At 59.7% G+C, this 54,742-nt stretch carries 60 protein-coding genes and 1 tRNA gene (1 of these 61 cut by a window edge); 27 read left to right on the top strand and 34 right to left on the bottom strand.

Annotation, left to right across the window (positions count from 1 at the left end):
- From ABID12_RS14950 to ABID12_RS14885, 14 genes are all read right to left on the bottom strand, one after another.
- Positions 1-1,169: the beginning of a hypothetical protein gene (locus tag ABID12_RS14950; protein ID WP_354434918.1), read on the bottom strand. 1,330 nt of this gene lie to the left of the window's left edge; the window shows 1,169 of its 2,499 coding nt (coding positions 1-1,169); its start codon is at positions 1,167-1,169; its stop codon lies off the left edge, out of view.
- Complete coding sequence (locus ABID12_RS14945) at positions 1,166-2,983, bottom strand: hypothetical protein (protein WP_354434917.1); 1,818 nt, start codon at positions 2,981-2,983, stop codon at positions 1,166-1,168. Before ABID12_RS14945 ends, ABID12_RS14950 begins: the two co-directional genes overlap by 4 nt.
- Positions 2,980-5,883 carry a M15 family metallopeptidase gene (locus ABID12_RS14940; protein WP_354434916.1) on the bottom strand — a complete coding sequence of 968 codons (2,904 nt, stop codon included), beginning with the start codon at positions 5,881-5,883 and terminating at the stop codon, positions 2,980-2,982. The genes ABID12_RS14945 and ABID12_RS14940 overlap by 4 nt, the downstream gene beginning before the upstream one ends.
- A 2-nt stretch (positions 5,884-5,885) precedes the next feature.
- A complete protein-coding gene (locus ABID12_RS14935) occupies positions 5,886-6,455 on the bottom strand; it encodes a hypothetical protein (protein WP_354434915.1) in 570 nt (189 codons plus the stop codon).
- A gap of 11 nt (positions 6,456-6,466) precedes the next feature.
- Complete coding sequence (locus ABID12_RS14930) at positions 6,467-8,503, bottom strand: phage tail protein (RefSeq protein WP_354434914.1); 2,037 nt, start codon at positions 8,501-8,503, stop codon at positions 6,467-6,469.
- A 2-nt stretch (positions 8,504-8,505) separates the two neighbouring features.
- Complete coding sequence (locus ABID12_RS14925) at positions 8,506-9,138, bottom strand: hypothetical protein (protein WP_354434913.1); 633 nt, start codon at positions 9,136-9,138, stop codon at positions 8,506-8,508.
- A 71-nt stretch (positions 9,139-9,209) separates the two neighbouring features.
- Positions 9,210-9,491 (bottom strand): hypothetical protein, encoded by a 282-nt coding sequence (locus ABID12_RS14920; protein ID WP_354434912.1) that lies wholly within the window; start codon positions 9,489-9,491, stop codon positions 9,210-9,212.
- A 59-nt stretch (positions 9,492-9,550) separates the two neighbouring features.
- Entirely contained in the window at positions 9,551-10,426 is an 876-nt protein-coding gene (locus ABID12_RS14915; protein ID WP_354434911.1) for a phage capsid protein, read from the bottom strand.
- 209 nt (positions 10,427-10,635) lie between these two features.
- Positions 10,636-11,511: a hypothetical protein gene (locus tag ABID12_RS14910; protein ID WP_354434910.1), complete on the bottom strand. Its 876-nt coding sequence runs from the start codon at positions 11,509-11,511 to the stop codon at positions 10,636-10,638.
- A 13-nt stretch (positions 11,512-11,524) separates the two neighbouring features.
- Positions 11,525-11,890, bottom strand: coding sequence for a hypothetical protein (locus ABID12_RS14905; protein ID WP_354434909.1), 366 nt, complete (start codon positions 11,888-11,890; stop codon positions 11,525-11,527).
- 1 nt (position 11,891) lies between these two features.
- A complete protein-coding gene (locus ABID12_RS14900; RefSeq protein ID WP_354434908.1) occupies positions 11,892-13,439 on the bottom strand; it encodes a portal protein in 1,548 nt (515 codons plus the stop codon).
- Between the two features lie 99 nt (positions 13,440-13,538).
- Entirely contained in the window at positions 13,539-14,021 is a 483-nt protein-coding gene (locus ABID12_RS14895) for a hypothetical protein (RefSeq protein ID WP_354434907.1), read from the bottom strand.
- Positions 14,018-15,751 (bottom strand): hypothetical protein, encoded by a 1,734-nt coding sequence (locus ABID12_RS14890; protein WP_354434906.1) that lies wholly within the window; start codon positions 15,749-15,751, stop codon positions 14,018-14,020. Before ABID12_RS14890 ends, ABID12_RS14895 begins: the two co-directional genes overlap by 4 nt.
- Positions 15,752-16,246: 495 nt before the next feature.
- The gene (locus tag ABID12_RS14885) at positions 16,247-16,774 is read right to left on the bottom strand and encodes a hypothetical protein (RefSeq protein WP_354434905.1); all 528 of its coding nucleotides are present in this window, start codon (positions 16,772-16,774) and stop codon (positions 16,247-16,249) included.
- Between the two features lie 505 nt (positions 16,775-17,279).
- Between ABID12_RS14885 and ABID12_RS14880 the strand changes: the two genes are divergently transcribed.
- On the top strand, positions 17,280-17,498 hold the full coding sequence (locus tag ABID12_RS14880; protein ID WP_354434904.1) for a hypothetical protein: 219 nt from the start codon (positions 17,280-17,282) through the stop codon (positions 17,496-17,498).
- A gap of 242 nt (positions 17,499-17,740) precedes the next feature.
- Here the strand turns inward: ABID12_RS14880 and ABID12_RS14875 are convergent, their stop codons facing one another.
- From ABID12_RS14875 to ABID12_RS14795, 17 genes are all read right to left on the bottom strand, one after another.
- Positions 17,741-19,651 carry a hypothetical protein gene (locus ABID12_RS14875; protein ID WP_354434903.1) on the bottom strand — a complete coding sequence of 637 codons (1,911 nt, stop codon included), beginning with the start codon at positions 19,649-19,651 and terminating at the stop codon, positions 17,741-17,743.
- Between the two features lie 77 nt (positions 19,652-19,728).
- Positions 19,729-20,586, bottom strand: a complete 858-nt coding sequence (locus tag ABID12_RS14870) for a hypothetical protein (protein ID WP_354434902.1) — start codon at positions 20,584-20,586, stop codon at positions 19,729-19,731.
- Positions 20,583-21,662, bottom strand: a complete 1,080-nt coding sequence (locus ABID12_RS14865; RefSeq protein ID WP_354434901.1) for a DUF7146 domain-containing protein — start codon at positions 21,660-21,662, stop codon at positions 20,583-20,585. The genes ABID12_RS14870 and ABID12_RS14865 overlap by 4 nt, the downstream gene beginning before the upstream one ends.
- Entirely contained in the window at positions 21,659-21,961 is a 303-nt protein-coding gene (locus ABID12_RS14860) for a hypothetical protein (RefSeq protein WP_354434900.1), read from the bottom strand. The genes ABID12_RS14865 and ABID12_RS14860 overlap by 4 nt, the downstream gene beginning before the upstream one ends.
- Positions 21,954-22,409 (bottom strand): hypothetical protein, encoded by a 456-nt coding sequence (locus ABID12_RS14855; RefSeq protein ID WP_354434899.1) that lies wholly within the window; start codon positions 22,407-22,409, stop codon positions 21,954-21,956. The genes ABID12_RS14860 and ABID12_RS14855 overlap by 8 nt, the downstream gene beginning before the upstream one ends.
- On the bottom strand, positions 22,406-22,687 hold the full coding sequence (locus ABID12_RS14850) for a hypothetical protein (protein ID WP_354434898.1): 282 nt from the start codon (positions 22,685-22,687) through the stop codon (positions 22,406-22,408). The genes ABID12_RS14855 and ABID12_RS14850 overlap by 4 nt, the downstream gene beginning before the upstream one ends.
- The gene (locus ABID12_RS14845) at positions 22,680-22,925 is read right to left on the bottom strand and encodes a hypothetical protein (protein WP_319519837.1); all 246 of its coding nucleotides are present in this window, start codon (positions 22,923-22,925) and stop codon (positions 22,680-22,682) included. Before ABID12_RS14845 ends, ABID12_RS14850 begins: the two co-directional genes overlap by 8 nt.
- Positions 22,926-22,981: 56 nt before the next feature.
- Entirely contained in the window at positions 22,982-23,212 is a 231-nt protein-coding gene (locus ABID12_RS14840; RefSeq protein ID WP_354434897.1) for a hypothetical protein, read from the bottom strand.
- Positions 23,209-23,523, bottom strand: a complete 315-nt coding sequence (locus ABID12_RS14835) for a hypothetical protein (RefSeq protein ID WP_354434896.1) — start codon at positions 23,521-23,523, stop codon at positions 23,209-23,211. Before ABID12_RS14835 ends, ABID12_RS14840 begins: the two co-directional genes overlap by 4 nt.
- The gene (locus ABID12_RS14830) at positions 23,520-24,329 is read right to left on the bottom strand and encodes a DUF6551 family protein (protein ID WP_354434895.1); all 810 of its coding nucleotides are present in this window, start codon (positions 24,327-24,329) and stop codon (positions 23,520-23,522) included. The genes ABID12_RS14835 and ABID12_RS14830 overlap by 4 nt, the downstream gene beginning before the upstream one ends.
- Complete coding sequence (locus tag ABID12_RS14825; protein WP_319519841.1) at positions 24,329-24,598, bottom strand: hypothetical protein; 270 nt, start codon at positions 24,596-24,598, stop codon at positions 24,329-24,331. The genes ABID12_RS14830 and ABID12_RS14825 overlap by 1 nt, the downstream gene beginning before the upstream one ends.
- Positions 24,595-24,768, bottom strand: a complete 174-nt coding sequence (locus ABID12_RS14820; RefSeq protein WP_354434894.1) for a hypothetical protein — start codon at positions 24,766-24,768, stop codon at positions 24,595-24,597. Before ABID12_RS14820 ends, ABID12_RS14825 begins: the two co-directional genes overlap by 4 nt.
- Entirely contained in the window at positions 24,765-25,160 is a 396-nt protein-coding gene (locus tag ABID12_RS14815) for a hypothetical protein (RefSeq protein WP_354434893.1), read from the bottom strand. Before ABID12_RS14815 ends, ABID12_RS14820 begins: the two co-directional genes overlap by 4 nt.
- The gene (locus tag ABID12_RS14810) at positions 25,157-25,387 is read right to left on the bottom strand and encodes a DUF3310 domain-containing protein (RefSeq protein WP_354434892.1); all 231 of its coding nucleotides are present in this window, start codon (positions 25,385-25,387) and stop codon (positions 25,157-25,159) included. The genes ABID12_RS14815 and ABID12_RS14810 overlap by 4 nt, the downstream gene beginning before the upstream one ends.
- Positions 25,388-25,506: 119 nt before the next feature.
- Positions 25,507-25,632 carry a hypothetical protein gene (locus ABID12_RS14805; RefSeq protein ID WP_354434891.1) on the bottom strand — a complete coding sequence of 42 codons (126 nt, stop codon included), beginning with the start codon at positions 25,630-25,632 and terminating at the stop codon, positions 25,507-25,509.
- A complete protein-coding gene (locus ABID12_RS14800) occupies positions 25,629-25,907 on the bottom strand; it encodes a hypothetical protein (protein ID WP_354434890.1) in 279 nt (92 codons plus the stop codon). The genes ABID12_RS14805 and ABID12_RS14800 overlap by 4 nt, the downstream gene beginning before the upstream one ends.
- The gene (locus ABID12_RS14795) at positions 25,904-26,107 is read right to left on the bottom strand and encodes a helix-turn-helix domain-containing protein (protein ID WP_354434889.1); all 204 of its coding nucleotides are present in this window, start codon (positions 26,105-26,107) and stop codon (positions 25,904-25,906) included. The genes ABID12_RS14800 and ABID12_RS14795 overlap by 4 nt, the downstream gene beginning before the upstream one ends.
- 99 nt (positions 26,108-26,206) lie before the next feature.
- On the opposite strand from ABID12_RS14795, the gene ABID12_RS14790 reads away from it, so the two are divergent.
- From ABID12_RS14790 to ABID12_RS14695, 20 genes are all read left to right on the top strand, one after another.
- Complete coding sequence (locus ABID12_RS14790) at positions 26,207-26,830, top strand: helix-turn-helix domain-containing protein (RefSeq protein WP_354434888.1); 624 nt, start codon at positions 26,207-26,209, stop codon at positions 26,828-26,830.
- A 147-nt stretch (positions 26,831-26,977) separates the two neighbouring features.
- Positions 26,978-27,280, top strand: coding sequence for a hypothetical protein (locus ABID12_RS14785; protein ID WP_354434887.1), 303 nt, complete (start codon positions 26,978-26,980; stop codon positions 27,278-27,280).
- Positions 27,277-27,651: a hypothetical protein gene (locus tag ABID12_RS14780; protein ID WP_354434886.1), complete on the top strand. Its 375-nt coding sequence runs from the start codon at positions 27,277-27,279 to the stop codon at positions 27,649-27,651. Before ABID12_RS14785 ends, ABID12_RS14780 begins: the two co-directional genes overlap by 4 nt.
- Positions 27,648-27,938, top strand: coding sequence for a hypothetical protein (locus ABID12_RS14775; protein WP_354434885.1), 291 nt, complete (start codon positions 27,648-27,650; stop codon positions 27,936-27,938). The genes ABID12_RS14780 and ABID12_RS14775 overlap by 4 nt, the downstream gene beginning before the upstream one ends.
- A complete protein-coding gene (locus ABID12_RS14770; protein ID WP_354434884.1) occupies positions 27,935-28,240 on the top strand; it encodes a hypothetical protein in 306 nt (101 codons plus the stop codon). The genes ABID12_RS14775 and ABID12_RS14770 overlap by 4 nt, the downstream gene beginning before the upstream one ends.
- A 173-nt stretch (positions 28,241-28,413) precedes the next feature.
- Positions 28,414-28,722 carry a hypothetical protein gene (locus ABID12_RS14765; RefSeq protein ID WP_354434883.1) on the top strand — a complete coding sequence of 103 codons (309 nt, stop codon included), beginning with the start codon at positions 28,414-28,416 and terminating at the stop codon, positions 28,720-28,722.
- Positions 28,706-29,104 (top strand): hypothetical protein, encoded by a 399-nt coding sequence (locus ABID12_RS14760; protein WP_354434882.1) that lies wholly within the window; start codon positions 28,706-28,708, stop codon positions 29,102-29,104. Before ABID12_RS14765 ends, ABID12_RS14760 begins: the two co-directional genes overlap by 17 nt.
- Before the next feature lie 17 nt (positions 29,105-29,121).
- Positions 29,122-30,282 (top strand): site-specific integrase, encoded by a 1,161-nt coding sequence (locus tag ABID12_RS14755; protein WP_354434881.1) that lies wholly within the window; start codon positions 29,122-29,124, stop codon positions 30,280-30,282.
- 2 nt (positions 30,283-30,284) lie between these two features.
- Positions 30,285-30,536, top strand: coding sequence for a hypothetical protein (locus tag ABID12_RS14750; RefSeq protein WP_354434880.1), 252 nt, complete (start codon positions 30,285-30,287; stop codon positions 30,534-30,536).
- On the top strand, positions 30,529-30,858 hold the full coding sequence (locus tag ABID12_RS14745; protein WP_354434879.1) for a hypothetical protein: 330 nt from the start codon (positions 30,529-30,531) through the stop codon (positions 30,856-30,858). Before ABID12_RS14750 ends, ABID12_RS14745 begins: the two co-directional genes overlap by 8 nt.
- Positions 30,859-31,354: 496 nt before the next feature.
- Complete coding sequence (locus tag ABID12_RS14740) at positions 31,355-31,744, top strand: MbcA/ParS/Xre antitoxin family protein (protein WP_106301025.1); 390 nt, start codon at positions 31,355-31,357, stop codon at positions 31,742-31,744.
- On the top strand, positions 31,741-32,436 hold the full coding sequence (locus ABID12_RS14735; protein ID WP_354434878.1) for an RES family NAD+ phosphorylase: 696 nt from the start codon (positions 31,741-31,743) through the stop codon (positions 32,434-32,436). Before ABID12_RS14740 ends, ABID12_RS14735 begins: the two co-directional genes overlap by 4 nt.
- A 210-nt stretch (positions 32,437-32,646) precedes the next feature.
- Positions 32,647-33,150 (top strand): sigma-70 family RNA polymerase sigma factor, encoded by a 504-nt coding sequence (locus ABID12_RS14730; RefSeq protein ID WP_354434877.1) that lies wholly within the window; start codon positions 32,647-32,649, stop codon positions 33,148-33,150.
- Positions 33,151-33,244: 94 nt separating this feature from the next.
- Entirely contained in the window at positions 33,245-34,207 is a 963-nt protein-coding gene (locus ABID12_RS14725) for a FecR family protein (RefSeq protein WP_354434876.1), read from the top strand.
- Between the two features lie 175 nt (positions 34,208-34,382).
- Entirely contained in the window at positions 34,383-36,815 is a 2,433-nt protein-coding gene (locus ABID12_RS14720; protein ID WP_354434875.1) for a TonB-dependent siderophore receptor, read from the top strand.
- Between the two features lie 6 nt (positions 36,816-36,821).
- Entirely contained in the window at positions 36,822-37,700 is an 879-nt protein-coding gene (locus tag ABID12_RS14715) for an ABC transporter substrate-binding protein (protein WP_354434874.1), read from the top strand.
- Positions 37,697-39,661, top strand: a complete 1,965-nt coding sequence (gene fhuB / locus ABID12_RS14710; RefSeq protein ID WP_354434873.1) for a Fe(3+)-hydroxamate ABC transporter permease FhuB — start codon at positions 37,697-37,699, stop codon at positions 39,659-39,661. Before ABID12_RS14715 ends, fhuB begins: the two co-directional genes overlap by 4 nt.
- The gene (fhuF, locus tag ABID12_RS14705) at positions 39,658-40,410 is read left to right on the top strand and encodes a siderophore-iron reductase FhuF (protein ID WP_354434872.1); all 753 of its coding nucleotides are present in this window, start codon (positions 39,658-39,660) and stop codon (positions 40,408-40,410) included. The genes fhuB and fhuF overlap by 4 nt, the downstream gene beginning before the upstream one ends.
- Positions 40,392-41,180, top strand: a complete 789-nt coding sequence (locus tag ABID12_RS14700; protein WP_354434871.1) for an ABC transporter ATP-binding protein — start codon at positions 40,392-40,394, stop codon at positions 41,178-41,180. Before fhuF ends, ABID12_RS14700 begins: the two co-directional genes overlap by 19 nt.
- A 118-nt stretch (positions 41,181-41,298) precedes the next feature.
- A complete protein-coding gene (locus ABID12_RS14695) occupies positions 41,299-44,040 on the top strand; it encodes a DUF2339 domain-containing protein (protein WP_354434870.1) in 2,742 nt (913 codons plus the stop codon).
- A 198-nt stretch (positions 44,041-44,238) separates the two neighbouring features.
- Here the strand turns inward: ABID12_RS14695 and ABID12_RS14690 are convergent, their stop codons facing one another.
- Complete coding sequence (locus ABID12_RS14690; RefSeq protein ID WP_354434869.1) at positions 44,239-45,705, bottom strand: sensor domain-containing diguanylate cyclase; 1,467 nt, start codon at positions 45,703-45,705, stop codon at positions 44,239-44,241.
- 660 nt (positions 45,706-46,365) lie between these two features.
- Between ABID12_RS14690 and ABID12_RS14685 the strand changes: the two genes are divergently transcribed.
- The 5 genes from ABID12_RS14685 to ABID12_RS14665 all read left to right on the top strand — a co-directional run bounded on the left by ABID12_RS14685 (position 46,366) and on the right by ABID12_RS14665 (position 49,797).
- Positions 46,366-46,671, top strand: coding sequence for an ETC complex I subunit (locus tag ABID12_RS14685; protein ID WP_106302064.1), 306 nt, complete (start codon positions 46,366-46,368; stop codon positions 46,669-46,671).
- A 147-nt stretch (positions 46,672-46,818) separates the two neighbouring features.
- Positions 46,819-46,895 (top strand) — tRNA-Arg (locus ABID12_RS14680).
- Between the two features lie 301 nt (positions 46,896-47,196).
- Positions 47,197-47,604: a very short patch repair endonuclease gene (locus ABID12_RS14675; protein WP_354434868.1), complete on the top strand. Its 408-nt coding sequence runs from the start codon at positions 47,197-47,199 to the stop codon at positions 47,602-47,604.
- A 77-nt stretch (positions 47,605-47,681) separates the two neighbouring features.
- A complete protein-coding gene (locus ABID12_RS14670) occupies positions 47,682-49,013 on the top strand; it encodes a DNA cytosine methyltransferase (RefSeq protein WP_354434867.1) in 1,332 nt (443 codons plus the stop codon).
- Positions 49,006-49,797 carry an endonuclease gene (locus ABID12_RS14665; RefSeq protein ID WP_354434866.1) on the top strand — a complete coding sequence of 264 codons (792 nt, stop codon included), beginning with the start codon at positions 49,006-49,008 and terminating at the stop codon, positions 49,795-49,797. The genes ABID12_RS14670 and ABID12_RS14665 overlap by 8 nt, the downstream gene beginning before the upstream one ends.
- A 66-nt stretch (positions 49,798-49,863) precedes the next feature.
- Here ABID12_RS14665 and ABID12_RS14660 read toward each other — a convergent pair whose 3' ends face one another.
- Positions 49,864-50,955 carry an MrcB family domain-containing protein gene (locus ABID12_RS14660; RefSeq protein WP_354434865.1) on the bottom strand — a complete coding sequence of 364 codons (1,092 nt, stop codon included), beginning with the start codon at positions 50,953-50,955 and terminating at the stop codon, positions 49,864-49,866.
- A gap of 691 nt (positions 50,956-51,646) precedes the next feature.
- Between ABID12_RS14660 and ABID12_RS14655 the strand changes: the two genes are divergently transcribed.
- Positions 51,647-54,079: a P-loop NTPase gene (locus ABID12_RS14655; RefSeq protein WP_354434864.1), complete on the top strand. Its 2,433-nt coding sequence runs from the start codon at positions 51,647-51,649 to the stop codon at positions 54,077-54,079.
- A gap of 347 nt (positions 54,080-54,426) precedes the next feature.
- Here the strand turns inward: ABID12_RS14655 and ABID12_RS14650 are convergent, their stop codons facing one another.
- The gene (locus tag ABID12_RS14650; protein ID WP_354434863.1) at positions 54,427-54,645 is read right to left on the bottom strand and encodes a site-specific integrase; all 219 of its coding nucleotides are present in this window, start codon (positions 54,643-54,645) and stop codon (positions 54,427-54,429) included.
- Positions 54,646-54,742: the final 97 nt, after the last annotated feature.

Raw genomic sequence — 54,742 nt, 5'->3', positions numbered from 1 at the left:
ACCGGCGTTTGCAGGGTGCCACGGATCGATCCCCACACCGCATCGATTTTGCGGTTAATGCCCTTGGCGCGGTCAAGCGCGCCCTCGGGCTTTCCGGCAAAGCGGGCAGGGCGGCCGGCGGCCTTTTCCGCCGCCTGTTTGGTCACGGCCTGTTTCAGCCATTCGATTGTGCCGTTCGGGTTCGGCCCGAGAATTTCCATGGCGGATATATCGCGGGCCATCATGTTGATATGGCCCATCATCGCGCCGAAGGCATCGCCGCCACCGCCGTATTGCCGCTGGTACTCAAGCCAGCTATCGGCATTGCGAAACACCAGAAAGCGGTGCTCGCCATGCTGGTTGGCAAGCGCGCCCCGGCCGAAGGGCTGGCGCTTGGGTTCCATCTTGTTCCAGCCTTCGGTGGCAATATTGGTCCAGATATCGGTCAGCACGTCGTCAAGGTCTTCCGGGTCCACCGTCTTGCCGGTCAGCGGGTGTTTCATCCGGGCAACGTCCAACAGCGGGGTTATGTCCTGCTTCCACTTTTCGAGGCCCATCTTGCGCAGGGCCCGCGCATCGTGGTGCTGGGGCAGGCCCCAGTTTTCCAGCCGGCCGATTGCGCCGCCGGCGGCATTGAAGCGCTGGCGCAGCCAGTCGGCCGTCTCGTTCCAGACCTTGGCAAAGTGCTTGGCCGCCGCATCGCCGGTATCCTCGCCAAAGCTCTCGCGCAAGACATTGTCGAGGTCCGCCTTGTTATGGCGCGCGGTATCCCCCAGCAGGGCAGAGCGGCGGAAATGGTAAAGCGCATCTTCCATGCGTGCATGCGCCATGCCGATGATGGTGCGCTGCCGCCCGGCAACGGAGGCAAAGCCGGACGATCCGAAATGTTCCAGCTTGTCCAGCGCCGCCTCACCGACATCGAATTCACCGCGGGCATTCCTGTGGCTGCCAAGATCGGCCGCAAGGCGGTTGATAGATTTGATTGAAAGCTTGGCCTTCCGTTTCTGGTGGGCGCTCTGGGCGCGCAGCATTTCGGCAAGGGCCTTCTTGGCCTCGGCATCGGCCGTCACCTCGGAGGCGGAAGCGTGGCGGCGGCGCAGCTTGTCGAATTCGCGCCCGAGTTTCTTGGCGTCGTCATCGGACAGCAGGTTTTCGTCAACGGCCTTTTTCAGGCAATCTTGCAGGCTCATAGCGGGCAGGCCTCCACAATCCGCGCGGCGCGGTCAATGCGTTCCAGTTCGTCATTCAGCGCGGCAATCGTCACCGGCCCTTCATCGTCAAAGAACGGGATTTCCATGTCTTCCGGCACATCGCCGATTTCGCGCCGGGAAATCAGGTCTTCCTTGTCGATCACGCGCGGATCGTCCAGCCCGCCGGAAATCTCGTCTTCGGGAAAGAATGCTTCCTGCGGCAGGTCATCAGCGCCGGCATCGGCTGGCCGGGCGTCCGGCGCTTCCAGCGTCCGGGCCAGTGCATCGCGCGCGGGCAGGTTTTCGGAAACGGCGCGCTCGGCCGCGCGGATGATCACGGCATCGTCAACACCGGGACCGGCGTCGGCAATGATATCGTGCACCAGGCCTTCCACCGCGCGGCGTTCGGTGTCGGCGGCCGGCTGTGCCGTCTGTGTGCGGCTGGCATTGTCCAGCGCGTCCAGCAGGTCGCCGATCGTGCTTTTCTCCGCCGCCTGGTCGGCCGTGCCATAGAGATGATCGAAATAACCGGCCTCTGCCGCTGCCAGGCGGGCATTGTCCAGCGTGTCGCCGCCCTCGCGCACCAGCCGGCCCACAAACGGCCGGGCGGCCTTGTCGAGGCCGAGCGCGGCCATCTCGCCCTTGTAATCCTTCACGCCGCCGCGCCGCATCAGAAATTCGTCGATCGGCTGTTCGGCTGTGCGCGCCGGCGCTGTGGTTTCCGGCGCAAGCTGATCGACAATGCGCCTGACCTGTTCCGTGTCCGGTTCGAAGCGGAAAGGGCGGTTTTCCTGCGCGGCGGCAATGGCGTTTGCGCTCACGCTGTCGTGATAGGCGCTACGGGCCGCCGGCGGCTTCTGGTTGCCGAAAAGCCGTTCGCCTTCCAGCGCATCGAGCGCGCCGCGCGCCTCGGCCGGCAGGTTTGCGCGCATCGGCTCCAGCACGGCCGCTGCCGCCTCGCGGTCGCCGGCAAGCGCCCGCCGGCTGGCTTCCGGCGTTGCGGGATCGTTCGCCAGCGCCCGCCTTGCGGCCGCGCGCGCCTCGGCACTGCGGCCAAGGGCGGCAAGGCCTTCCGCACCGGCACGGCCGGCGCCGCCCAGCGCCGCGCCGAAAAGCCCGGCAAAGGCCACGTTTTTTGCAGCCTCGCCCCAGCCGCTTTCCAGCCCGGCCTCCGCGCGCCAGCGCTGCACGAAAGGTTCGGTTGCCGTTTGCACAGCCGCATTTACCAGTGCTTCCGATGCCGCCGTGGTGAGAATGCGCCCGGTCACGGTGCGGGCAGCACCCGCGCCGCCGCCGAAGACAAGCGCACCGGTCTGGATCGGGTCGTTGAACATGGCGCCGGCGCGGCCGCCAAACATCGCCAGCCATTTCGCAGGCCCGCGCGCGGCGGCAAAGGTTTTCGCCGCTTCCTCGTCCATGTTGCGCGCCAGCGCCTTCGCATCATCCTCGACCGGTTCGCCCGCGCGGATCACGTCGGCCGCCTCCGGGTGGCGCTTCTCCATCGCAGTCAACCAGTCATTGAAGCCAGCGGCGGAACGCGCATATTCGCGCGCCTCGAATTCGGCGCGGTCGCGGCCGGGGCGATAGCGCCCGGGGCGCGTCGTGAACGGGTTCACATGGGTCTCGCCTGTGGCGTCACGAATGGCGGCAATGCGCTCGTCATAGGCGCGTGTCAGCGCATAGGAACGCGAATTGATATTGTCCGTCAGTTTGCCCGCTTCGAATTGCGAGCGCACCACGTCTTCCAGCGTGGAATAGCCCTGTGCCACAGATCGCGGCCGGAACGGGTCGGCCTCGTAGAGATACATACTCATTGGTTTCTCCGGGCGCGGCGGGCGGCCGTCGGCGCGCGCGGCGGCTGTCCGGTGGCGGGTGGTGAAATCTCCGGCGGTGCGGTTTCGGCCGGCGCTGTTTCCGTTGCTGGCGGCACGATTACGGTCTCGGCCGCGCGCCGGCCGCGCCGTGTCATTTCGTAGCGCGTTTCCGTCCGCGCCTCGATGTCGGCCAGCTGGCGGATATCCAGCAACCAGGCATCGCCCTCCGGCGTCACCAGATATTGCGGATCGTCGGAAAGCGGATCGTGCAGCGCCACCCGGTAAAGCCCGTCATCCACACCGACAAGCCGGGCATTGCGAATATCGGAAAGCGGGATATCGAATTCGCCGGTCTCGATTGGCGGCAGGGCATCGAGCTGCAATTGCGTAAGATCGGAAAGCAGTTCCTGCGGCCGCGTCTTTTCCATGTCGGAGGGCACGACAACCATGGCGCCGTTGACCTCGCCAAGCCCGCCGAACTGGCGACCCTGCACCGTGCGCCCGCCGGCGACGCGATCGAGGATTTTCAGATAGGTTTCGTTCGCCACCGTTCCGCCCTCGTCGATCTCGGAAGGATCGAAGCCCTGTTCATTGGCGGATTTCTCGAACAGGATCGCCGCCGTCTGCAGCACGGCCGATTGCAGTTTCGGCTGATGCGCGAAGGCGGTGCCAAGCGCGGGCAGGGCAATCGCCGTCTGGTCTGCCTGCGACGGCATCTTGACCGTGAACACCTTCTCGTTTTTCAGCGTCAGCGCGCGCGAAACCTCATCGACAATCGTGGCGTCGCCCGTCGTCAGAGAAAGCGCGGAGGCATGCGCAATCACCGGCGCCTGGTCGGAAAGCTCGGCCAGGATCGGCACGGCCCTGTCGCCCAGCGTATCGATCAGCGTGGCGGAAAAACCGGAAATCGCATCCGGGTTGCGCATCAGCGTTTCCGAAAGCCGCGCCTGTTCGCCGGGCAGGAAGAAAGGCACCGGCTGCTCGTAGATGGTGGAAACCTGATTGCGCTGCAGCTGGCGCTGGGAAAGCGACGTGGCCAGCGCCTCGGCGCTGGTCGGATCGATGGCCGTGACCTCGATCAGCCCGGCGCGTCCGGCCTGGCCGAGCGGGTCCGTGGCGCGTTCCTTCAACAGATCGTCGGCATGCTTGGCGGCGGCGGCAAAAACTTCCTGTTTGGCGGCGTAGCCGGCGCTGCCGGCGCTGGCGTCCGTCTCGTCTTTCAGCGTCTGCAGCCGTGCGGCGATTTCCGTTTCGCTTTCGGCGTCCATGTTGCGGGTGGCGTCGTATATCTGCCGTGCCTGTTTGCGGGCGCGGTTCCATTCAACGGCCGCCTCCGGCCCGAGAAATTGTTCAACCGTGGCCGCATCAAGCCCGGTTTCGGCCGGGTCAAGCCCCTTGCCGTTTTCGGCCATGCTGGCGATATCGTCGGCGACAAGCCCTTGCAGTTGCGCGGCGCGTGAGCGGAATGCGTTCTTTTCCGCATTCGTCATGTCGGTGGCGTCACGCTGCAGCATCTCGCTGAGCGCAGTGATTTCGCCCATCATCCGGTTGCCGTATTCGCCGATCGACGGATCGTTTTCGAGCCATTTGTCAACGAGGCTGACGGCAAAGGCTTCCTTTTCCTGCGGGCCGGGCAGGGCGTCATAAACGCCCTGGATGCGCGCGCGGGATGCCGTGATGGCAACGTCTTCCTTGAGCTTTTCGCCCTCGGCCGGCGAAATCGTGTTGTTGGCAACGGCCTGGTCGATCGATGCCTGCGCCCGATAAACCATCTGGCCGACAACCTCGTCGCCGTCGCCATTGGCGCCGTAGCCATAGGCCTGCCGCTCGACATTCACCTGCACGGCGGCGATGCCGTCGGTAAAGGCAACTTTTTCCTCGTCTTTCAGGCGGCGGCCATAATTGGCGGTGATCTGCTGCTGATATCCGAGCGCGCGCTGGGTGATGTTCTGCTGCAAGGCCTCGCGCAGCTGCGGATCGGCAAAGGCGGGGTCCTCAAGATAGCGCGCCTGTATCTGGTCCACAGCGGCATTGAAGCCTGCCGGATCGTCCTGAAAATCCTGCTGTGCCTGAAACAGATCGTTGGAAACGCCGGCCTGCACGCGCCAGAGATAAGCCGATTGCGCCGCCCGGTCATAGGCATCGCCGGCAATTGTGCCATCACGGCGCAGCTGCAGCGGTGCGGTGTTGATCTGGCGTGAAGGGTCGAAAGCGGGCGCCGTCGTTCCCGTGCCGCCGCGCGTGCTGTCGTCTTCAATGTGCCAGTTTTCGTTTCCGAGCGGAAATTTCAGCCCATAGGCCGGCGCATTCTCATGCAGCCACGAAACCACGTTCTGCGGGGCCTTGCTGAGCGACTGGCCGTTATAGGCAACATCCATCGCCTTGCCGTGATTGTGCTGGCTCTTGCCGGGCGGCGCCACCCATTTGCGTGCGGCCTCGGCCGAACCGTATTTGACAAGCGCATCCTGCCACAGCCGCGCCTGGTGATCTACCGATCGATAGCCGGAATACATACCCAGTCCGGCGCGAATTTCTTCCGGCGCGGCCTGAAACAGGTTCGCCACCTTGATCGCGAAATTGTCGTCAAGGCCTTCGGTGTGGCTTGCCGCCTTGTTGGAAACGCCCTGCAGGAATTGCTTTGCCGCGATCGGGTCGCCGCTCACGGGGCTGTATTTGACGCCGCCTGAAGGATAACGCGCGTTATATGCCTGCTCGCCAGATTTCAGGCCCTTATCGGTGTAGGCCCTTTGCGCCGCCCCCTCCGCCAGCGCGGTCAGCCGCTCGGAAAGTGAGCCAGCAAGATTGGCGAGCGCGGCGGATGCGCCGCCATTTCCGGCAACGGCGGAAGGCACGCCGGAGCCGGCGCGGCCCTGGGCTTCAAGGCGTCTGATCGGTGACATGGTCAGGCCCCCAGTCTGGCAATGTTAAAGGCCGTGTTGCCACCCGTTTCAAGCGCGGCAAGAAGCCCCTTTGTTTGGGCTTGTCCGGCGCCGCGCCTGAGATTGCGCGCCCGTGCGCGATATTGCGCCTGGACGAATTCACTGTCGCGCCGGTCAATCGTGATCTGATCGGCAGCGTCCCGCGCGGTGCGCTCTGCCTGCGACTGGGCAATGCCGCCCGTCAGATCGACGCCGGCGGCGGCATATTTGTTTTTCGTCTCGCCAAGGATCGATGCCATTTCGCGGCGGATGCGGTTCTGGCGTTGCTGGGCGTCAAGGCGTTCCTGCCCTGCTTGCAGGTTGGCCTCATCTGCCTGCGCCCGCAAAACCTGCGCCTCGGCGCGGCCGGCGCCGATCTGCCCGAGCGCGGAAATCCCAGAAAGCAGCGTCATGCCGGTTTTAAGCGTCGCAAGACTGCCGAGACCGGTTGCTGCAGCTCCTGCTCCTGCCCCCGCCGCTGTTGCCGCCGTGGTTGCGGCAGCCGCACCGCCGCCCGAGAACAAACCCGCAATTGCCGAAAACGCTGCTTCCATGGAAAGCTCCCCTAAAGTGCAGCCTCAAACGTAATCGAGCGCACGTTCAGTCTACCCGGCCGAACCTGCGAGACCGTCACAAAGGGTTTGTCGGCATAGCCGCGCAGACCGGTAATCTTGATTTCGCCGGTAAAGCCCTGGTTTAATTCACCGACATCGGCCAGCATGCCGTAGCGCATCAGGTTGACCTCCCTGAGCTGGCCGTTGTTGGTGCCGACGGCCACGCTTGTCGTATCCGATAGTGATAGATGAACCGTGTGTATCCGTGCGCGACGCTTTATCACCCGACCGCCGCCGACCTCACGCAAAGGAGGCAACGTCTTGACGATCGGCGGAGACCATGTGCCGACGGTTGCAGCGGAAACCGCGATCGGCAGCGTCAGCGCACCGCCGGAAACCGTGTAAGGGCCGAAAACATTGCCGTCCGCGATCACCCACACGGAAACGCCGTTGAAACGCGAAAGGCCGCTGATCGTTGCCGACGGACTGCCAAATGAAAAGTCGCTGGCATCGTCCAGCAACAGCCCTTCCTCAATGCGCTGCAGGCTGCGCGCGCCGTTGCGATCGGTGATGAAGGAAAGTTCGTTGCGGCCATTGACGGCCGCCGCCCGGAAGGTCATTCCGGCGCTGGTCATGCGCGAATAGGCCATAACCTCCTGCTCGCGCAGGATCGTTGCGAGGCGTGCCCCGTTTTTTTCTGTAATTACCGCTTGCAGATTGGCCGTGTTGTCGGACGTTGCCCGTCGCATGGCCATATCTCGCACACCCTCTTTCAAAAGGTGTGGCGCCAGCAGCGAAATATTGGAAGATAGGAAATTGCCGTTGGCGTCGGTAGAGTAAAACTCGCCAAAAGAAGACCGGTTATTATAAAGATAAACGGTCGCGCCTTCGTTTTCCACCGGCCGCACGCCGCGCGCCACCCCATTGCGCGACCCTTGCACATGGTTCGGTGCTTCGTTACGGGAAAGGCCGCGTTGTGATATCCAGTATTCGGCTTTGTTGGTGAATAGCTGCAAATATAGCCCCTGGACGAGGTGTTCTATTTTTTCGCCGCCGCTTGCATCCATCGGCACAAGTGCTGGCCCGTCATCCTCGGTAAAACGGTTGTTGAACTCGAAATAATCCGCCTGGCGGCTCATCATCCAGGCGTGAGGAAGCGCTTTAAAACCACCCATAAGCAGGCGCTGATTGTAGAACGCTCCGCATTGCGGCCAGCCTTTATCCGCGGAAATCACCGGCTCGCCGGGCGCAACGCCGACGGTATCCTTGACCGAAACAATCGCGGCATCGGCCTTGTTCACGACCTTTCCGGAAACCGCCCAGCTGTCGCCCTCATTGCCTTCGCCACTGAAGGTGATTGATATCTTGTTTGACGATGGCGAGGATACGGCAAAACCGGAGGAAATATTCGGCAGATCGTTCAGCGCGGTCTCGATCGCGGAAACCAGCGTCGGCATGTCGCTTTTGTATGTGATCGAGAACGTTTCCTGCTGGGAAACAGTCAGCGTGAAAATCGACGTGTCATTTTGCAGGCCGACAAATTCAAGTGTCCAGACGGCTGCGACCCCGTTTGTGTAGGTGCCGCCATAATCCCAGCTCGGCAGGTTTTCGAGCGGGGCCGTGTCCACCACCCAGCCGCTATCCGTCAGCCGGATGCGCTTTGGCTCCATATCGCGGTGAAAAAGCAGCATCGTGTCGAAGCGCTGCGCGTCTGTCACCTCGGAAAGAACGCCGGAAAGACCGGAAACCGTGATATCGGCGGTTTTGGCCGATGCGCCCCACACTTCTCCGGCATCACCGGCAAAAACGATATCATAAGCGCCGCCCTGCGAGCTTTCGAACGGGAAAATCCGGTCGGCGGTGGCGGGCAGGGCGCCGACATGACGCAGGCCTGGACGCAACGTAAAACCGCCTTGCGGTGCAATGGTGATATTTTCGGCGTGTTTGAGGCCGGTTCCGTAATATTTGAGCCGGGTGCGCTCCTCCAGCTTTGGGTCCAGTTCGCCGGCGGTAAAGGCGGCCTGTGTATCGCCCGGACTTGAAACCATGGTCAGCCCCTCCAGGCTTGCTCAAGCGGATTTTGCGAAGTGCCCATCGGGCGGGGCGGGTTTGAAAACCCGTCTTCGGAAAGCGCCGTCCGCATCTGCCCGCCGCGAAAATTCTCTGACGCGCTGCCATAGGCCGTTTGCTGCAGTTCGTTGCGGGTGTTGCGGTCGGAGGCCAGCGAATAGGCCATTTCGGCGGCAAGCGCGGTGATGGTCGCGCGTTTGAATGTCGCGGTCCAGAGGCTGGGCGCAGCCCGGAATTTCACCATGGCATAAAGCGGATCGTCGCTCGCATGGATCTTGCCGTTTGTGAGAATGAAGCGGCTATAGCGGCGATCGGGGTCCGAAGGGTCATCGGTCAGAAAAACCGGCGTGCCGGTGTAGGGCGCCGGAATGTCGAAAACATGATCGTAGCCGGTAAACGCCGTTGCGCCGTCGATGCGGGAGAGCTGGCGCATTTCACGGGCGAACTGAAAGCCGGAAGGCTGAAGGCCGAGATTGAAATCCACCACCATGCCATAAAGCAGGCCTGCGGCCGAGTTGCCGCCATCGTCATCGTCGAAACTCTGTATCGGGTCCTCGCCGATCATGGCGCAGGCGGCATTTGCAATCGCAAGGTCGGTTTCAAGCAGGTCCATTGCTCACTCCTCAAAGGCAAACGGCCGCCGGGATGTGTGGCCGGCGGCCGTGTGCAGCTAGAGATTTCGCATCAAGCGACGTTCTGTGCTGCAATCGCCACCACGCCGGCCGTCACCGATGTGACCACATAATTGCGGCGCATGGGGGTGCCATCGATATTGAGCGTGCAGTCGATCTGATCGCCCTTTTTGACCCATTTGTAGGTCGAAAGAGCGTTGAAGTATCCGGCCGTTTCGATGCCGGCTGTATCGTCTTCGGTCGCGTAGACATGCTTTCCCATGTTGCTGCCGGCATCGCCGGAAGGATGGGGAATGTAGTCAACGGTGCGAAAACCCTTGATGTTGAAAGTCATTCTCTCAGTCTCCTGTTTGAAGGGGTGAACCGGGCGGCGAGCGCCCGGAGGTCAATGCGTCAAACGATCGCGATGGAGCTGTCCGTACCGGTGCGGAAGCGGATAACGCCCTTGCCTTCCTGCAGGGTGGTGGCTGCGCCCTTGGCCTGCATGTTGAAAGACGTGACGTCGTATTCATTGTGCCACTGAGAGATCACGCGAAGATCCGTGTTGTTGGCCCAGCCCATCGCGGATTTGTGCCAGATGAACAGGTCCTGGTGATCGGCAGAGGGCACCGGATAAAGATCCTCGGCTTCCTCCTCGACGAACAGGAACCAGTTGACGCCGTTCCAGTACCGGGTGTCGGTCGCTTTCACGAACGGGATATCCTGTCCGACATGTTCGGCCGAGTTTACGACCTTGTTGCCAAGAAACTGGTTCCACTGCAGCGACGGAAGACCGCAATAGACCTGTCCATCCCACGGCACCTTGTCATCCTGCAGCGCCGAGCAAAGCATGAGGGCATTGGCGGCCGAGAATGCGGCAGCGGAAAAATCGAGAGAGCCGTCAACGGATGTTTTCGCGGCTGCCATCTTGGCGTAAATCTCGATATCGGTGGCGCGGCCGAGAGCGTTGGCGCCTGCCGAGTAGATGACTTCGCGCTCGTCCACCGTGGTGCGGTCTTCGTCGTATTCCTCGACCTCGTCGTAAGCGACCCAGGTTTCCAGAGGCACTTCGAATTTCTTGCGCTCGCCGTTGCCGGGGATGTTGCGCTGTCGGCGCGTCTTCTTGCGGGCGACGGACTTGCCGGCGAGCCAGAAAACACCTTTTTCGTTGTTTTCGATGCGCGTCGCCATCGTAACCGTCGGACGAAGGCGGTTGCCACGCTGCTGATAGATGTGCATGGCACGCTGGGCATACTGGGTGGTATTCCAGTTGTTGACGTTCTGCGTCATGGTTTGCTCCGATGCTGGTTTCGTTTGAACACCGGTTGGAGAGGCCGCATCGGAGCATCAGGGTCCGGTCATGCCGGAGAGGCCTTTGCTTTAGCAGGTCCGCCCGCTGTCTGAGCAAAGGCTAAGAGCTGTGAGGTGAGGTAAACCTGCAGGCCACAGAAAAGGCCGGGGAGACCCCGGCCTTTCTCAAAGACAAAATCCTGTATCGGTCACGGATAGAGCCGCCGAAAACCGTCGTCATACCGCTTGCGCAGATCAGGATCGTATCGCTTGTTCGGATCAGGATTATCGCGGTTCGCCGGATCGATGCGCGGGTCGGACGTGAGCTTTTTCAGGTCGGCCTCGGTCAACGCGCCTTCGCCGCCGCCCTGACCTTCCAGCCCGAAACCGCTGTCGTTGATCCGGGCAGAAAGCGCCTGCAGGATGGCATTGCCGGCGGCCGTGTCTGTCAGCCCCATAAACATGCCCTTGGCCTCGTCCGTGAGCTTTGCCGGCAGGTCCAGCTGTTCGATCAGCCCCTTGGCGAAGCTTTCCGACTGTTGCAGTGCCTTTCCGACGCCGGCCTTGTCGAGGCCGGTTGCTTCCTGGAAGGTGCGCAGCTCCGCGCCGGCATCGAACGGGGCGGAAAGGGCGCCGGCTTCTGCCAGCGGGCCGAACGTGTCGGACAGGAAGCCGGAGAACTGTTCTTGGCTGATCCCGTATTTGTGCGCGGCCTCGCGGGCGGAGGCGTAAAGCTTGTCTTCTTTCAGGTCGCCAAAGAACGGTGCCAGCTTTTCATTCGGCTCGAAGCTGTATTCATCGGGCGTTTTCGGCGCACTTGGCCGTTGTGCCAGGTCTTTGCGCAGCCCCTCGGCGCGTTTGTTGGCATCGGTGTAACCGCCGAGCAGCTTGCCCAGCGTTTCGTCCGCATCCGCGCCGGCGAATTCCTCCGGCAGGCCTTCCGGCGGTTTCCAGCCGCCACCGCCGGACGGATCGCCGCCGTCACCGCCATCGCCACCGGCGGCCGGGTCGCCGCCATCACCGCCGCCAAGGCCTTCGCCCTCGAAAACCACAAGCGGCAAGAACCGTCTCAGAAGATCATGCATTGCTTATCACCTCTCACACATCACGAGGCTTGATTGCCTCTTTTTCGCCCGCGCTGATATGCCGGGCGATATCGTGCGCGAGGGAATTCTGCCCCTCGCGAAACGCGCCATAGGTCGCCATCGTCGCCGGGTCCCATCCGGCTGTTGCCATGTAGACCGCACGCCGCAATGTCACATCGAACATTGCCTCAAGGGCCTTGCGGCCGTCCGGCGAATTGTAGAAACGCGCCCAGGCGGAAGCGATCGCGCGCTGATCCTCGGCGGCGCGCTTTTGCTTAAGATCGATATCTTTCTTGACCCTTTCGTTGGCCTGCTTAAACCAGTCCCAGCCCCCTTCGGATGCGCCGGAAATGATGCTCTCAATGTCCAGTGGCTGCATGTCATGTTCCTCCTGCGGCGCCGGCCGCCTGCGCGGCGATCGCGGCCGCCTGCATTTCCTGTTCTCGGGTATCCATTGCATCGCGTTCCTTGTCGGAAACCATCAGGGTTTCCGGCACGCCAAAATCGCGGCCGATCATCACCAGGGCCTGCTCAACGCGCGCGACGCGGTTGGAACGATCCGCCATGATCATCAGCACCATCTGCAGCCACTGAACGATTTTCTCTATGCGCTGCGCCTCGCGGGCAATTGCCAGCGGGCTTTTGATGCGCACGCGGATCAGCAGCTGGTCGATCGGAATTTCATCGGCGATCAGGCCGCGATTATAGGCAAGCTCCAGCACGCGTTTGACCGCAGGGATGGTGACTTCCTTCACCAGTCGCCCGTAAGCGCCAAGATGATCGGAGGCGAGCCGTTTGACCCGCTCAAGGATCTCGGTTGCCGAGCGCACGGCCGCCCCCTCGGCTGGCAGGCTCTGGTCCATCATGGTCGCCTTAACGCCCATGCGCATGTCGTTCAAAACCATGTCGGAAAGGTCAAGGCGTGGATCGGGGAAACGCTGAACCGATGGGCCAAGCGATCCGCCATTGCGCGCGACCTTCCAGAAAGACCCCGGCGCTTGCGTTGCGAGGTCCGGGTTGAACACGCCGTCATCAACGGCGGTATAGATGCCGAGCATGGTGATTGCCGCTGCCTGAAGCTGCAGCCGCGCCGTGGTGTTGAGCGTCTTGATTGTCGGCATGGCCAGCATGACCGGGCCGCGCCCGTAGGTCTCGCCCGGCACGCGGAAATAGCGCGGCACAAGCCAGGGGCATGTGCGGCTTTTTGCCTGGTGCAGTCGGCCGTCCTGCTGTTTGCACCACACGGTCATCACCCATTGCCCTTTGCGGGCGTCGTGGATCGTGTCCTGGTAGACCTCGATTTCCTTTTCGGGGTCCTGTTTTAGCATTTCCTGCAGTTCTTCGCCGAGTTTGGCGCGTGGCCAGGTATCCTTGATCACCCGGAGCGACATTTTTCGCGTCCAGAAAATGCCGGAAATGCGGTTGCGCGGGCCGTTTTCGAGCAGGATTTCATCGACCGGTACGCTCATCGGCTCCCAGAGCTTGTCCGGGGCCGTGCTGCTGTCCATCAGGATTGCGCCGGTTCCGGCCGAAAGCTCCAGCGCCATTTCATGAAACGACATATCCCAGTCGCCATCATCGAAGAAGGCCCCGGCAACGCTGGCGATCGGGGCAAGTTGTTTGGCAAAATCGTCGCGTTCGGCCTGGTTGACGATCACCGGCCCCGGTTCAAGCTGGAAGTTGTCTTGTCCCGCCGGCCAGAAATCCTGTTGCAGCTTGCCGGCAAAGCGGAATGCGCTGTCGATCGCGGTATGATCGAAAACCTGATCGACGCGTTTTTCCCCGCGTGATCGGCCGTTGCGCTGGCTGTTGGCCGATTTTCGGAACGGGATGGCGTACTGGTAGGCCTCATCCAGCAGCGGCTGGAATTCGTCGCGCTCGCGCTGGGCGGCATTGCGCCGCTGTTTGAGCCGGGTTGTTTCGCTCATCAGGCGCCGCCAAGCTTGTCAACGCCGTTGCCGGAAAGGAAGGTCAGAAGGCGACTGCCTGTCTTGCGTCCGGCCTTACCGCCGGTCGCCTGGTCAACTTCAGCCTGTTGCCGCGCCAGATCGGCCAACTGGCGTCTCTGGTTGCTCTCCTGCTGTCTGCGAAGATCGCCCGCACCGCTTTTCCCGCCGAATAATCCGCCCATCTCTCTGCCAAAGCTCCGTGTTGTTCCAGTGCTCGACGAAACGAAAGCCGCAGAGGCGGGCAAGCCGCCGTCCGGCATCCGTTGCGCAAAACGTCACGATGGCAGGGTAGGGCGCGGCATCTAGCGTCAACCGGCCGTGGCGGACGATAAGCCCCATGTGGCGGGCGCATTCCGGGCGGACGGAAAACCACGCTTCAGCCCAGCCGTCATTGGGATAAATCCCGAAAAGGCAGATCGGTTTGCCATCCTCCCGCAGAACATGGGTTTCCCCGTGCGACCACATCTGTTTGGCAATTGCCCAGTGAATTTGCGTATGGGCATCGGCCATGTCGGCCATGTCGAAAATCGTCGCAGGTGTTTCAATTTCAAGCGTGGTCATCTGCCGACAAGCCCCACCTTGTGCGGATCGAAGCCGCCACCCCCACCCCAGGGGGACGAATTCCCCCGTTGCGTTCGGCCGAAGCGGTCGCCCTGGCTGGAAGGTCGCGCGGCATCGGCCGCGCCGCGAATGGCGCCGGTGCGGCCGCGAAAGCCGAGCACGAGATATTGCAGGCCATCATGAATATCGGACCACGGATGGCCTTTATCGGGCTTTTCCTCGTAATCCGTCGAGGCGGTTTCCACGCGTTTTTTGTACCGGTATTTGCCTTCGAAACCCTCCAGCAGCAGCGGGCACTTTTCGGGATCGATCAGCAAATGCGTGTCCGGCTCCAGATAACCACGGATCTCTGCCTTGACCGCATCGAGCCGCATGCCAAGCTCGTTCGAACCGCCTGCGGGAATGAGGATCGGCAGGCCGAGAATGACGGCAAGTGTTTCCATGGCTGAAAGCTGGCCGCCTTCCTGGTCGGCGCCGTGCTCTGCCGCCGGGTCCACCCAAATGCGAATTTTGCTGGCGTTTGAATAGTCTTCGGAAATCTTCTGTTTCAGCGCCTCGCCAAAACGCGCCGCGCCGACGCCGTGCCCGAGATAAAGTTCATCGGCAACAATAATCCGGCCGGGGGCGCGTGTCTGGCCAAGGACGCAGGCAGGATTGAGGGTGTTCATCGAAATATCGATACCGATGCCAAGCGTCAGTTTCGGGTCCGTCATGATCCGCATGCGCGCCACATTCCGCCGCCGGTCGAAGCCCTCATAGACCGGCTTGCCGGCGCGGGAATAGCCAAACTCGTTATCGACCATCCGCCGCACAAACCAGTCCTCCTGGTTGCGCACGATGCGGTCGTAATAGTCCGCCTCAAGGTTGAAGCGGTTTTCGGCGTCGTCGGATCGGCCGGACGGTTGCTGAAACAGGTATCTGTCCGGCGTCCGGTTTTTGATTAGGTCGCGATAGGTCCAGCTATCGACCGTCGGCGCGTTCATGTCGCCGATCACCATGCGCTGGCGCTGGCCGCTGACAAGCTTGCGGCCCAGTTTTCGGCTAAGGTCCTCGATCTCGTCCACTGTCAGCAGGTTTTTCGACGCCGGATAGCGGCCGACGCGCTGCTCCATATCGGCCAGCGACCCATCTGCATGCGTGTCGATTTCGTTCAGCCATCCGCCAGAATATTCCCGGCCTTTCATCATGGTTTCAATCGAGTTTTCGCCAAGGCCGGCGAATTCCGTGATCACTTCTACGCGGATGCCATCGGCAGCCATAAAGCGCAGCGTATGCGTCACCGGCCGGTCATTTCCGCCTGCCCATGACGAACCCGGATACCCTTTTGGAAACCATTGTTTCCAGCTCTCCAGCACGGTCTTTTCCGCCGATCGGAATGTGTCGCGGAGAACCACCCAGCGGCACATGCGTGTCGGCTTGTTATCGTCGGGGTGCCAGGCAATCGGGGCTTTTGTGGCGGCATAGATGCGCTTGAAAACGCAAGCCGTCGTCTTTCCGCCGCCAAGCGGCCCCATGATCACCGTCGTTAGCAGGTCCGACTTGATGAATGTCTGCGCAACCGGGCCGGGCGGCGTATAACTGAACGGCGAAAATTTCTCGTCGATCTCGTACTTGGCAACGAGGGCGCGCACCTCCTGCGTTTCATGTCGCTTGAGATCATCGCGTGTAATACTGCCGATCGTGCCGCTCATGCGCGCGCCCTCACAATGCAGGAACCAGTCGGCGCGCATGCGCGCGCGCCGACACCGGATAAGTCACCTGAAGGCCGGAGGCCGTAAGGTGTCCTTTCAATCATCGTCAGTTGGGCATTCTGTTGACCGTATGAAGGGCAAGGACCATCCATCCCCCGACCCCGGCAGAAGCGGGAAGGGCGCCGGCGCGCTCTTGATGATCCCCCGCACCCCCATGGTTCCCGTCTGAACGCAGCGCAGCGTCCAGATTGACCGGTTCCCGGATCACTCACACCCGATTGCTTAAATCGGGATCGGTGCGCAAGCGCCTCCCCCCTCGGGGCGGGGGTGCCCCCCTTTCGGGGAAAGGCCCCGGCGGCGGCGGCGATCCGGCGGCAAAAAATCTGGCGGGCGAGGGGCAGGGGGCAGGGGGCAGTGCCGCCCGTGGCCGATCGTCCGGCCCGGCGCTGCCACTGATATCTGATCAGTTGCCGATTGAATGATTTCAATGCCTTATGCGCCGTGTGACCGTTGCGCCCAAAAGTCACAAATGCGTCAATCGTCCATGTCATTGTTTTTGTTTACCTTTTCTTCAATGAGCGGCTGACCGACTGACAGGCCCTTTTGCTCGGCCAACTGCCGCGCCTGGTCGAGCTGGTTGGTGCCGAGATGGAGGAACAGGGCGGGCAGCATTTCCTCAAGCTGCTGGGGCATGCTCATGATCTTGGCATGGAGGTAGGGCGCAAGCTGCACCCGCATGGCGTTCTGGTCCTGCATCACCTGCCAGAGGCTCGGCGGCTTGGCCGGCTGGCGCTCGCATATCCAGGCATGCAGCTGCTCGGCCGGCATCGTCACATACTGCATCAGCGCTTCGACCGGATCGGCATAGCCTTTCTCCTCCTGCAGGGCGAGAAGGTCGCGCGATCGCTTGTTTGTCGCGCCTTTCGGCCGGCCGGGCTTGCGTCTGGGCTTGGCCTTGCGGTCGCGCTCCAGCCGTTCGGCCTCGCGCCGCTCCCAGCTGGCGCCGGCATCGGCAAACTCACCCCAATCCATATTTTCAGTTTCTTCGGATTGTTTATTCATGGCCCTGCCTTTCGACTGTCTAGAGACTGTCTAAACGCTGTCTTATGAATAACGTAATAAATACAATACGTTATATATAAATTAGACAATTAGACAGTTAGACAGTCATTCTCTACACATGCGCGCGCGTGTGTGCGTATGTACGAGACAAAACGCTGTCTAATTGTCTAATTGTCTTGTGGTTCTGATTTTGCATTTCAAAACAATGCCTTGGAGGCGCAAAATCCGTAGACAGTAGCAAGACAGTGCTAGACAGTTTGTCTGTCTTGCCACACGCATGAGTGCACCATACGCCCGCGCACGAACGGTCAACCGCGCGATTTATTGCAATTCGACGGGTCCGGGTGGGGGATTTCGGGTGCAAAATGACGCAATCGGGCGGCGCTCTGCATCCATGGCGCGATTTTTTGTGAAAAATGTAGTTGACTTGCGAAACAGTAAGTCCTAAATATAGGACATGAACGGAAGGGGGTTGGCCCCGCCGAAACTGGGTAGGAGACCCGAAATGACCAAAATCATCGAAACCGCTGAAGAAGCCCGCACTCACATCCTTGAGGCCATCGAATTTGCCGGCCGCGAGGAAGTTCTCGAAGCTGTCGTCCAGTTCAACAACACCACCGAAAACGATATTGATGACAAGGGGGATGTGTGGGTATGCAATCCGCAGTCCGGCCATTGGTTGGATGAAGATCGCTTGGTCGAGTTTGCAAAGTTCCTGGCCTAACGATGAGTAACAAGCTCCTGAAAGACGCTGGCGAGGTTCTCTATGGTCCTCGTTGGCAGTCCGATTTAGCCAAAGATCTGGGTGTCTCTGATCGAACAATTCGGCGCTGGGTTTCCGGCGCTGATGATGTGCCTCAAGGTGTTGCGCTTGACCTTTGGCGTATCTGCCTCGAACGATCTGCGGATCTTGATGACGTGATAGTGCGGCTGAAAGTGGCGAGTACGCCAAGTTAAAGTGCAACATCAAAGCGCTCCGTATGCCTTGAGGTCGACAAACAAACACCGCACCTGCCGGCCGGCAATGGTGACGCGGTTATCCTCGCGCCCGCTGCCATCGTCGATGCCGCGCTTCACGATGTGCGACGGCGCGCGGCGCAGCGCCCATTTCCACGATCCGTTGCCGCCACGGTCGCCGAATGGCGTATCCAGCAGCGCACGGCCAATCTTCTTCGAACTGTTGGGAATGGCGAGGATAAGCCCGCTCTTGACGCTGCCATAAAGCCCGAGATCCGCATGGCCCAGCTTGCGCCGTGTTTCCTCGAAGGCGGACGCCGGCCCGCCGCCCATGGGGTCGCTGCTGCGGCCCTGCTTCAGATCGTCAAGCACCTCGGAAACCGTGTTCCGCACACCGCCGGAATAGGCATCGATCTCGCTTGTCAGAATAAGGTCGATCGCCTGGCGCCAGGTCTCGCCCGCGCCTTCCAGCTCAGGCATGGCCTCGGCCTGCAGCCATTCGCCCCAGCGGTGCAGGTCGCCGCCCTGTTCGCTCGGCATCCCCAGCGCATGCAATCCGTCATCGCCGATCAGCGTATGCGCCAGCGCCAGAAACGTGCCATAGGTCTTCTGCCCACGGCTGTTGTGCCCGGCCTCGCGCAACACGGCATAATACTGGTCCAGCTTGTAATCGAGGTCGCCCCAGCCATCCGCAAGGATCCGCAACAGGCGCGGTCCCACGGTCTCGGCTGCCGGCAGCGTCGGCGCCTTGTTGCTGGTCACCTTCAGCGGCATCATTTCCACGATCACAAGCCGCGTAAGGTTTGCCGGTGGAATGGGCGGGGGATTGATCCCCGAGAATGCGAAACTCGATTGCGCCTGAAATTCCACGCCCTTGTGGTTCTGCCCGCCACGGATGCGCACCGATCCCGAAGCCGCATCACGCGCCATCTTGATCACCTTCTGCGCCTGGTCCTGCCCGTCTTCGCCTTCAAGTTCGTCGATCGCGATCGGCACGCTGTCATGGCCGACAAGCTGGTAAAGCCCGGCCTCGCTGGCGTTCGTCGTGGCCACCATCATCTTGCCCAGCACTGAACGGATCAGCCCGTTCTTGCCGAAAAGCTCGGATTTGCCTGTTCCGGCATCGCCGACCATGAAAATCGACGGCCGCCAGTCCAGCGCCCCGCCCAGCATGGCCACGCCGAGCCAGCCGATCAGAAACATCACATCCACATCGCCGCGCGCGAAATTCCACGTCCGCAATATCTCGAAAAGCGTGGTCGCCGGATTGTCCTTCTGCTGAACAGGTTCGGCCCATGGCGTAAAGCTCGCCGGCCGGCGCGGATAGAAATAGCCGTCATATTCGCCGGTATCTTCCAGCTGTCCCTCGATCCACATGGCATCGCCGCAATGGATCATCAGCCCGCCCTGGTCATCGCGCCAGGCGCCGCGCCCGCGCACGGTGTCGCTCATGCTCCATGCGCCGCGCGCCCGGCAGGCGGCAAAAAGATCGCGCCGCACGCGCTCGCTCTTGAAGCCGGGGTCGGCCGCCATCTTTTTCGGTTCCTTGGCAGGCCACGCCCAGTAAAGAAAATCCTCATGCCCGGCGAAAAGGATCTGCATCCGCTCGACGCCAAGACGGCCTGCAGCGGCAGAGTTGAAAACCTGCCCCATCGTATCGACGAAATAAAACGCCTCTCCTTCATAGCCGAGCGGGCGCACCGGGCATGCCTTTGGCAGAAAACCGGTGTCATCGATCTCGCCTTTTTCCGGCCATTCTCCCGGCGGAATGCCGTTCCATGGCTGGCCGGGCAGCGGATAAACCGCATCGCGCCGCTTTGCCTCCAGCTTGGCGCGCTGCCCGGCCGCCGCAATCAGACCGCCGACGCGTTTCGCGCCGCCGTTCTGGCCGCCGTCTTGCGTGTTGTCCTGCTCTTGCATTGCAATTTACCTGTGGAAAACTTTTCTTCACCCGCAAAAGCCGGTCTGAAACCGGCTTCAGGTTGACAATTGACCGCTCAGTTTCGCGGAGCCTTGCGCCGGCTTTTGCCCTTTGCGGCCGTTTTGCGGGTCGTGGGCGGCGTTTTCACAGTCTTGCCAGCACCTGCAGCCGCGCCATCCGGTTCGCCCTGCTGTCCGTTCCCGTCGCCTGCAGCGGGCGGATCACCATCGCCCGGAACCACCGGTGCACCCTGCGGTGCTCCGCCTGCTTCCGGTTCCGCGTTCGTGCCAGCTTGCGGCTGTTGATTTGCTGTTTCTTCTTCACTGGTCGCTCCAAGGTTGATCGGCTGCATCTGCGCCCCGCCCTCATGCGCGACGATCGCCGGCGGCATTTCGGTGGCAGGGGCTTTCGGTTTGGAAAGTTTTTTGAGGAAATCCAGCGCATGCGGCTCCATTTCGCCCATGCTGCCGATCGGCTCAAAAATCGTGTCTTCGATCTTCGGCGGCGTCGGCGCCTTTAGGGCTTCCATTGCGGCACGGGTGGTCAGCGCATCGCGCTGTTTGTTCATCCGGTCGTATTGCGCCATAAATACCTGCGCAAAGGTCAGGAATGCCCATTGCCGCGAGATCTCGACATCGGCAAAAAGGTGGCTCTCTGGCACGCCTTCCTGCAGTGTCGGTCTCGCTTCGCCTGGAGTATGAGCGACGAGGCTGTATTTCAGTCTCAGCCAAAGCTGTTCGCCATAGGCCGTCTTTTTCTGGCAGTAGTGTCCCATCTGCCAGATCACCGTCGCCAGCGCATCGCCCTCAAGGCCGGTTCCGGCCCAGTCATAACCTTCCGTCTCGTTCAGCATGCCGTAAAGCTGGCTTGCAGCCGCATGGGCCACAGCGGCCGCCGCCTCAACGAGGTCGAGTTCCATGATATCGAGTTTCACCACGTTCTCCTTTGATAAGCATCGTTGACGTCCTTCCCCCAGCTCGCCGGCATGGAAACCACTTCCACCGGCTTGCCGAAGCCTTTGATCCGCGCCACCGCGCGGCGAAACAGGTCCTGCGCCTGGCGCTTGCCCCAGTCATTGTCCTGGAAGATGATGAAGCCGCTCGCAGCCGCGTGGTCGGGCATATGTAAAAGCCCGGACAGCGAGCCGGTTGCCCACATGCGCATATCTGGTGCGGCAATCGCGGCGGAATAGCCATCCTCACAGCCCTCGACGATGCCGACCAGCTCGCAAACGCCCTCACGCGCGGCCTGCTCCGCGCCGATCCCGGCCGCGCCATTGGTCAGCCGGATCACAAGCCCGCTGGTTTCGGGAAACATCAGCTTGGCCTTGAACACATCGGCCTTGCCGCTGCCGTCGGCGCGCAGGAAGGTGTAATGGTTCGCCGCCACCTTGCCGCCGGCCGTCACCATGGCGTGCACCATGGCCGGCATCAGCGGCCGTTCGTCTTCCATCCAGTATTCGCAGTCATGGCGATACCGGATCGCGTGCCCGAGTGCGGGAATGGCGGAAAGGGCAATGCCACGGCTTTGCAGATAGGTCTCCACCGGCGTGCCGGCCACGGTCTCGCTGCAGGCATAGAAAAACTTGCGCGCCCGGTTGATATTGTTTTCCCGCCGGGTCTTTTCCTTCGCCTCGGCCGCCAGCCGCCGGCTCTTGCCCTCGGCCTCCATCCGCCGCTTGCGCGCCGGGTCCATGTCCTTCAGGCCGTAGCGTTCTTCCAGCCATTCCACCGCCGCCATGCGGCTGTCATCGCTCACCGCACCGGCCAGCGCATAGGCCACCAGGTCAATTGCATCGCCCTTGTCGCCGGAAACGAAATCCTTGAACGCGCCGCGCCGGTTGCCCGTCAGCCACACGCACATCTGCTCCGGCTTCGCCTTGGCCCGATAGGGATTGACGATGTTCCAAAGCCCGGTGCGCTTGTGGCGCCGGCTGGCGCGGTAAAGCTCCTCGACGATGCTTTCCAGATCGTCGATCGCACGGTCCTTGGCGACGGAAAAGCGGCTCATTTGGCTTTACGCCTCCGGCCGCTGGTGAATGCCGGCAGCGGGTCGGCCAGGCGCAATGTCTGCCCCCCCCCAGCAAACAGGCAATCATCCTGCTCGGTCAGCATGCCCTTGCCGGCAAGGCTCGTAACCGTCTCCGCCTTCACATGCTTGCCGTCTGGAATGGAAAAATACACATAGCCATTGCCCAGCCGGATCGCTGTTTCGCTGTCGGAAGCCATGCGCGCGATAATCGACTTCTTGGACTGCAGACGCTCGACGAGGCGTTTTTCGGCTGCGGAAAGATGCGGCGTCTCAGTCATCGCAGCCATCCTTCACAACCATGTCATTGAGTATCATCAGACCGGCGAACCTGCTCGCCACCTCCGTCGCTTCCGGTGTGAGCGGGGCGCACTTCAGCAGCTTGTTGCCTGCGAAAATCGTGATGATGTTTTCGGGGATGCGATCGTCTTTATGGATCGCAACACCCTTGAAGCTGTAGGGTAGCGATCCGTCGAGATCTCTCCGCAGATAGGATTTCTCGACGATCGGGAGGTGGCTGATCAGATCCGTGTGCGGTGATATGCGAATGCAGATAGATCGCTCGAGCATCTTGGCTGCGGCATCTGTGAAGTACTGTTCCAGCGTCGGAAGCGATATCGTCGCGTCGGATCTCGGCGCCGAGCCGAGCGCCTTTGTCCAAGCATCCTCGAGCGTGGATCTGTATCGCTGGGCGATTATGGTGCGGATCAGGTCTTCCCCGGCGCTCATATGATCTCTCCCGTCATCACCGCCTCAATCCGCGCCAGCGCGCGGTCAAAGGCCATGTCCTCGCGGGCCTTTTCCACCCGGCGAAGATGTTTCGAAATATTCTGCTTTGTGCAGCCGCACAGCGTGGCCGCGTCTGTCTGGTTCAGGTTGCAGCCGGTCACCAGCAGATAGATCTCGACCGCCTTTTTCCGGGGCTGCAGCTCCGGCATGAAGGAAACGGCAAGGCGTATGGATCGAAGCGCCGTTCCGCCGGCGCGCAGCATCAGCCGGTCAGTCATCGGGGAACACCCCTTCCGCCCCGCGCCGCCGCGCCTCGATCGTGCGCAGCGCAAACCGCAAGGCGGTAATCTGTGCCGGAAAGGCGCGCTTCTCCCGCCTGATCCGCCGCCATGTCTCGCGTGAAATCCCGGCCGTATCCGCCAGCTCGGAATGATGCACGTCCATGACCTGCCGCCGCGTCTCGATGGTAGAGAGCGCATCAGCCTGGTCGGGCCGGTAAAGATTTCGCTTCGTCATCTCGCCACCTGGTCAAAGGCGGCCCTACGCACAACAAAAAGGCCTTGGTGATTGGGCTAAAGTTCGGAATTGACTGACTTAGAAAGGCGCTCGAAAACAGCGATAAAAATCGCCTTCTGCCGCTCATCAAATCCGGTTGAAATAATGTCTACGGCGTCGTCCAGGAGCGCTCCGTCATGAAGACGGCTTGTCAGCTCTTTCCAAAGCTCGAGCGCAAAGCCCGCGTCTTCACTCATAGCGTCAAGAATGCTTTCGGCGTCGATGTCTGCCATCAGCTTCGTACTCATGCCTGCGCCTCCAACTTCAGTTTCAGTTCCGCCGCGCGCTGCCAGTTGCAAAGCGCGGCCGCTATCCCGCCGGTCGAACTTGATCTGATCCCGGCCAGAATGATGAACGTGCCGTTCCAGCTGTCGCGCGTCTTCGCGCCTTCCTCGGCGCCAAGCTTTTCCAGCGCCGCCACTGCCGCCGTGCGATGCGCAGCCACGCTGGCGTGATATTGCGCCCATGGCTCGACCGCGATTGCCGGTATCTCCGCCCGCAGCCCCGCCACCACGCCAATCAACCGCCGCAATTCGTCCTGGTCGTGCGCCGTCTTCATTGCGGCCCCGCTATGGAAATCTGGTTTTTGGAAAGCCCGCGATTATAGGTTTCGCAGATGGCGCGGGCGAGCGCCGTGGGCGCAGAACCGCCGGAAAGTTTTTTGATCGTCTCGGCGGCCGTCGAGAGGCTGCGACGGTCGAGGTCGGAAAGCACCGTCTTCATGCGCTCGGCCGAGATCGCTTCTTTGTTCTTGTGAAAGATCATCGAAAGTGCGCTGATGAAAATGCCCTTCAGCGCATTGGCATCGCTGGGCCACGCTTGTGAAATCGTCCTGCAGGCGGCCGTTGTCGCGCCTTCGCCATAATATTTGATGGCGCGCTGAACGGAGGAGACGGCATTGGTCCGGTTGGCTTTCAGCGGCGCGCCGGGATAGGGCACGATCTCGCATCCGGCCTCCTCGAGCACGGCGCAAATCTGCATCATCCCGGCTTCGCCAGCCTCGAGACCGGCATAATAGCGCTCGACAGGCATGACGGCCGTGCGGTTCATGTTCACGCCGAGAAAGGCGCCGGCCTCCTCGCGCTTGTCGGAAAGACGAACCACGGCGGCAGGCACTTCATTGACATGCGGATGCGCTCTGGCGGCCGCAACACGGTGCTGCCCGTCAAAAACGGCATAATTGCCATCGGCCTGTTCTGCCAGATTGACCGGCTGAAACTTCGACCAGTCGAACTCACGCAGAATTTGCGTCACCCGGCGCGGCTTGATTTCGCGCTGGTAATTGTTGTCAACAATGATCTTGTCGACGGGAACCCAAAGCAATTCGGGCTTTTGCCCGATATCAGGATTGAATTTCTCAGTCATCACCGCTCACCCCGCGCAAAAAGTGCCCTCAGATCGTCCACATCGGCGCGTTTGCCGTGCGTCACCGTGCCGGCCAGCATCATCTGGCCGGTGGCGGCGCTGTAGCTGTGGCCGGTAAGTTCGACGCCGCCGGCGGAAAGGGCGGCGGATATGCGGTTCATCACGGCCAGCTGGTCGCGGTAGACCGCGCGCACGGCGGCCGGGCCTTCCGCCCGCGCATCCGCCGGCACAATGCCACGGAGCCTGATTGTCGCGCCGGCGAAACTCATAACCGACACCCCGAAAGCAGCGCGACGGCCAGCAGCGCGGCCATGCCGGCACAAAGCAGCACGCCGCCGATGGCATGGCGCACAAGCGCGCCCTGCAGCCGATCCCGATCCGCCCGGATCGCCGAAACCCTGCGCGTGGCAGCCCGTTCCATCTCGTCGCGATGCTTCATGCCGCACCGCCTTTCTCAGCGCGGGCGCGGCGATCGATTTCTGCACGCGCTTTCTCGCTGAGATATTCGAGCGCTTCAGCCCAGGCGCCTTGACACCAGTCTCGACACGCTTCCTTGAAGTCGTAGACGTCATCGATGTCATCCATTGCGATGGAAACAAAAAGGTCCATCGTGCAAGGGCGTCCGTCGCTTTTATTCTCGGCAGGCCACTGTTCAGGCAAATGGGGGCGTCCGACCCAATTCAAGAGGTGCCGTGCGGCCTCATCAACCGTCGCCTCGTCCTGCTCGGATAGTTCACGACCGGCGAGCATTTCTGTCTCGATAGCGACAATCAATTCACCGCTGGTTTCGACGGCAATGCGCCAATGCTTATGCGGTTTTGTGTCAGTCATGCCGCACCGCCTTTCCGGCGCGCAATCTCGCGGTCGAGATACCACCGCGCCTTCTCAAGATCCTCGATCGCATTGCCCTTCAGGTCGGCGCGCCAGATGTATTTCACCGCATTGCCGAGGTTGAACCCCATATGCTCGGTGATCTGGATGCACTCGATGCCGGAAGGATGTTCGGTGTAATGCTTCGGATGGTTGACCGGATCGGGATCGGCCGCAGTTTTCCGCATGGCCAGAGATCGCTTTAAATCATTCTTGGCCCGGCATGCCTGACAGATCGTTGGGCCGGAAATGAAGTAAGTGGCGAATGGCCTGCCGCACTGGCGGCAGAGTTTGGGAGGTGTTGACATCACCGTTTCCTCCCTCTGCCGCGCGTGTCATTGCCATTGGCGCGGCCGATCAGAAGGCCGATGCCGCCGGACACGGTGAAGAACACAAACACGAGGGCGAGAAGCCCGATCACGATCCAGCTCATGATCCCGTCCTTTCCCGCTGCGCTGTTTGCGGTCTGTGGCGCAGCGCCTTGAGCGCGTTTTCAAGCTCCTGCTTTGTGAGAGCGGGGGCGGCGGTCGTCTCGATTGTGAGGCAGATAAAATCGTGAGAAACATCGGCGCGCACCACGCGCGCGCCGCCGGCATCGTCATCCTGCCGGCATCTTTCAATGCTGTCCCATAGACTTTCCAGAACTCTATCGACGGCTTGATCGAATTTGTAGCTGTCAAAGCTATCCATGACTTTCCATCGGCTCATGACCCCGTCCTTTCCATCTCCTCGAATTGATCTGGAAAAACCATACGGATCAGGCGCACCATGCTCGGGTTCAGCCGCGAATTATGCTTGATGCCGCGATAGATTGTGTTCTCGGGAATGCCTGCAGCGCGGGCGAGGTCGGATTTCCGCATACCCTTGTCTTCACGCCACTTGTCCACGGTTTTCCATGTGAGAGGCATTTTTTCCTCACTTCTCCATTGATTAATTGTGACTTAATGTGATTTGGTGCATCACGTCAAGTGACAATCAACAAACTGCAATCAAGGCGTTTCCCACATATGTTGTGCGTTGTGGAAAACGTTCGGCAAAAACATCTGGACTGGGTTCGCTTCATTCTTGGGCACAAGAGATGGAGCCAGACGCGGCTGGCCAAGGAGGCCGGCCTCGATCCGTCAACCCTGTCCAGGTTTTTGAAGGACGAACCCGATAACACCCGGATGCTGAACAGCTACTCGATAGAGAATATCGAGCGGGTGTCCGGCATACCGGCTTTCGAAACATCCCTGCCGGTTCTGCCGCGCGGCCTCGGCGAAAAGGAAAGTGAACCTTTCGACGCCGAGCCGCTTTCAAGCGTCAGCGGCGCGGTTGCTGCCATAAAGCAGGGCCGTAACGGCGTTGATCCGTGGGTGTTGCGTTCGCGATGCCTCGAAACGGCCGGATATATGCCGGGCGATATCGTCATCATCGATCTCGGCGCCACACCCCGCCCGGGTGATGTGGTCTGCGCGCAGGTCTATGACAATTCCGGCCGGGCCGAGACCGTCATGCGGATATTCGAATACCCCTTCCTCGTTGCTGCCAGTATGGACGCGCGGCTGTTCAAGCCTCTGCTCGTCGATAACGAGCGCGTTGTGGTGCGCGGTGTCGTCATCGCTTCCATTCGCGAGCGCGCGGCAGCCTGATCCAGCTCCCCTGAAAATCTGATCTTTGCGTGGCGCAGTGCGTCACGGTCAGTCACAATAAATCAAAATCCATGGATTAATTGTTGACAACCTGTCAATTTAGTCACAGCATGTCACACATAGCAGTGATTTGGATTGGAGGTTGCGATGCCGATCACACACCACACCATGGAAGCGAGCGCCGTTGCCGAATGCCTCGGCGTTTCGCGCTCCGTTTTCCTGCGCCGCCGTGATGCGCTTGAGCGTGAGTATGGCTTTCCGCCGCCGCTGCCGCTGGCCCGGCCGCTGCGCTGGCAGCAGGCCGCGGTTGAAAAATGGCTGGAAGGCTATGCCGATGCCGGCCGCAAGCGCACGGCCGCAACCGTGCGCGAAACCGTCATCGAAAACGACCGCGCCCGGCTGATGGCAAAATATGCCCGCCCGGCCAACGAAAACGGGGTGGCGGCATGAGCATTCATTACGACATCGAAACCACGGTTGCGCAGCTGCGCACCGCGCTGAACGAACGAAAGGCGCCGGGCGAACACGCCACGAAGGGCACGCATGTGCGCTTCCGAAACCCCGAAGCGATCATCGCTGTGCAGGAGATGTTCATGCGCGAGCTGAACCGCGCAACGCCGAAGGAAGACATTATCGAGGCTGTCATTGAAATGACGGTCGATCATCTGACCTCGTTGCTCGGCGGCAATCGTGAGGCGCTGTCCGCGCTGGCGGAACCGTTCGCCGTCGCCTTTATCGACCGGTTGTTGGACGCAGCCGGCGGCGAGGGTGTGCGCAGCAAATCCTATCCGATGGTTTTTGAACATGGAGGCCACGCATGAACGCCGCCGCCGTCAGCATGTTCGACAAGCCGGCCGTCGCCGCGCCGAAACGGGCGTTGACGGCCGGCCAGCGCAAGGCGCTGCAGGCCGTCGGCCAGTTCCGCCACCATCGCCAGACCTTTTCCGGCGGCTGGTATATCGGAAACCGTTATTGTCAGCGCGGCACAGTTTCCGCCCTGATGAAGGAAGGCCTTGTGCGCCGGGCGAAAAATCCGGGCAGAGGCAAGGGCTACCGGCTGGAACTGACCATGGCCGGGCAGATCGTTCTGGAAAGGCTCGGATCATGACCGAGATCGTATCAGATGCGACAACGCTTGCCGTGATCAGGCTGCGCGGCCTTGCCATGAAGGACATTCACGACACCGCGCGCGCTGCCATGGCGGACCTCATTGAAGGCATCGCGTGCACCGCGCCGGACTATGAAGGGCTGGACGAGCTGCGGCAGGAAATGCAGGCGGCGCAGAATGCGCTGGCCGATTTCTGCGCCTCGGCCCAGGCGGCCGGCATAGAGCTTGCCACCGGTCATTCAGTCCGGCGCCATTTCCCAAAGAAGCCGGCAAACGGCCACACCGATCAGGCGGCCCTGTAACCTGCGTATGCACCGCCGAAGATCATAAAAACGCGGCCCGGTCTCCTGTCCCCTCCGGTTCCGGTCCGCACGCGCCGCAAGTCCTCCCAACCACGCGCGGCGCCCCCTGCGCCGGCGGCATGGCACTCCTTACATGTCGCCGGCGCTTTTTCCTTCAACGATGGAGAATTAGTATGGAATTCAGAGAAACCATGTGGGCGCAACAGGCTCCCGATATCTACACCGGACCCAACTGCGACCAGCATCGGCCGCGCTGGGTTGTCTCTGCCGAAGGCGACATGGACGGCAAAAGCCCCATCGGGGAAACCCTTGATCTTTCCGCCAAGACCTTCCCTCCCGGCACCAAGGTCACGGTCCAGGAGCCGGAATGCCCGCGCTGCCATGAAGTACCCTCCCTTATGGATATGCCGGGTCAGTCTGGCCAATGGGAGTGCGGCTGTGATTTCGATTGGAAGGGCTGGGCGGATGAGCAATTCTCTTGATTTTACAAAGAAGGAACTCGCCAGCCGAGATGAATGGGTGCGCGCCGCCGATCGCGCCCGGCAATATCTGCGAGAGGGCGACCGCATCACCTACACTGCGTGCCCGGGCACAAAGCGGTGGGGTGTCTTTGTGGGTTTTGATGGCAACTGGATCGTTACCAAAAGCCGTTCGGACGTTTCCGCTCGGGGCATCACCAGGGTCAACGGTCGGCGCGTGGACTTCACCGATAAGGGCGTCTGTGACGTCTGTGCCCATAACAGTATGGGCCGGTGGAATGGCTCGATCAATACGCACCGATGGTCAGGCAAGGCATGTCACGCCATTGGCTGCCCCTATGGCTACAGCCACGCCCTCGACGAAGGCGACGATATCCCATTTTGAGCCTCAAGGATCCCGTCATGCGTAAAACCGATCCCAAGATAAAATATGTTTCATGGCGCAATGGCCGTCCGCGCTTTACGCCGGGGCCGAAGCTGCGGCAGCAGGGCTATAAGGCCGAAGACCTGGTAAACGATGCCGGCGAATGGATGACGGCCGGCGAGGCGCTGGACTGGTCGCGCCGGTTTGCCGAAAGCCTCGCCGCCGCCCGCAAGGCCCGTCCGCGCCGCAAGCAGGCCGCCACGCCGCCGCCAAAGCCTGTCAGCTATTACACGGTTGCCGAACTGTTGAAGGACTACGCCACCTCGCAGGCCTTCCGCGATCTGCAGCCGCGCACACAGAAAGACTATCTCACGAAAATCCGCTCCATCGAGCGGCATCTGAAAGACGCCTGGGCGGCCGAAGCCGAAGCGCTGACACAGCCGATCTGTTTCGGCATGTATGACGAGCTGCGCGGCAAGACCGGCCTGCACACCGCCAACGCGGCGATGCGCCTTTTGGGTATTGCCTATAGCTGGGGCATGTCGCGCGGCAAGCTGCCGGCCGTCGCCATCAACCCGGCCCACAAGCTCAAGCTCAAGAAGGAAGAACCGCGCGTGCGCGCCGGTGAACGCGAGGAAATCGAACATATGATCGCAACGGCCGATGCGCTGAAACGCCCGGAGATCGGCGACATGATCGCGCTCGGCGTCTGGTCCGGTCAGCGCCAGGGCGATCGCCTGGCCTATCAGATCGCCGGCCGCCGCAATGGCCGCATCATGCTGCGCCAGTCCAAGACAAAGGTGCTGGTCGATATCCGCGAATTTTCCGAGCTGAATAGACGCCTCGATGCCGCCCAGGAGCGCCGCAAACTGGCGGAAGTGATCTCAAGCCATGTCATCCTCGACGAGCGCACATGGCGCCCGTTCGAGGAGGATCACTACCGCAAGGTCTATGCGGAAGTCCGCCGCCACGCCGCCCGCACCATGAAAAGCTGCGCCACCCTGCGCGATCAGGACCTGCGCGACACGGCCGTGACCTGGCTTTTCCGCGCCGGCTGCACCGTCGGCGAAATCTGCGCCATCACCGGCCACAGCCTGGCCACGGCAACGCAGATCCTCGAACACTACTTCGCCCGCCACCCCGAGCTGGCGGACAGCGCAATCGACAAGGTTGAACTCTGGTGGAACAAGGGAGAGTGAAGATGGAGATATCGCCATTAGCTATCGTAATTGTGATGAATATTTACAAATATCCCAATCCAATAGAAAGGGTGGGGGAAGATGTTTGGAAATCACAGGCGGGAATGGATTGTATTCAGGGCTTTTTGAGTTCTGGGATCATCAAAAGTGGTGAGGATGGAAGGCTTCGGGTCACTGAAAAAGGCCGAGTTTGGATCACGCGCATACTGGCAACGCCGTTTCCTACGTATTCTTGGAGTTTTCCCGATGACTGACCGCCCTTCCGACATCCACCCCGGCGACCTCCTCAAGCTGCTGCATGGCCGCTTTTCCTCTTTGATAGTCTGCTTTAACGAGCAGCATGCCAGCAGTTACACAGATGCACAGGGCTGGCACGATAACTATGGGTTCTATAGCGGGAATGAAGATGACCAGATATCCTGGGTGTCAGAGGAGGAGCGCATGCGCGCCATCGCGCATAACTCGGTGTGGACCATCCAATGGTATCCAGATACGCCAGTAGGATCAATCACAGTAGGTGCATCGACTTTCGAAGTCGCTGCGGCCCACGTCTTGCGGTTCTCGCACGATGACTAAGCCGCCCTGCGATCTTCGTCATGGCTTCCTGTTCGCATACTGCCAGCGCTGCGGCTGGACGGAGTACGACGACGATGATTTTCCTTGCCTAAGGCGTGTGACGAAACCTGAAACAGAACCAGTAACAAAGCAGCAAAGTCACAAATCAAAAGGAACCTAAAGCATTGAAATAAATAAATATTCCAAATACTCTTAATCAGCGGGTCGTAGGTTCGAGACCTACATCACCCACCATTTTCTCTTTCATCGTCCTGTTTATTTGCGCCTTAATAGGCTGCATCGAACGTTGCCGCTTTCTGCAATATTGAGAGCGGTTTCCGGTGCGTGTCCTGTTCTTGTGCATGGCTGGTTTGACATCGGCCCGATAGCTTTTTCCCACATCGCTTTCCCCGGTGCAGGATGACTGATGTATCGTTGTATGACAGTCGCCATTATAGATCATGTGGTCTTTACATAAGGTTCATATGGACTATATTGGTCTGCAAGGAGCAACGATATGCACGTTCTGGAAAAACAACATGAGCCTGCCGACGTTGCGGCAGTTGCCCTCAAGGCCTATGCCCGCGTGGTCGATGGCTGGGGGCTCACGCAGCGCGAGGCTGCCTTCCTTGCCGATATGTCCGAGAGTACCTGGAAGCGCGCGAAGAAACCCGGCTTTTCCGGTGAGCTGACCAAGGACCAGATGCTGCGTCTGTCCGCGGTCATTGGCATATACAAATCACTGGAGCTTTATTTCTCCGGCAAGATTGCCGGCAGCTGGATGACGCGTCCGAATTCCGGACCTCTTTTCAGCGGGCGGCGTCCGGTCGATACGGCGATTGAAGGTGGCCTGCCGCAGATCCTGCATATCAGGACCTATCTGGATGCCCTGCGGGGTGGGGCGTGAGGCAGACGAATCTCTCCGACCGTGCATTGGTCCGGCTTATCCCGGCGACCTATCACAAGCCGCCGGTATTAAGGGGACTGGTCGATAACGAGGCCGAGGCGGAAATCCTCGCCGAGATTGAAGGGCTGACAAATGCGCGCCTTTCGGCAGAGGCGGGAAACAACCCGCATTTCGATCCGCGTGAACTGGCATGGTATCGCCGCAAGGCGGACCTTCGCGTCTATGGCAACACCCATGTAAATGCGGCCTTCACCTACACGCGCAAAGGCGGAAACCGTTTCAATACGGAAGACCGGGGGGCGTGGTACTGCGCCTGGGATGTTCAGGTCTCGATTGCCGAAGTTGCCTTTCATCGCACGCGCGAACTCGAATTCACCGGCCTCTTTGAAGACGAGGCGCGCTATGTGGAGATCAGGGCGGACTTCATCGGGTGTTTCGATGACATCACCGACGAGGTCGGTCATGCAGCGCTGCACCCGGATGTGCAAATTGGCTACAGGGCCGGTCAAGTTCTCGCCGAAGAGCTGCGGCGCGGCGGGTCGCGCGGACTGATCTATCCTTCGGTACGGGCGCCGGAAGGCAATTGCCTCGTCTGCTTTGACCCCGGCGCCGTTCAGAACGTGACGCCCGGCGCCAGCTGGAATCTCTTCTGGGACGGCTCGCCCGTCTACACCATCGAGAACATCGCCTGAAACCGCGCATTCACGGATCGTGGTCGCTGGAAGCCACAGGGCAGACACCGTCTGCCCGTGTGAAACCCGATCGGTATTTTCATTGACATCGCTTAAACATGACTTTTAAAGGAAGGTTAAACTTGCCGCGTGGCCGGTCTTGAGCGCGCGTCGTGTGCCGGACCTCCACAATGTTCGCAGTGAACGGACGGGTATCAAAGCATAATGCCAATGAGTTGGGATATTCAGGGCCTGTTCCGGCTTCATGCGAAGGGGATTGCACGTTCGTTGACGCGCCGCGGCATGTCTGATGAAAGTGCCGCCGATATTACCCAGGACACGTTTGAGCGCGTTCTGGCCAGACCGCCGGAGCACGGCGTTTCCAACCATAATCCCAAGGCCTATCTCTACCGCGTTTCACGCAATCTGGGCATCAACCAGCAGCGCCGCGATGCGCTGCTCCGCACCGTCGATCTGGACAGCGACGAGGCGCGGGAGCAGGCCGATCCGTCGCCGTCTCCCGAGCATATCGTCTATTCGCGGCAATGCCTTTTGCAAACCTATCGGGCGCTGGAGCAATTGCCGGAAAGAACCCGCAGGGCCTTTGAAATGCACCGCCTCGGCGAACGCACGATTGCCGAAGTGGGGGAGGAACTGGGCATTTCCACGACCCGGGCGTGGACGCTGATCCATCAGGCATACCGTCATCTTCTCAGCGCGACGGAAGAAGAATGAACCTTTTGCCGATTCTGAACGGAAAATCCGGCGCTCCCGATTGTACTACAGGCAGGAAATATGCGCAGGCCGTTGCCGCGCCGAGGGATATGAGATGAACGACGCCGCGCCTGAAGAAGAGCGCCTGCTGGACGAAGCCATCGACCTGATGATCAGCCATCAGGGCGATCCGGACAATGCCGGGATCATTGACAGGATCATGGCATGGCGGGCGGTCAGCGATGACCACGAGCGGGTCTGGAATCGCGTCGCGAAAATTCACGGGGCCTCCGGGCGCATTCTCTCGGAAAAGAAGCGGATTGAACGGCGTGACGCCCTGAAGACGTCCCGGCGGAATTTCATGATCGGCGCGGCGGCGACCGTCGGGGCAGGGGCGACGGCCTATCTGTTCGGGCCGGGCCTTCTTCTTGAGGCCCGTGCCGACTATCTGACGGGAAAGGGCGAGTTTCGGCGTATCGAACTGGCAGACGGCAGCGTCGCGGTCCTCGGTCCGCAAAGCGCATTGGCCGTGGATTTCGGCGAACAGCAGCGGGCAATCAGGCTGCTGGCGGGCATGACCTTCCTGTGGGTCGCGCCGCTGCCGGGCGCACCGCTGTCCGTCATGGCCGGGCCTCTGCGCGCCGCATCCTCCAGTGGCGCTTTCGATATCAGCAGCGATGGCGACTATGTGACCGTGGGGGTCGATGACGGCCGGGTAAACCTCTCTTCGCAGCGCCGGCAGTTTTCCGGCGATGAGGAACTCTGGCAGGGGGACTGGCTCAGCTTTGACGCGTCATCCGGTGCCATCGGGCGGGGCAGACGGGAGCGCGACATGATCGGCTCGTGGCGTGACAATCTTATCATTGCCGAAAACGAACCGGTCTCGGCGCTGGCGCTGCGCATCGGGCGCTGGATTCCCGGGCGGATCGTGATTGCCGATCCCTTTATCGGCAGCCGCTATGTCAGCGGGGTTTTCGATCTCGACAGGCCTTTCAGCGCGCTGGAAGCCGCCGTCCATCCGGCAAACGCAAAGGTTCGGCGTATCTCCTCGCTGCTGACCATCGTTTCGCCTGTCTGAAAAAAAGTTGAGTAAAGGGTGAATATTTTGTCAGCCCGTTTGTACTAGCTTTGAGGACAATGGGCCGGATCGCTGCCCGTTGCCGCAAAATTCAATGCAACGGAGTGGTTGACGCATGGGGCGCATCAACGAAAAAAACATGATATTCAACAGGTTGAAGAACGGAACTGCAGTCGTGGCTCTGGTTCTGGCCACAGGTGGTCTGCTGCATGTGAGCGCGTCCACGCCGGCCGTGGCGCAGGTGCAGGCACAAACCGGTTTTACCATTCCGGACGGATCGCTGAGTGGGGCGTTGACGACGTTTGGCCGCCAGGCCGATCTGCAGGTGACCTATCTCGCATCGGTCGTGGCCGGAAAAGCCTCTCCCGGCTTCAGCGGAACCGCCAGCCCGCAGCAGGCGCTCTCTGCAATCCTTCAAGGCTCCGGTCTGGTCTATACCTTCACCAATGACCGGACGGTGGCCATTTCTGCGCCCGAACCGGTTTCCTTCGGCGCCGGTGGCGGCGACGCGGATGATACGACATTTCTGGAGCCGGTGACGGTGACAACCAGTGCCGGTGGCAATGTCGGCATCGTCGCGACAGCGAGCGGAACCGGGGCGAAATCCGGCCTGCCGATCAAGGATACCCCGCAGGCCGTCAATGTCGTGACCCGCGACCAGATGGATATTCAGGGTTCGGAAACGGTGGTGCAGGCGCTGCGCTATACGCCCGGCGTGGTGGCGCAATATGGCGATGCCGATGCGCGCGTGGACTGGTTCTCGGTACGCGGTTTCCGGCCGGGGCGTTATCTCGACGGCCTTCGCCTTCCGTTCGGCGCGCGCGGCTACGCCCAGCCGAAGATCGAGCCTTACGGGCTGGAAAGCGCCGAAGTGCTGAAGGGCCCGACATCGGTGCTTTACGGCCAGAACCTGCCGGGCGGGTTGATCAACATGGTCAGTAAGCGCCCGCGCGATGAGGAAATCCGCGAGATTGAACTGCAGGCGGGCAGCTATGACCGCTTCCAGACCGCGTTCGACTTCGGCGGCCGTCTCAACGACGAAGGCACGATCCTGTACCGCCTGACCGGGCTTGGGCGGATTTCCGACACGCAATATAACTATGTCGACGAGAAGAAGGGCTTCTTCGCGCCGTCGCTGACCTTCGCACCCGATGACGCCACATCGCTGACGCTTTATGGCCAGTACCAGAAGGTCAAATCCAATGGCGGCGGCGGCTTTCCGACCCTGACGGCAAACGGCACGCTCTACACCGATGTCTACCCGGAACTGCCGCGCGACACCTTTGTTGGCGAGCCGGATTACGACAAGTTCGAACTGGTGCAGACCTGGGCCGGCTATGAGCTGGACCATGAATTCAACGACACCTGGGCGGTCAAGCAGAACCTGCGCTATGCCTATGTGAATGCCGACACCCAGCGTGTGGCGCCGGCGTGCCTTGCGGGCATGGTCTGCGATCCGGCGGCGCTTATGCGCTATGCCTGGGCGTTTCCCGAGCGCTCGCACCTGTTTACCGTGGATAACCAGGCGATCGGCACATTCTCCCTTGGCGAAACCGAACACTCGCTGCTGCTCGGCCTCGACTATTCCTACGAGACCAGCCATTTCGAGGAATCGCAGTTGACGATCATCACGACGCCGTTCGACGCCTATGACCCGGTCTATGGCGCAACGCCGATTTCCCGTCCGCCGGCGGCTATGCGGATCGATCAGGAGCGTTCGCAGCTCGGCCTTTATGCGCAGGACCAGATCGAGTGGGACAATTTCGTCTGGACGCTTGGCGGCCGGTATGACTGGGCCGACACCAAGACCCGGACCCGCAATGCCTCCGGCGATGCCACGGTCGACCAGAATGACGGCAAGTTCACCTGGCGGACTGGCCTTGTCTATAATTTCGACAATGGCATTTCGCCCTATGCGGGCTATTCCACCTCGTTCAATCCGCAAAGCGGAACCGACCGGAACGGCAATCCGTTCAACCCGACGACCGGCGAACAGTTCGAAGTCGGCCTGCGCTATGTGCCGTTCAACGAGGATATCTCGGTCAGCGTTTCGGCCTATCAGTTGACCCAGAATGACGTGCTGACGCCCGACCCGGCCAATATCAACTACAACACCCAGACCGGCGAAGTGCGGTTGCGCGGTATCGAGGTCGAAGGCAAGGCGGAACTGACCGACGGTCTCTCGCTGATTGCCTCCTACGCCTATACCGACAGCAAGATCACCGAGGATAATCCCGATGCCGCCGGTGCCAGCGATGTCGGCAACCGGCTGGCCTTTGTGCCGCGCCATCAGGCCTCGCTGTGGCTCGACTACACGGTTCAGTCGGATACGGCATGGGGCGGCTTAAGCTTCGGCGGCGGCGCGCGCTATATGGGCCAGACCTATGGCGACAATGCCAATGTCTACGACATTCCCGACTATACGCTGTTCGATGCCGCCATCCGCTACGACTTCGCGGCGATCGATCAGAAATATGACGGGCTGACGGGTTCGCTCAACGTCTCCAACCTGTTCGACAAGAAATATGTCTCGACCTGCATCGCGGCCACGGGCTGCAACTGGGGTGACGGGCGCACGATTTACGGCACGCTGAAATACAGCTGGTAATCGTTGATGCCATCATCCGCAAAACATGCCCTGACGCGGCGGCAATTCGTTGCCGCGTCCCTGCCGGCGCTGTTCATGGGAAACGCGGCCTTTGCATCTCGGCAGGGGCCGCGTCTTGCCGTGCTCGACTGGGCCTGGGCGGAAACCGTTCTGGCGCTCGGTGTTGCACCTTATGCCGTTGCCGAAGCGCCGCTTTATAACGAACGGGTGGTGTCGCCCGCACTGCCGGCCACAACCATCGATCTTGGCCTCAGGTCATGGCCGAATATGGAACTGCTGAAATCGCTGCATCCCGGCCTGATCATCACGCAGGCCGGTTACGGCGTTCCCGCAAGCCGGCTTGAGACCATCGCGCCGACCATGGCGCTGCCGCTTTTCACGACCGACAGAACGCCGCTCGCCCTTGCCGAAAGCGGCATGAGCGCGATTGCCGAACGGCTGGACCGCAAGGCAGAGGGCGATGCTTATATCGCGCGCTTTGACGCAACCCTTTCGGCGATGCGCGACGCGCTTGCAGGGGATGACGGAAGGCCGGTTCTGATCGTCAAATTCGCCGGTGAAAGACTGGTCGATATTTATGGGCGAGGCAGCCTGTTCGACGATGTGCTGCAACGGCTCGGCCTTGAAAACGCCTGGCAGGAGACCGGCAATCGCTGGGGCTTTTCCACCGCCGGGCTGGATGCCGTTGCCCGCCACCGCGACGCACGGCTGGTGATCATCGAGCCGGGGCCGCCGCCAGGCCTTGCGCAAAGCCGCCTGTGGAACACGCTTTCCCCCGTCAGCGCCGGGCGGGTTTTCACCATTCCACCGACCTGGGTGTTCGGCGGCCTGCCATCGGCCCTGAGGTTCGGCCGCATCCTGACGGAGGCACTGACGACCGCATGAGAAATTCTGCCACCGCGCCCGTCGCCGCGCTTTCGATCCTGACCGTTTTCGCACTGGCGCTGACAGTCTTCGGCTATGCCGGACATGTCGCGCCGGGCCGGCTGTTGTCGGCGCTGATGGCGCCCGATCCGGAGATCTTCGGTGAGGTCTATCTGCATTATGGCCTGTTTCCGCGCCTGTTCGTGGCGCTCATCTGTGGCGCTGCGCTGGGTCTTGCCGGGGTGATCTTCCAGCAAGTGCTGAAAAATCCGCTGGCCGAACCGGCAACGCTCGGGCTTCTGTCCGGCGCGCAACTGGCCATCATTGTCGTCTCGTTGGCATCAGCCGGTGCCGGCGGCCTGTGGGCGCGGGAGCTTGCCGCGCTTGTCGGCGCGTTTGCCGCTCTCGGACTGGTCGTTGCGCTGGCTTCTGGCCGAAATTTCTCGCCGGTCACCCTGCTTCTGGCGGGCATGGTCATCAGCTTTCTCGCGGGCGCGACCATTGTTGTGCTGTCGCTGTTTCATCATGACTATCTGCGCGCCGTCTTCATCTGGGCCAGCGGCTCGCTGTTGCAGGACGACTTTTCCGCCGTTCCCGCGCTGGCGCTCAGGCTCGTCATTCTTGTGCCGCTGGTTCTGCTTCTGGTGCGACCGCTGACGATTGCCGGGCTTGACGATGCCAGCGCGAAAAGCCTCGGCCTGCCGGTGAAGACCATTCGCCTCGCCGCACTGCTTCTGGCCTCTGCCATTTCCGCTGTCGTGGTGGCGCGCGTTGGGGTGATTGCCTTTGTCGGGCTGGCCGCGCCGCATTTCGCCAGTCGTTTCGGCGCGCGGCATTTTGCCCGGCGTCTGCTGCTTGCGCCGCTTTTCGGCGCGCTGCTTCTGGCCTTTGCCGATGGCGCGGTGCTGACGATGGCGCGCTTTATCGGCGAGGTGCCGACCGGCACGCTGACGGCGATTTCCGGCGCTGTTCTGCTGCTTATCCTGCTGAAGCGACTGCCGGCTGCCGCCCCGCAGGCCAGCGAACCGCATATCGTGCAAAGCCGCCGGTTTCCCGCTTCCCTGGTGCTGACCATCACCCTGCTTGCGCTTGCCGGCGTCATCGCATTCTCGCTGTCCGAGACGATCTTCATCGACGGGCTTCCCGTCGGCGAACTGGCCGCCGGCCGCTGGCCGCGCATTGCCGCATCCTTTGGCGCTGGGGCGATGCTGGCGCTGGCGGGCGTCCTCATGCAGGCTATGACCGGCAATCCGCTTGCCAGCCCGGAAAGCCTCGGCGTCAGCGCAGGCGCAGGGCTTGGCATCATCGGTGCCGTGCTTGTCGCCGGATCGTTCTCGCCGCCGGTAATGCTGGTCGGCGGCATTGCCGGGGCGGGGGTGACCTTCGTCTTCATCCTCGCCGTCGCGCGCGCCTGCGCCTGGTCGCCGGGGCCGGTGTTGCTGGCGGGCGTGGCCGTCGGCACATTTGCCGCGGCGCTGATCTCGCTGGTTCTTGCCAGCGGCGACCCGCGCGCGGCCTATATTCTCGCCTGGAGCGTCGGCCCGACCTTCCGCGCCACGGCGGTCACCGGGCTGGTTGCGCTGGCGCTCTCGCTGCTGTCGTTGCCATTTGTGCCGCTGTTTGCGCGCTGGCTGGAAATCCTGCCGCTCGGCAATGAAAGCGCCCGCGCGCTCGGCGTTTCCCCGGGCCGCGCCCGCGCACTGATGATGACATTTTCCGCCATTCTCACCGCCGCCGCGACGCTGGTCGTCGGGCCGCTCAGCTTTGTCGGGCTGATGGCCCCGCATATGGCGGCGATGCTTACGCCGGGGCGTCCGCTGGCGCGCGCCTTCTGTGCCGTCATGCTCGGCGCGCTGTTGATGGTGATCGCCGACTGGCTCGGCCGCAGCGTCGATTTTCCCTATGAAATCCCGGCGGGCGTTCTGGCGGCCTTTGTCGGCGGCCCCTATTTCCTCTGGCTGCTTTATCGGAGGCCGGCATGAGCGGTGATGCCGACCGACTGACGGCGATGCTTGACGGCCCGCTTGCGCTGGTGCGCGCCAAACTCTCCCTTCACCCCGACGCGCGCCCGGCTGAAACGGCCACGGAGCTTCTGGAGGAAAAACGTCTGTCCGCCGCTCTCGCCCGCCACGGCAATCATCACGGCTTGGCGCCGGATGCGTTCCTGCTGTCGCTCTGGTCGCAGAAATATCTGGCGGTGGTGATCATTCCCTATATCGCGCTGTCCCTGCTTGCCGGGAGACCCTTGCGGATCGGCATGGACGAGGCCGCCTTCGTGCTCGACGAAACCGGTGAGCCGGTGGCGCTTCGCCCCCCGGAGGGCAAGTTGACCTTCACTGAAGGGCAGGCGGGAGACATTGTGCCAACGCTTTATTCCGTTCATCTCGAACCCGCCATCGCACGGCTGAAACAGGCAAGCCGCCTTTCCGAAAAGGCGCTGTGGGGCAATGCCGCGCATTATCTGGAATGGGCCATCCGCCAGATGGAAAGGCATCCGGCCGTTGACCGGCAGGCGGCGGCTGACGCGCTGGCATTTTTATCGCGCCAACGGCTTGAACACGACAAGCCCAATCCTTTGAAGGATGCGATCCACTATATCGAAGAGGCGGGACGGACAGTCCGCCGCCGCAAGGTCTGCTGCCTGCGCTATCGCGTTCCCGGCGTTGAGGGCTGCGGCACGCTTTGCCCGGACAGGAAGATAAGAGAAGCTTCATGCATGACGACCAATTGACGTTTTCGCTCCGCGACGTGTCTTTCGGCATTGGCGACCACGCGATCCTGCAACCGCTGACCCTCGATCTCTCGCTGAAGGGCCAGGTGGCGGGTCTTATCGGTCATAACGGCTCGGGCAAATCGACATTGCTGAAACTGCTGGCGCGGCAATTGTCGCCGCTGGGCGGCACGGTCAGCCTCAATGGCGAGCCGATCGACAAGCTGAAGGACCGGGCACTGGCCCGAAGGCTTGCCTATCTGCCGCAAAACCCGCCGCCTGCCGCCGGCATGACGGTGCGCAATCTGGTGGCGCTCGGGCGCTATCCATGGCACGGCGCGCTCGGTCGGTTTTCCAAAGCCGACCGTGACGCGGTGGACGAGGCCATGGCGCTGACGCGGGTGACGGCCATGGCCGACCGGCTTGTCGACACGCTGTCTGGCGGGGAGCGGCAGAGGGCCTGGCTTGCTATGCTGGTTGCCCAGAAGCCGCAATGCCTGCTTCTGGACGAGCCGATTTCCGCCCTTGATATCGCCTATCAGATCGAAATTCTGAACCTCGTCGGCGACCTTGCCCGCAACCACGATCTCGGCGTCATCGTCGTTCTCCACGACATCAACATGGCGGCCCGCTTCTGCGACGATATCATCGCGCTGCACAGCGGCAGGCTTCTTGTGAGGGGTACGCCGGACGAGATATTGCAGCCTGAAATTCTCAAACGCATCTATAGCGTCGACATGCAGATCACCACGCCAACCGGGGCGTCATGGCCCGTTGCCACGCCTGTGTGAAACGCAATCAAAACCCGGAAGTTGAGGGGCAGGGATCGCTTACGAAGTTTACTCTTAACGGCGGCGCTTATCTCGGTTACATCTGCCGTCTTGTGTCACAAAAGAGGAAGATGTTGATTTGACTTCATTCTTTGAGATTCTTGTCGTTTTCCTTTTTCTGTGGCTTGCATTGTCAAATGCGGGGATGAAGGGGCGTCTCAAAAGTCTGGAAGATGATCAGCGGAAAACCCGTGCGCGGCTGGAGCAACTGGAGCGCCTGAAAAGCGATGCCGGTACCGCCGCAGCGGACCAGACGGAGGCGGCGGCCGAACAGCCGGCCACGGAGGCGAAGAACACCGAAGCCGAAGATCTCGCGCCGGCGCAAGACACAAAGCCGGAAACCGCAAGACCGCCCGAAACCGGAAAAACACCACCCGCAACGAGCGGTCCCCCGCGCGCCTTTGTCTTCACCGGAGCGCTTCTGCAGCAGTTCGGCGAGTGGCTGCGGCAGAACTGGACGATCGCACTTGCAGCACTTTCGCTGGCGCTGGGCGGCATCTTCATGGTCCAGTATGGCGTTGAAAACGGGCTTCTGACGCCGTTCTGGCGCGTTGCAGGCGCGCTTCTTTTGGGCGCGCTGCTGGTGGGGGCGGGCGAGGTGATCCGCCGCCGCTATGGCGACGAGGAAAACGAAGCGACCCGCTATCTGCCTTCCGCCTTTGCCGGGGCAGGGTTGATCACGCTTTTCTCCGCCGTGCTGGCCGCCCGTCTTCTTTACGGGCTTGTTTCGGCCGAAACCACACTGGCCGGGCTGGTGCTGGTCAGCGTTCTGGCCGTGGCACTTGGCTGGCTTTACGGCTCCGTCCTGAGCGCTGTCGGCATTATCGGCGCCACGGCCGCGCCGTTTCTCGTGGGCGGCGAATCGGGCAACAGCTGGCTGTTCTTCTACTATTTCGCGCTCATCGCCATTGCCGGCCTTGCCGTCGACAGCGTCAAGCGCTGGGCGTGGGTCTCCGCCGTGGTGCTGATCGCAACGGCGTCGGCGGCGACAATGCTTTACGTCGCGACGGGCGGCATGATCCACTACACGGCTTTTCTTGCGCTGTCCTGGCTGGCGGCCGTCATCATCCCGGTGCAGAGTTTTGTGCCGACACATGCGGGCCAGACCGTGCTGGCGACGCTGTCGGGTCTCAAGCCGCGCGCCGATTTTCCGACCCGCATCGTTGCGGCGATGACGCTTTTTGTCTGCGGGGCCGGGGTATTCCTTTCACTCGATACGCAGTCTGTTACCGAAGCCAATATCGTCTTTGCGCTGATCGTCCTTGTTCTTGGCGCGACGCTGATATGGATGCACCGGGCCGAGGCGCTGAGCGATATACCGCTTCTGCCGGCCGCTGCATTTCTGGCTGTGCCTGTCCTCCAGGCCGTCCAATACGGACCGCTTTTCAAAAACGTCACCGGCGCCACGCTGTCTCAGACTGATATGGCCTCTCAGTCGTCAACATCCTTTGTCACATACGTTCTGATCCTGTCGGTGGTTGCTTCCCTCATGGCGTTCTGGCGGATGGTGCGGTCTCGGGATGACGCCCGCGCGGCGATCGGCTTTGCGCTGGGCGCTGCGAGCTTTGCGCCGGCGACCACGCTCATTTTCCAGTTTCTGTGGTTCCCGGCAGCCGTTTTCGGAGACTATGTCTGGAGCCTGCATATTCTGGCCGTCTCGGCTGTCATGGCGTTCCTGACAGACCGGGTTCTGCGTGGCGAAGCGCGCCCCGAACGTCAGCTGCATGCCGCGCTTTTCGCCATTGCCGCACTTTCGATGCTGGCGCTCGCCCTGTTCGTGGTGCTTACCCAGACCGCGCTCACACTGGCGCTCGGTATTGTGGTCGTCCTCACCATCTGGCTCGACCGGCGTTTCGATCTTGCGCTCATCGGCATCTTCACCAAGCTGGCGCTGGCGGTGATTGCCTTCCGGCTGGTGATCAGTCCCGGTTTCTTCTGGGCGGTGCGCGGCTCCACCTCGTGGCTGGCATTCGTGGAGGCCTATCTCGGCACGCTGGTGCTGCTTTATGCCGGCTGGCGGCTGACCGTGCTGCGCGCACGTCAATCGGTGCAGGTTGCCATCGAAACCACCACATGGACGGTCGCGGCCGTCTTCGCCTGTGCATTGTTGCAGCGCCTTGTGCCGGATGAGCCGGGGCTGCTCGCCGCCGTTCTGGCCATTGCCATGCTCGCCCAGCTCAGCCGTCTGCAGACGAGCGGCAAGGGGTTGCGGTTCCTGAGGGGCGCTTTCGCAGTCGTCTTCGGATTTATTGCTGCGATCCTGATTGCCGTGCCGCTGACGATCTCCAATCCGCTGATGTTCCGGTATAACCTGGTGAAGGGGCCGCTGATCTTCGACACACTTGCGCTCAGCTATCTGCCGCTGGCGGCCGTTCTGGCGGTGGGCGCGTGGAAGATCGGCAGCCTCTCACGATGGCTGCGGATCGGCTTTATCGCCATTTCGAGCCTGCTTGGCGGCTTTTATGTCATCTGCGAGATCCGCCGGTTCTGGCGTGGCCCCGATCTTTCGGTTCCCGGCGTTACCCAGCCCGAGCTTTACAGCTACACGATTGCACTGGTGATCATCTGCGCCGCCCTGCTGGTGATCAGCTTTTCGCGGCGCTCCCATGTCCTGCGCAAGGTTGCCATGGCCGCAACCGGTCTGACGATCGCGAAGGTCTTTCTCGTGGATATTTCCGGCCTGGAAGGACTGTTGCGGGTCGTCTCCTTCATCGGCCTCGGGCTGGCGCTGGCCGGTCTCGGCTGGCTCGACCGTACCATGAAGCTTCGCTGGAGCAGGATGACGGACCGGTCTGAAACACCGGATGACACCGAGAGCTGACAGGTGGCTGTGCCGCTGAACCTGCCAACGCCGAAATCATGGCAGGTCTTTGCGGCATGGGCGACGTCCTCTGCCTGTTCTGCAATGCGGCGCCGGTGCAGAGAGAGCTTGCGATCCAGAGTTTGCCTGATGCCCGTCCCTTAAGCGGAAACTGAACTACAAGGGCCGCGGGCCTCCACAGTTCTCGGAGTCGTGGTTCTATCGTCTGAATTCGGTCTTTTGCTGAAGCGCGTAGAACTGGCGTTTCTGGCTGTACATTTCAGCATCGGCACGGCGCACGGCAGACTCGATGGTGTCGTCCTCCCCGCAAATCGCCATGCCGGCGGAAATGCTGATCGGGCAATCGGCATAAAACTGATTGTTGATCTCCAGGACCTTCTGAATTTCCTCCAGCGCCATTTCGGCTGCCTGCTGATTGGCGCCGGGCATCAGCACCGCAAATTCGTCACCGCCGATACGGGACACGCAGTTGGGCTTTGAAACCGATTCATTGAGCACCTCGCCGAGCCTGCGCAGTAGACTGTCGCCGGCATCATGGCCAAAGGCGTCATTGGTATTCTTCAGGCCGTTGAGATCGATGACCAGCACACCGACAGGGCGAAGCCTCTTGCGCTCCAGCCGGTTGATTTCCTCGGTATAAAAAGAACGGTTGTAGAGCTTGGTCAACACATCATGACGGCCGAGATATTCGAGATAGGCCTCCGCCTTCTTGCGCGCGGTGATGTCGGTCAGCGACACCAGAACAAGCGACCAGTCCTCCTCGTGACCAGGAAATACGGAGAATTGCAGCAGCACATAACGTTCGCTCCCATCGAGGGCGTAGTTCATCACCTCGTGGGTATGCAGAAGGCGACCTTCCCAGAGGTCGATCAACTGCTCGCGGAAATGATCCTCGACATCATCACGGAAGACGGCGTGCTGGTTTTGCAGCAACACCTGGCGGCTCGGCGCCCGGAACATGTCGAGGGTGGCCTGATTGACATCGATGACGCGGATTTCGCTGAGACACTGGCGCACGAATTCGGGATGGACATCCAGGAACACACGCAGATCCATAATGTGGCGTGAGCGCAGATCATCGAGCAGGGCGCGGATTTTCGAGAAATCCTCGACCCAGAGCGACACGGGCGAATGTTCAAACAGGCCCTTGGCATAAAGCGACTGGTGTCGTTCACGCCGGTGGGCATCCTCGCGCTCGGTCACATCCTCCGTGGCCAGCAGCACATAGTCGAGCGTTTCCTCGTGGCCGGGCATGACCTGGCCGCGCAGTTGCACGTCAAGCCGTTTTCCGGAAAGCGTGTAATTGACCGTATAGCTGGTGAAGTTCAGCTTGCCCTCGAAAAGCTGGGTCAGCTCGTCGATATGGGTTTCCAGCATGTCATCGCGAAACACGGCGGAAATATTGTCGACGAGGTGGGCCGTATCCCGGGCCTCGAACAGCTCCAGCGTCTTGCGGTTGACCTTCAGGACGCGAATGGCGCGCGAACATTCTGCAACACGCGACATGTCGGCCCGCAGGAAAGATGCAATATCGGTTACGCCTTCACCGCGCCAGGTGTCGAAGAGTGCCTTGACCGCACTGAAATCCTCGACCCACATGGCGATGGGGGCAAGCTCGAACATCTCATGATCAAAGGCACTTTGATCCGGGGGGCTGCTGTTCATTCGTTCACGTCGGCCTTTCTCAGGCTGTCGGGGGCAATGCTGCTCTAACCACGGACAAAACACTCCGGCCAGGTTCCAGCGGGGCGCGGCGATCCTATAGTGCTTCCGGCATTCTGCAAAGAAGGTATCGTTATCCGCCAACGCGTGCCGGCGGGCGGAAAACGGTTTGCCGGTGTCGGTGAGGCACTCAGGTGCGGAAACATTTTTTGCTGTTGATACAAAGCGGTATCGGAAGAGATGGATGCAGATTTGCAACTGAACGTCAGGCGGTGTTGAGCGCGGCCTGTTGACGTAACTGTGTCCGTCGCCTCTTCCTCCGCGCATAGGCCGGCGCAAGCTACAACCCTGTCATGGCTTACGAATCAGACGTCGGCGGCATTGGGTTGTCGGGCTCGTTTTTGGGCAGGCGGTATATATTGTGCCGGGAAGCGGGTAGGGCGCGTTGACCTTCAATGGCTCAGCGCTGGGCATTGACGGTAGGTCTGTCTGCCGCCGGGCACCCGACAAACCGGGGTATTTTAGTTGATCGTCCGGAGCGCTGAATTCCGATCACGATTTTACGCGGACTTGATTTTTATTGCCCGACAGCGAAAATTGCGTAAGAAGGTTTCAGAATGCGACGCGCCGGGCGGCGCGGATAAACCAATCGGAGCAATTATGATGTCGGCGAAGATTTATCGTCCCGCCAGAACGGCAATGCAGCAGGGCCAGGCCAAAACCCACCAGTGGGTGCTGGAATTCGACCAGCAGGCGCCGCGCAAGATTGACCCCGTTTTCGGTTACACCTCGTCTTCCGACATGCTGCAACAGGTCAAGCTGCGCTTTGAGAGCCAGCAGGAAGCCGAAGACTATGCCCGTCGCCACGGCATTGCCTATCGGGTGATCATGCCGAAGGAAACCAAGGAAAAGGTCGTTTCCTATTCCGACAATTTCAAGCCCGGCCGGGTTCAGCCCTGGACGCACTGAAGGTCCGTTTACGGACCGCGGACTGCCGATCCGTTCGTTCGAAATTTTTCCGCCTCTTCCGTTCCTTGCCTCAACACCGCAGCGGGCCGGTTGTGTTTTTCCATCGGATGAGGCATTCATGCCCCGCGCTGACCCAAGCGCGAAAACGGCCCCTTAGCTCAGCTGGATAGAGCACCGGCCTTCTAAGCCGACGGTCGCAGGTTCGAATCCTGCAGGGGTCGCCAATCTTTTCAATGGCTTAGGGGGGGGTGCTTCTCTACGAAAGGCGGTCAGTTTACAGGCTGGTTTACAGTTTCCGTTTCCTCTGTGTTCTTTTTAGCCGTTTTTCGGTGCAGCTGCAGTGAGATAATTCGCTAGTCGGTGCTTTGGATAGGCGCTAGCATATCGATGCTAAATCCAAGCCAAGGCTTATTGCACATCTTGAAGATTTAGCAGGGTTCGAAGATTTTCTGCTCCATCCAATTGAACTGTGAATTTGAGAATTCGCAGTTGGTTTTTATGACTGCAAAGCTTCACTAATGACCTATGGATACACGCAGCCCCGACCAGAGACGGCGCATTATGCAAGCCGTGAAGAGCAAAAATACCGGCCCGGAGATAAAAGTCCGGCGTGTTCTCCATGCCATGGGCTATCGTTTTCGCCTTCATCGCAAGGACCTACCTGGCAAGCCAGATATCGTGCTTCCAAAGCATCGAAAAGCTATCTTCGTGCATGGTTGTTTCTGGCATGCACATGGCTGCTCAAAAGGTCAGCTTCCGAAATCGCGGCTTGACTACTGGCTGCCAAAGCTTGAGCAGAATGCGACGCGCGATAGAGAGAAAGTCGAGGAGCTGGAAGCGCTCGGTTGGAAGGTGCTTGTTGTCTGGCAATGTGAGATTCAGGATGCCGATGATCTGCGGGAACGCCTCAGTACGTTTGTGGATGAAATCTAGGGGACGATCTACATTGGACGCTCGCCGCGGTAAAGTTACCGGAAGAATCAAAAAGAAAGAGCACAGGAAAGCAGTCGATGAGACCGATAGGTATTGATCTATTTGCAGGAGCCGGCGGTTTAAGCCTTGGCTTTGAACAGGCCGGCTTTGACGTCGCTGCTGCGGTCGAAATCGATCCGGTACATTGCGCGGTCCATAAATTCAATTTTCCGCAAACTGTCGTAATTCCATATTCCGTTGAGGGCCTTAGCGGCGAGGAAATCCGTGTAGCTGCAGGCATTGGAAACAAAGATGTCGATTGCGTTTTTGGAGGCGCTCCATGTCAGGGATTTTCCCTCATCGGTCGTCGTGTTCTTGAGGACCCCCGGAACAGACTTGTGCTGGATTTTGTGCGAATCGTCTCCGAGCTCAATGCACGGACATTCGTGTTCGAAAATGTGAAAGGTCTGACCGTAGGCAAGCACAAAGCCTTTCTAGAAGAGCTTGTCGCGGCTTTCGATGCCGTTGGGTACGATGTTCAGCTGCCATGGAAAGTTCTAAACGCCGGTCACTTCGGCACCCCTCAGTTTAGGGAACGGCTAATCCTTTTTGGAAGCCGAAGGGGAGAGGACCTGCCCGAGTATCCTGATCCGCTAACCAATATCGCTGACCGCAAACGTCCAATCAGCGGTTTGCCCGCCGGCCCAAGTTGCGGAGACGCATTGGGGGATCTCCCAAACGCAGACCGATTCCAAAGTTTGCTTAATCGCGATGCGGTAAAGACCACTGCCTTCGGAAAGCCTTCCGGCTATGCCGCCGAGCTACGTTGCATTACCAACGATGCGTGGCACTACGGGTACGTAAGAGATTGGGACGCATCGATCCTAACTTCCAGTGCGCGCACAGAGCATACGGATATTTCGCGGCGGCGATTTGCCGAAACCGATCCGGGGAACGTAGAGCCGATTAGCCGGTTCTATAAGCTGTCGGGCTCTGGCGTTTCCAATACGTTGCGAGCGGGCACGGACGGCGCGCGCGGAGCCTTTACGAGCCCCCGCCCGATTCACTACCGCTATGATCGCTGCATAACGGTTCGGGAAATGGCCCGATTGCACGGGTTCCCTGATTGGTTTCGCTTCAATGTAACCAAATGGCATGGGGCGCGACAGATTGGGAATGCCGTGCCGCCGCCGCTTGCACGAGCTGTTGCGAGGCAGGTGATCGAAGCCCTAGGCGTGACGCCGAGCAGACCAAGCGAAGTTATTTCGCTTGGTGACAAAGCCTTGTTGTCGCTGGACCTGTCAGGTGCGGCACTCCATTTCGGGATTAAAGCGCCGCCAAGTCGTAGAGATCAAAAGAGCGGAGCAAAAAAGCGTAAGCAAATCGACATCGAGCGTGCACGCTTAACAGGGCAGGTTGCTCATGGCTAAGAATGCCCAAAATCGCTACCAGGCCTTGATTGAAAAGATATTCTTCGATCATTACACCGAAGGTGCTACTTCTCTCGATTTTTCCCGCCAAGAAATTAAGGATGCGGCCAAAGTCCTCAATATCGTTCTTCCGGACAACCTGGGCGACGTGATCTATTCCTTTCGATTTCGAGCGGATCTGCCGGAGACCGTCGTTGCAACGCAAACTGACGATAAGGAATGGGTAATCGAGCTGGCGGGTCGGTCTCGGTATCGTTTTTCGCTCGTTAAAATCAACCGCATATTGCCCCGTAAAGATCTAGTGAGAATAGATATTCCCGATGCGACCCCCGAAATAATTCGGGCATATGCATTGGACGATGAGCAAGCTCTATTAGCAATCGTTCGATACAATCGCTTGATCGATACGTTTTTGGGGCTGACAACATATAGTCTGCAGAACCATCTGCGGACGACGGTAAAAGGCATCGGTCAAATTGAAATCGATGAATTGTATGTCGGTATCGATAAACGCGGTTGCCATTACGCTATACCGGTCCAAGCTAAAGGTGGCAAAGACCAGATCGGTATTGTTCAGACGACCCAGGACATGCGTTTTGTTGAGGACAAATTCCCGGGTATGCGATGCCGTGCTGTATCAGCGCAATTTATGGACGATGATGTCGTGGCGATGTTTGAGCTAACGCTGCAGTACGATGGCATCAAAGTGGTCGAAGAACGTCACTACAAACTCGTGCCGGCGAAAAAGCTGAACCAAGAAATTATTCGCGATTACCGAGATTGACGTCTAAGTTATTCAGCAGTTCCAGCGCCATTGACCTTTTCTGGTCGACCTCAGCTGGTATTGAGCTTAAGTCATATGCTCGCGCGATACGCGGAACGCGGTAGGCTCCATAAGCCATTCATCAATATCCCATCCGATAAGAGCCTCCAGCGTTCCACCAGAGGCTACTGGGTGCTTCTCATCCTTCTGCAAACGAATGCTAGTAACGATCATCATGGCCGTTCGGCCCTTCTCTTGGCGATGAAGTGCTACTTCGCCATGCGTCATAGCGATGGCGTTGGCGATATCGCTCGTCGTGCCTTTCACCTCGACATATAGCGTCTCGTTCCCTTTTCTTGCCAGAAAGTCGTAGGGTTTCGTAGCTGCCGTGTTGCTAGGATTGTAGCCTTGGGATCGAAGCCAATCCTCAACGATATCCATGGCTCGGAGCTCCACGGCCCTTCTTTCCTTGGCGTCTAGGCCAAAACCTTGATTTTTTCGGGCGTTGGCGGCCGGTCGGGTGATGTCGAGGATATCAAGCTCGATCTGGTCTGCGAGGGAAAGCGCTCTGCCCTGTCGTTGCGCCGTATAGATCACGCGCAGCATTTCGGCAGCTTCTATCAAGTGCCTCTCCACGATGTCATCCTGGATGTCGTCATACGGAATCTTTTTCACAAGCGCGCATGCGCGCTCAAAGGATTTGGGAAGTTTCGCCCTTGCACCAAAATCATTTGCATCGGTAAAGGGTTCTAAGCTATGGCGGTCCTCCATGACGATCCCGCGCGCCCATTCGCAACGTTTGTCCAGTTCCTCTAACGGCAAGACGATTGAATATCCGTTTTGGAATTTGGACGAACTGCATCCGACGGCAATGCTGACGCCCGAACCATCGGTCGAAAAGTGTAAAACAACATAGAAGCCGTCTGTAGGTCGCGGGGACATTTCTTCCGAGCAAAAGCGCGTCCATGCCAACTCTGTCTTGCGCCCGATGCCGTCTGAACCTTCAACAAAAAAATCATGCCCGAATGGCCCTAGCGCCCGTGCCAAAGGTTCTTGGAGAGTGCGCACTTCCGCAGGCAGCTTTTGGCGGATAAGCCGGCCGCGTTCTTGCATATCTGGAGTATTCTCAGAGGAATACGCGAGCTGCAGTTCGCAGATTCGGCGGAGTGTTTCGCGCATAGCCATCTCAGTCTTTGTTGCCACCATTTTGCATGGGGCTTTCAGTGTGACGACAAGTTCACATTAAACTGCTTGCGCTTCAAGTTTTTATAGGACCTGCTGCGCCATGGACGAATGGCCGCTCTGATAAAGCTGATGCGCAGCATCGGCGAGGTGTGTGGAAGGCGGCTTTGGGCCGAAAGCGTCTATGCGCCAACTAAATTGAATGCCAGTGACCTGACGGTTTACGGCCCATTTGCAGCCCTTCTGCATTGCGGCTCCATTTTGGTCGGTCAGTGGCTCTCGGCGCGATCCCTAAAGCTGCCAATCGTTGCGCAACCTGCGAAGGTCTAAAAAGGGCGCATCTCGGACGTTCGCCGCGTGAAGTACACATGACCGAGATGCGCAGGAGGGAGACGGCCAGCGTGCTGCCTCGAGTCGGCGGGGCAGCGCAGGAAGATGCCTGAGCTTCCGCCATACATTCGAGCGGGACACCAACCAAAACGACCTACCGTGTCGCCGCCTTGGCAGCGCATCCTCAACCGCTAAATTAGCCTTCCGAGAACCCTTGTTCCAACGGGTCGCATCCAAGCGCCTCATTTGACGCCGATAATCTTGACTAACAAGGTAGGACCCGAGACAACAGAATGTATAATTAATTTCAGATTGGCTTGCTTTAGATAGCGCACTGTCTGGTGATGAGGGGTACTGTATGTTCAAGGATATTTCAAAAGAACAAATTGATCTATTTATGTCCTCTTTAAGGCATGGGCAATACAGCCTTCTGTTGGGAGCGGGGTCAAGTGCTGATACAAGTAATTCCGTTTGGCGTCTGCCAATTGGGGATTATTATAAAGATTATCTTTGCGAGGTGACCCGTGCGTCACCTAAGCACTCATTGCAGAGAGTATTCGGCCTGCTAAAGCCGAACCAGGTTGAGGAACACGTAACCAATAGATTTAAAGGCTGCCTCCCCGGGGAAACATCCAGAAACCTGTCCAGGTTTGTTTGGAAGAGGATATTCACGTGGAATATTGATGATGTTCTGGAGAATACCTACGCGGCAGGAGGAGCAAAGCAAGCGGCCATCCCAATTCATTACAGCGATGACTTCTTCGATGCTCAGTTATCGTCGGATTTGCAGATAGTTCATCTACATGGGTACGTTGGTCAGCCCGAAAAAGGTTACGTGTTCTCGCGGGAGCAATATATAAAACAAGTCAAGGATGTTAATCCTTGGATGGCTGTCTTATCTACAATGATGAGGAGTGATCCATTGATCATTGCCGGAACAGCGCTTGATGAAGTGGATCTCGATTTTTACCTCTCATCGCGCAGTCATGCAACCTCACGAGTGGATCGCGGTCCCTCCATTCTGGTCACCAAAGATGATGACGAGGTTATTTCTGATCTATGCAAAAATCATGATCTTATTCACTTCGTGGGCTATGCCTCCGATTTCTTTAAGTATTGCATTGAGCAGTTACCCTATGCTCCCACCCCTGAAGAACTAATACCGCAAGCAGAGAGAAGTTTGCTTCCAAGTTCGGTTTCCAAAGCCGCAGCCGCTTCCTTTCATGCTGATTTTAGCCTTGTTCCTGCTTCCGCGGCACCGGCGCTAAACTCAAGATTTCAACTTGGACACCCGCCGGAATGGGGCGATCTGGCAGCAGAACTTGATGTTGCTCGAAAAGTCAGCTCAACTTTGGTTCAACAGGTCGAGGCTTCCGTTCGAGATGAAGGCGAGCCCCCCATCCTGTTCATCGTTTCCGACGACATTGGGACTGGAAAAACCACTATAGTTAAGAGATCAGCGTATAATCTGGCGCAGCGTGGCGTGAAGGTTTTGTATTGCTCTGCCCTTAGCAGGATAGCGACCTCCACGGCAAGTGTGGTCGATTTAATCGATGGGCCTGTGGTCTTAGTTGTTGACGATTTGGCAGATCAGGTCCGAGCGGTGTCGGAGCTTATTGATAGCGTTGAGAAAAGAGATTTCGCAATCCTCGCGGCTGAAAGATCAAACAGGCGCGGGTACCTTACTTCCACAATCTCCACTCGAAACTTTCGGTGGATAAAACCGGATTCAACTTCAAGGCGGGAAATTGAGCAGCTGATTGAGAAGTATCGGCTAAATGGGAATCTCGGCGATCATAGAGCCATTAGAGAGGCAGGTCGCTTTGTTACGGAAGTTTGCAAAGATCCAATTGCAGTTGCCTGCTGCCGGATAATGAAAGACTTCACCCCTCTTAGTAGAATTATTGATGATGTGTTAGACGGTTCTTCCGAGCAGGAAGTTGCGCGGTACGTATGCGCTGCCCTCGCGCATCATTGTTTTAATGGTGGAATCCGCTACGATCTTCTTCTTGGTGCGTCTTCATCAACTGGTATAAAATCGCAATTTACGTCCTACTCACTTCTACCCTTGGCGCTTGCGGGAGGCGGGCGATATGTGGTTCCGGAGAACTCAGTTATTGCCGATCAAGTGTTGTTGAGAGTGAAGAACGACAGTCCAAAAATTCTGCTGGCCGCGTTTACTGGGATAGCATCTTCGATCCAGCCTTTCGTGAACCGTAAAACTATCAAGCAGAGATCTCCCGAAGCTCGACTCGCAGGGAGGTTGTTTGATTATGACGATGTGGTTGGAAGGCTTCTCGATCAAGAGGCTGCAACTTTCTATCAGAATGCCTTATCTGAGTGGCAGTGGAACTCTCGTTACTGGGAGCAAGTTGCATTAATGCATTTGGCGAAGTACTTCAGCGATAGAACTAATGTCGATGCACTTGAGGATGCAACGCGAAGGGCGCGGCAAGCTGTGGCTATTGAGAACCATCCGTTCGGTTTGACGACGTTGGGCAAAATACTCATGACCCAAATGCTTCACTCTGATTACTCAATGTACTCATGCTTTCACGAGGGCGCGAGGAACCTGTTGTATGCTATTGAGAAGGAGAAGGGTTGGTCTCGGAAAGCCGTGCAGCCTTACATTGCGCTTTTTCGGGGTGTGATTACCTTCCTCGAACAAGGAGGAATTATTGATCAAGATGTGCGGGTAAATGTATCTGATGCGATTGCTGCAGCCATCGATGCATTTCCCAGGGATGCGGAGACACAGGAGTTGGCGGCACGCACTTCCACGTTCTTGTGACGGGGCAAAAGTGAGAGGTCATTGAGTTAACCAGTCGTGCCGGCGAAACAAATTATTTCGTGCAGAGCACGCGCTGGAATCCTTCTCACTATATTGCAACCGACATCTTTGGACAGACAGTGGATCTTGGTCGCGCTAGGGATGAATGTCGGCTATGGGCCGTAAGTGATCATGCGCCTGCCAAGAGAGAATGCCCGCCTTGTTTATCGCCGCGTGAAAAGCTAACTGTCAGCAGTCGGCCCCAAATAAATCGAAAGAGCTCGGTGTCTCTTGAATAGTCGGTGTTGGGCGCTGCGAATTATACAGCTAGGTTGCGATTGGAGTGAGTTTCGGCGAACTGATCTGTTTTATGAGACGCTGTTTCTTTCCATCCGCAAAATCACCGCGTCGCTAACCTGTTGGTCATCGGCAAGGTAGTGCTTTTCGAGAACCGAGCGGACTTCTGAGATTGTGTGGCCGGAGATGCTGGCGATTTGTTCTACGGTGGAGCCTTCGCGGCGGCGGGCGGTGATGAAGGTGCCGCGCAGGTCGTGGAAGGTGACGCCCTCGATGCCGAGGCGGGCCATTTCTGACCTGAGCCCCTGAACTTCCTCCAGATTCTGGTAGAGTCTGTCACGACACGGAGACGGACGGCATGAAGCGTTCACGGTTCACGGAAGAACA

Source organism: Martelella mangrovi (assembly GCF_040545495.1).
Taxonomy (GTDB): Bacteria; Pseudomonadota; Alphaproteobacteria; order Rhizobiales; family Rhizobiaceae; genus Martelella; species Martelella mangrovi.
This window is presented reverse-complemented; position numbering and strand designations above follow the sequence as displayed.

Excerpts from the sequence above, each read along its gene's own strand:
- ABID12_RS14725 (WP_354434876.1), top strand. The coding sequence starts at position 33,245 with ATGAACGACGCCGCGCCTGAAGAAGAGCGCCTGCTGGACGAAGCCATC.
- ABID12_RS14940 (WP_354434916.1), bottom strand. The coding sequence starts at position 5,883 with ATGTCACCGATCAGACGCCTTGAAGCCCAGGGCCGCGCCGGCTCCGGC.
- ABID12_RS14845 (WP_319519837.1), bottom strand. The coding sequence starts at position 22,925 with ATGACGAAGCGAAATCTTTACCGGCCCGACCAGGCTGATGCGCTCTCT.
- ABID12_RS14760 (WP_354434882.1), top strand. The coding sequence starts at position 28,706 with ATGAGCAATTCTCTTGATTTTACAAAGAAGGAACTCGCCAGCCGAGAT.
- ABID12_RS14820 (WP_354434894.1), bottom strand. The coding sequence starts at position 24,768 with ATGAAGCATCGCGACGAGATGGAACGGGCTGCCACGCGCAGGGTTTCG.
- ABID12_RS14915 (WP_354434911.1), bottom strand. The coding sequence starts at position 10,426 with ATGACGCAGAACGTCAACAACTGGAATACCACCCAGTATGCCCAGCGT.
- ABID12_RS14650 (WP_354434863.1), bottom strand. The coding sequence starts at position 54,645 with ATGGCCCGCCTCGGCATCGAGGGCGTCACCTTCCACGACCTGCGCGGC.
- ABID12_RS14685 (WP_106302064.1), top strand. The coding sequence starts at position 46,366 with ATGTCGGCGAAGATTTATCGTCCCGCCAGAACGGCAATGCAGCAGGGC.
- ABID12_RS14875 (WP_354434903.1), bottom strand. The coding sequence starts at position 19,651 with ATGCAAGAGCAGGACAACACGCAAGACGGCGGCCAGAACGGCGGCGCG.
- ABID12_RS14780 (WP_354434886.1), top strand. The coding sequence starts at position 27,277 with ATGAGCATTCATTACGACATCGAAACCACGGTTGCGCAGCTGCGCACC.
- ABID12_RS14930 (WP_354434914.1), bottom strand. The coding sequence starts at position 8,503 with ATGGTTTCAAGTCCGGGCGATACACAGGCCGCCTTTACCGCCGGCGAA.
- ABID12_RS14660 (WP_354434865.1), bottom strand. The coding sequence starts at position 50,955 with ATGCGCGAAACACTCCGCCGAATCTGCGAACTGCAGCTCGCGTATTCC.
- ABID12_RS14815 (WP_354434893.1), bottom strand. The coding sequence starts at position 25,160 with ATGACTGACACAAAACCGCATAAGCATTGGCGCATTGCCGTCGAAACC.
- ABID12_RS14810 (WP_354434892.1), bottom strand. The coding sequence starts at position 25,387 with ATGCGGAAAACTGCGGCCGATCCCGATCCGGTCAACCATCCGAAGCAT.
- ABID12_RS14690 (WP_354434869.1), bottom strand. The coding sequence starts at position 45,705 with ATGAACAGCAGCCCCCCGGATCAAAGTGCCTTTGATCATGAGATGTTC.
- ABID12_RS14855 (WP_354434899.1), bottom strand. The coding sequence starts at position 22,409 with ATGAGCGCCGGGGAAGACCTGATCCGCACCATAATCGCCCAGCGATAC.
- ABID12_RS14880 (WP_354434904.1), top strand. The coding sequence starts at position 17,280 with ATGACCAAAATCATCGAAACCGCTGAAGAAGCCCGCACTCACATCCTT.
- ABID12_RS14775 (WP_354434885.1), top strand. The coding sequence starts at position 27,648 with ATGAACGCCGCCGCCGTCAGCATGTTCGACAAGCCGGCCGTCGCCGCG.
- ABID12_RS14825 (WP_319519841.1), bottom strand. The coding sequence starts at position 24,598 with ATGAGTTTCGCCGGCGCGACAATCAGGCTCCGTGGCATTGTGCCGGCG.
- ABID12_RS14730 (WP_354434877.1), top strand. The coding sequence starts at position 32,647 with ATGAGTTGGGATATTCAGGGCCTGTTCCGGCTTCATGCGAAGGGGATT.
- ABID12_RS14905 (WP_354434909.1), bottom strand. The coding sequence starts at position 11,890 with ATGCAGCCACTGGACATTGAGAGCATCATTTCCGGCGCATCCGAAGGG.
- ABID12_RS14920 (WP_354434912.1), bottom strand. The coding sequence starts at position 9,491 with ATGACTTTCAACATCAAGGGTTTTCGCACCGTTGACTACATTCCCCAT.
- fhuB (WP_354434873.1), top strand. The coding sequence starts at position 37,697 with ATGAGAAATTCTGCCACCGCGCCCGTCGCCGCGCTTTCGATCCTGACC.
- ABID12_RS14785 (WP_354434887.1), top strand. The coding sequence starts at position 26,978 with ATGCCGATCACACACCACACCATGGAAGCGAGCGCCGTTGCCGAATGC.
- ABID12_RS14665 (WP_354434866.1), top strand. The coding sequence starts at position 49,006 with ATGGCTAAGAATGCCCAAAATCGCTACCAGGCCTTGATTGAAAAGATA.
- ABID12_RS14890 (WP_354434906.1), bottom strand. The coding sequence starts at position 15,751 with ATGCGCGCCGACTGGTTCCTGCATTGTGAGGGCGCGCGCATGAGCGGC.
- ABID12_RS14830 (WP_354434895.1), bottom strand. The coding sequence starts at position 24,329 with ATGACTGAGAAATTCAATCCTGATATCGGGCAAAAGCCCGAATTGCTT.
- ABID12_RS14675 (WP_354434868.1), top strand. The coding sequence starts at position 47,197 with ATGGATACACGCAGCCCCGACCAGAGACGGCGCATTATGCAAGCCGTG.
- ABID12_RS14745 (WP_354434879.1), top strand. The coding sequence starts at position 30,529 with ATGACTGACCGCCCTTCCGACATCCACCCCGGCGACCTCCTCAAGCTG.
- ABID12_RS14860 (WP_354434900.1), bottom strand. The coding sequence starts at position 21,961 with ATGACTGAGACGCCGCATCTTTCCGCAGCCGAAAAACGCCTCGTCGAG.
- ABID12_RS14910 (WP_354434910.1), bottom strand. The coding sequence starts at position 11,511 with ATGCATGATCTTCTGAGACGGTTCTTGCCGCTTGTGGTTTTCGAGGGC.
- ABID12_RS14655 (WP_354434864.1), top strand. The coding sequence starts at position 51,647 with ATGTTCAAGGATATTTCAAAAGAACAAATTGATCTATTTATGTCCTCT.
- ABID12_RS14795 (WP_354434889.1), bottom strand. The coding sequence starts at position 26,107 with ATGCCTCTCACATGGAAAACCGTGGACAAGTGGCGTGAAGACAAGGGT.
- ABID12_RS14840 (WP_354434897.1), bottom strand. The coding sequence starts at position 23,212 with ATGAGTACGAAGCTGATGGCAGACATCGACGCCGAAAGCATTCTTGAC.
- ABID12_RS14865 (WP_354434901.1), bottom strand. The coding sequence starts at position 21,662 with ATGAGCCGCTTTTCCGTCGCCAAGGACCGTGCGATCGACGATCTGGAA.
- ABID12_RS14750 (WP_354434880.1), top strand. The coding sequence starts at position 30,285 with ATGGAGATATCGCCATTAGCTATCGTAATTGTGATGAATATTTACAAA.
- ABID12_RS14805 (WP_354434891.1), bottom strand. The coding sequence starts at position 25,632 with ATGAGCTGGATCGTGATCGGGCTTCTCGCCCTCGTGTTTGTGTTCTTC.
- ABID12_RS14800 (WP_354434890.1), bottom strand. The coding sequence starts at position 25,907 with ATGAGCCGATGGAAAGTCATGGATAGCTTTGACAGCTACAAATTCGAT.
- ABID12_RS14765 (WP_354434883.1), top strand. The coding sequence starts at position 28,414 with ATGGAATTCAGAGAAACCATGTGGGCGCAACAGGCTCCCGATATCTAC.
- ABID12_RS14740 (WP_106301025.1), top strand. The coding sequence starts at position 31,355 with ATGCACGTTCTGGAAAAACAACATGAGCCTGCCGACGTTGCGGCAGTT.
- ABID12_RS14925 (WP_354434913.1), bottom strand. The coding sequence starts at position 9,138 with ATGGACCTGCTTGAAACCGACCTTGCGATTGCAAATGCCGCCTGCGCC.
- ABID12_RS14935 (WP_354434915.1), bottom strand. The coding sequence starts at position 6,455 with ATGGAAGCAGCGTTTTCGGCAATTGCGGGTTTGTTCTCGGGCGGCGGT.
- ABID12_RS14835 (WP_354434896.1), bottom strand. The coding sequence starts at position 23,523 with ATGAAGACGGCGCACGACCAGGACGAATTGCGGCGGTTGATTGGCGTG.
- ABID12_RS14700 (WP_354434871.1), top strand. The coding sequence starts at position 40,392 with ATGCATGACGACCAATTGACGTTTTCGCTCCGCGACGTGTCTTTCGGC.
- ABID12_RS14885 (WP_354434905.1), bottom strand. The coding sequence starts at position 16,774 with ATGAATAAACAATCCGAAGAAACTGAAAATATGGATTGGGGTGAGTTT.
- fhuF (WP_354434872.1), top strand. The coding sequence starts at position 39,658 with ATGAGCGGTGATGCCGACCGACTGACGGCGATGCTTGACGGCCCGCTT.
- ABID12_RS14670 (WP_354434867.1), top strand. The coding sequence starts at position 47,682 with ATGAGACCGATAGGTATTGATCTATTTGCAGGAGCCGGCGGTTTAAGC.
- ABID12_RS14900 (WP_354434908.1), bottom strand. The coding sequence starts at position 13,439 with ATGAGCGAAACAACCCGGCTCAAACAGCGGCGCAATGCCGCCCAGCGC.
- ABID12_RS14850 (WP_354434898.1), bottom strand. The coding sequence starts at position 22,687 with ATGACTGACCGGCTGATGCTGCGCGCCGGCGGAACGGCGCTTCGATCC.
- ABID12_RS14715 (WP_354434874.1), top strand. The coding sequence starts at position 36,822 with ATGCCATCATCCGCAAAACATGCCCTGACGCGGCGGCAATTCGTTGCC.
- ABID12_RS14895 (WP_354434907.1), bottom strand. The coding sequence starts at position 14,021 with ATGACCACGCTTGAAATTGAAACACCTGCGACGATTTTCGACATGGCC.
- ABID12_RS14790 (WP_354434888.1), top strand. The coding sequence starts at position 26,207 with ATGTTGTGCGTTGTGGAAAACGTTCGGCAAAAACATCTGGACTGGGTT.
- ABID12_RS14945 (WP_354434917.1), bottom strand. The coding sequence starts at position 2,983 with ATGAGTATGTATCTCTACGAGGCCGACCCGTTCCGGCCGCGATCTGTG.
- ABID12_RS14755 (WP_354434881.1), top strand. The coding sequence starts at position 29,122 with ATGCGTAAAACCGATCCCAAGATAAAATATGTTTCATGGCGCAATGGC.
- ABID12_RS14770 (WP_354434884.1), top strand. The coding sequence starts at position 27,935 with ATGACCGAGATCGTATCAGATGCGACAACGCTTGCCGTGATCAGGCTG.